Raw genomic sequence first — 57,671 nt, 5'->3', positions numbered from 1 at the left:
CGAAGTCGAGGAAGTTTTCGCCCGTCTCCTCCTTGAACAGGTGGCTGAGATAGCTCGGGTTCATGTGCACGTGCTCGGCTACGCGCGACAGTGTCACGTTCTCGCCGAGATGCTGCAGGATGAACGCTATTGCCTTGCGGATGTCGGGATGCCGCTCGCCGGCAGCACCTGCCGCCGCGGGCGGGCGCGGCAGCCGCACGAGCTGCGCCTCCAGCGCCGCGAGCCACTGCTCGAGCGACGAGTTGTCCTCGAGCGGCACCCAATCGCCGCGCGCCAGCGGCACCGCCGCCGTCTCCTCCAGCCACATCGCCGCCTGCCGCCGCAGCTCGCGCGGCCGCGGGCGAAATGAACGCGCGAACGCCGCCAGCGCGCGCAGCCCGCCAAGCCGTTCCTCCACCGCCGGCGAGCGCCACGCCGCCCGCAGCTCCGCTTCCAGCACGGCCCAATCGCGCGGACCGGCGCGATCCCATACCTTGGTCAGCCCGTCGATATACGGCGTCACCGCCGCAGGCTCGTAAAATGCGGCATCGGCCGCCGCGATCGCCTCCTGCAGCGTCGCCCGAAGCGCGGCGATGTCCGGCGTACGCGCCGAACCGACGCCGAAGGCGAGCGCCACGCCGAAGTAGCGCTGCAGCCACGCCGCCAGCCGGCCGTGCAGTTGCTGCACGAGCGACGCCCGCTGCGCTTCGCCGGCATGCGCCGGCACGGCGAGCACAAGCATCGTTTCGCCGGAGCGGTACGGCAGCACGGCGCCTTCGGTCAGCTCCTGCAGCATTTCGCCCGCCGCCTGCAGCATGGCGTAGTCGAGCAAGGGCCAATCCGCCTCGGGGTACCGGGCGTAGAACTGCCCGCGCTGCAGCAGCGTCGCATACACGGCGACAACGGCCGGCCGCTCGCCGCCCGGGCGCCCCTGCCACGGGAACAGCTCGGCCAGCGCCATGCCGTCGACATGCGTGCCCCTCAGCAAGTCGTCGAGCAGCCGTCGGCGGATGTCCCACTTGATCTGCTCCATCATCTGCTCGGCGAAGCGGGCGCGGCTGTGCAGCCGTCGTTCCGCGCGGATCGCCTCGCCGCACGAGCGCAGCGTCGTTTCGATTTCCTCCGCGTTCATCGGCGTCTTGAGCAAGTAGCCGAGCGCGTTCATATCGACGGCCCGTTTGGCATATGCGAATTCCTGATGGGCGGTCAATACGGCGAAACGTACGCCCGGAAAGTCGCGGCGCAGCGTCGCCATCAGCTCCAGCCCGTCCATAACCGGCATCGTCAGGTCGGTGACGATCAGGTCGGGCTTGTGCAGCGCGCATTTCTCCAGCGCGTGCCGGCCGTTGATCGCCGTCGCCACGACCTCCATGCCGAGCACGCGCCAGCGTACGGTCGACACCAGCGTATCGAGCACCATATACTCGTCGTCGACCAGCATCACCTTCAGCGCGTCCCCGTCCCCGGCCGTTCCCGCCTTTCCGTCCGCGCTCATTCCGCCGCCTCCTTCCGCTTCGGGATGCGCATCGTCACCGCGGTGCCGCGACCCGGCTCGCTTTCCACCATCAAGCCGTACGCCGGCCCGAAGTAAAGCGCCAGCCTGTCGTGCACGCTGCGCACGCCCATATGGTAATACCCCGGCTTGCCCGAGCCGCTGTCGCCGGCGAGCAGCTCCGCCGCACGCTCCGCGCTCATGCCTTCGCCGTCGTCCGCAATCCGGATCAAGTACGCGTCGCCCGCCTCTTCGCTCGTAACGACGATCGAGCCGAACCGCTGCGTTGGCAGGATGCCGTGGAACACGGCATTTTCGACCAGCGGCTGCACCGAAAATTTGGGCACAAGCGCCGCCAGTGCCTCTTCCTCGACATCGAGCTCCAGCACGAACGTATCGGGAAACCGCACCGACATCAGATAGGCATAGTGCCGCACCCCTTCGATTTCCTGCGCGAGCGGCACCAGCTCCTCGATTTGGTCCAGATGGAATTGCAGCAGCGCCACCAGGCTCGTCACCATCCGGTCGACGTCGTCCGTTTGCCCGCGCCGCGACAAGTAGCTGATCGAATTGAGCGTATTGTACAGAAAATGCGGCTGGATCTGCGATTGCAGCACCTTCAGCTCGTAATGCTTCTTCGCCTTCTCCGAGCGGACCAAGTCGTCCATCAGCTGCTTGATGCGGCCAACCATCTTGTTGAAGGTGCGAACGAGCACGCCGAACTCGTCGCGGTAGCGGTTTTCGACCGTCGTCTGAAAATCGCCCGCGCTCAGCTTGTCCATCTGGCCGGTCATCAGCCGCAGCGGGCGGACGATCGAGCGGGTGAGATAATACGAGACGACGAGCGACAGCACAACGCCGAGCGCCCCGATGGCCAAAGCATAGGTGCGCAGCCAGCGAACCGACTTGTACAGCTCCGACTCCTTCAGCACGGCCAGCACCTGCCAGCCCCACTTGTTGCTCGCGAGCCGCGTCACATATAGCGGGTTTCCCGCATTGTCGCGAAACTTGCGCGGCGTGACGCTCGCCTGTTCGATCAGTTCGCCTTGCAAGCCGGCTACATTGTACGTTTTGCTGAAGACGTCATAGGCGACGTACGGGCTGTTCGTCGTCAGCGGCAATCCTTTGGCGCTCAGAATGAGCAAATCTTCCCGCGACGTATACGTCCAATCCCCGTAAGCGGCGAGAATGCCCTGGATGTCGAGATCGGCGACAAGCACGCCGCGTCCGCCGCTGCCGCCCTTCGAGCCGGTCAGCGGCACAATATACGAAATGGTGTAGTCCGATACGGGCGACATGTACGGCTCGGTCCAGTAAGGCGAAGCCGGCATGCCGCGGTCGTGCTCAAGCAGCGATTTCACATGGTCGTAGCCTTTCACTTCCCATAAATAAGCCGACGTTCCCGTCATGCGCCCGTCCGGGGTGATGACGTACAAATTTTTGATGTCGTAATTCCAGAACAACCGGTAGTTTTCCAGCAGCTTGACCGTTTCATCCGCGCGGTCCGACAGCAGCCGTTCGTCGCCGGACAAGGCGAGCATGTTCGCTTGCAAGTCTTTCATGAACTGGCTGAGCAGCAGATCGGTGCGCTCCAGCAGGTGGGAGACGTAGCGGGTCTGCTCCTTCGTGAACTGGCGGTATACATACTGCTGCGTGCCGTAGCCGAGCAGCAGAATCATGCTGGTGATCGACAGGAAGGCAAGCGCGAATATTTTGACGCCGAGGTTCGGCCGCCGCAGCAGCTTCATGAGGTTCATCGCGGTTGCATTCCTCCCTTATGCGAAGTTTATCTATTATACCTTGCCCCGGGAAACGGAAGATACGAAATTTTTGGCCGAAGCTTCGCGTTTTTTGGATCAACGGGGACGGCGCCGCAGCGGCCGCGAATCGTCGCAAAATCGCGAAGCTTTGCCGCAAAAACGGAAAAGTTCTCGGGTGCCGCCGGGCGATACACTTAACGTACAGAAAGCATCTCACACCCAAGGAGACAACGGATGGAAGCAAGAGAGATATCCACGCCCCCCGGCGAAGCGGTGCGCAGCATATCGCGCAAACGTCCGGCATGGCTCGCGAGCCTCGTCAAATACCGTTACCGCTATTTGATGATCGCGCCGGGGCTGCTTTACGTACTGCTGTTCAAGTACGGACCGATGTACGGCATTATTGTCGCTTTTCAAAACTACAACGGCTTCAAAGGCATCGGCGGCAGCGAATGGGTCGGGTTCAAATGGTTCATCGAGTTTTTCAACGGCCCGGACTTCTGGAAGCTGATGCGCAACACCATTACGATCAGCCTGATGAAAATCGGCTTCGGCATGGTGCCCGACATGGCGATCGCCATTCTGTTGAACGAAGTGCGCCGCAGCTGGTTCAAGCGTATCGTGCAATCGTTCACCTACATGCCGCATTTCCTGTCCTGGATCATCATTTACGGCATCGTGCTGGCGTTTCTGTCCACAAGCTCGGGTCTCGTCAATCACTGGATCAAGGATTTCGGCGGCGACCCGATTCCGTTCCTGACGTCGAACGACTGGTTCCGCTGGATTCTGGTGCTGTCGGACATTTGGAAGGACCTCGGCTGGGGCGCGATCATTTACCTCGCCGCCATCGCCGCGATCGACCCGCAGTTATATGAAGCGGCGGTTATGGACGGCGCCGGCAAAGCGAAGCAGCTATGGCACATCACGCTGCCCGGCATCCGCAGCGTGTTCATCCTGATGCTGACGCTGCGGCTCGGCACCGTGCTGGACGCCGGGTTTACGCAAATTTTTGCCATGTACAATGCGCTCGTGTACGACTCGGTCGACATTATCGACACCTGGGTGTACCGGGCCGGCATCGTCCAGAACAAAGTGAGTCTGGCGACCGCCGTCGGCCTGTTCAAATCGGTCGTCGGCCTGATCCTGGTGGTTACGACCAACCGCATCGCCAAAAAATTCGATTCGCAAATTTGGTGACGCTCCGCGCACTCCGCGCAGGACGCCGAACCGACCGCTTACGAGGTGACGATCATGAAGCCCACGAGGGGCGAGAGGCTGTTCTACGGCATCAATTACTTGTTTCTGACCGGATGCGGGCTGTTGGCGGTGTTTCCGTTTCTGTACATCGTTTCCGTCTCCTTGACGCCTTACGTGGAAGTGATCCGGCACGGCGGCTTCATCGTTTTTCCGCGCAAAATCACGTTCGAGGCGTATCGCCAGCTGCTAACCGAATCGGAAATTCCGCGGGCGTTTCTCAACACCGTGTTCATTACCGCTACCGCCACCGCTCTTGGCCTCATACTGACGACGATGCTGGCCTACGGTCTGGCCCGCAAATCGTTGCCCGGCCGTCAAACGATCCTGCTGGTGCTGCTGTTTACGATGTTTTTCGGCGGCGGGCTCATTCCGCAATATTTGCTGATGAAATGGCTGCACCTGCTCGACACGTATGCGGTGCTCATCCTGTCCGGCACGGTGTCGGTGTTCAACATGTTCGTGATGAAAGGGTTTTTCGAGAACTTGCCCGACGGGCTGGAGGAGGCGGCGTTGATCGACGGCGCATCGGAGCTGCAGACGCTGCGGAAGATCATCCTGCCGCTGTCGCGGCCGGTGCTGGCGACGATCGGTCTGTTCTACGCCGTCGGGTATTGGAACTCGTTCTTCGAGGCGGTGCTGTACGTCCGCGACGTGGCGAAGCACCCGCTTCAACCGGTGCTGCAGCGCATGCTGTCGGTGCCCGACGCGACGGAGATCATGGGCAACATCGAGGATTACGTGCCAAGCGAAGCGGTCAAAATGGCGGCCGTCGTCATTTCGATCGTGCCGATCCTGCTCGTGTATCCGTTTCTGCAAAAGCATTTTACGAAGGGGGTGTTGCTCGGGTCGATCAAAGGATGAGATGATAGGCTTGCCAAGCCGGTCCGTGAAGTTCGCATCACAACCACCAACCAAATTTGAAAAGCGGGAGAACAATGTCCATGAAAAAAACAGGAGCTTTGCTGCTCACCTTCGGTTTGTCCGCCGGGCTGTTCGCCGGCTGCTCGGACAGCGGCAACAAAAACGACACCGCCGCTTCCGCGTCGCCGCAGACGAGCGCGTCGGCATCCGCCAGCGCAACGCCGGCGAAAGAGAAAACCGCGATGTCGATCGAAATCGATCGCTGGTACCCGTCGACCGTCGATTTTCCGGCGGCGGACAAAAACGTCATTTTGCAGCAGGTCAAAAAAGACCTTAACATCGATTTGAAATATACGATTACGAACGGCAAGTCCGACGACTGGCGGGCCAAGCTCGGCACGCGCGTATCGGCAAACGATCTGCCGGACGTCATCTACTTCTTCAACATGGCCGATTACCGGACGGCGAGCTCGCAAGGCTACATCGTGCCGCTTAACGACCTGTTCGGCATGAACAACCTGCCGTCGAACATGGGCTGGGTCAACCAGGCGATGCTGAACTCGATGACCGACGACAACGGCAAATACTACGCGCTGCCGGTCCGTCCGTCGCCGTCGATTCTCGGCTACTTTATCCGCAAGGACTGGCTGGACGCGCTGAACCTGAAGGTGCCGGAGACGGTCGAGGACTTCGCCAAAGTCGCCACCGCTTTCGCCACGCAGGATCCCGACAAGAACGGCAAGAAGGACACGTATGGCTTCACCGCCTCCGGCTGCATGACGTGCCAGGACTACTGGGGCCTGATCGCGCCGTTCACCGGCAATACGAGCCCGGACGAATATATCGCCGACGGCGATACGGCAGTGAAGGGCGGCTTTACGTCGCCGCAGCTGCGCGCTTACTTGCAATACATGAACAAGCTGATGAAGGACGGAGCGCTCGATCCGGACATCGCTACCAACGACGGCAACCGCAAGACGCAGAAGATCGAGCAGGGGCAGGCGGGCATCTTCATGTACACCGGCGATTACCCGCGCGCCATTCTCGCCAACATGAAGAAGCTGAACCCGAACGCCGACCTCGTGTACGTGCCGGCGATGACGGGTCCGGCAGGCAAGTTTTCCCCGGCGCCGAAGTCGGGCGTCGCCAACGCGATCGGCATTACAGTCAAGGCGGCCAAGGATCCGGAGAAGGTGAAGCGCATCATCGAGCTCGTCAGCTGGACGTACGGCGGCGTCGGCCAGGAAATGATGCTGTTCGGCGAAGAAGGCGTCAACTACAAGAAAGCGAACGGCAAAGTGGCGGAAATCATCGAGGGCAAGCAGAACGATTATTTGTCCGTCTATGGGCTGAACGGCGGCGTTTCCACGTTGTTCGACGACCCGGACGTGCTCAAGCTGAAGTACAAGGATCCGAAAGAAATGGACGTCATCAAACAAATGATCGCCAGCGTCAACAAAACGACGTCCGTCTACGCGCTTGGCGCCAAGGAACGTCCGGACCTGATGAACGACATCAAGAAGTACCGCGAGGAAATGCTCGCCAAGTTCATCTACGGCACCGTGTCGACCGACGACGCCGGCTGGAACGACTACGTCAAGACGCATGACGAGAAGTACAAAGGCAACCAGGTGCGCGAAGCGATGATGAACGATTTGAAAAAAGCGGGCGTCATCAAGTAAGCCGCCGCGGCAGCGGCAGTTTTCCCAAAAGCAGAAAGAGGCCCCCGTCGATCGGGGGCTTTTCTGTTGGCCGGGCATGGTACAATGGGGAAAAAGAGGAGGCTGATGACGATGACCGAATCTGCAAGCAACAAACGAACCGATACCGCTTCCCGCGTCATGCAGGCTTCGCCGGAAACGGTTTACCGGGCGTTCATCGATCCGGAGGCGCTCGTCCTGTGGCTGCCGCCGGACGGCATGAAAGGACGTATCGACGCGTTCGACGCCCGCCCCGGCGGCACTTACCGAATGACGCTGACCTTTCTTGCGCCGGATCATAACACGCCGGGCAAAACGACGGCGCACGAGGACGTCGTGGAAGGGCGCTTCCTGCAGTTCGTACCGAACGAACGCATCGTGCAGGCCGTCACGTTCGAATCGGACGATGCGCGGTTCGCCGGAGAGATGGTGATGACGTGGCGGCTCGAGGCTTGCCCGGAAGGCACGCGGGTGACGATCGTCTGCGAGAACGTGCCGGAAGGAATAGGCAAGGAGGACCACGACGCCGGCTTGTCGTCCACGCTGGCCAATTTGGCGAGGTTCGTGCACAACCGTTAGAAGCTTCCGCCGGGATAATCGCTCGTTCGACGGCTCGTTGACTGGAAACATTTTCCCGCCTACAATTGGGGTATATCTTCGAATGATTCCTGCGGGAGGAAACATGTACGATCAATCGCCCCATCGTTCCGTATCGCCGAACACGCAAGAGTCCGGCAGCGCTCCTTCGCGAAACCGCGCGATTTCGGCTGCCGCCGGGTCCCCGTATCCGGGCAGGAACGGCATTAGCGCCGCGAAGGCAACGCAGCTCCAGCGGGCGATCGGCAACCGGGCTACCGGGCAGCTGCTGCAATCCGGCGCCAACCGTTCCTCCAAACGCGTTGCGCCGCAGCGCGATACGCCGATCCAATCGCTTTCCTCCACGGATGGGGTCATCCAGGGGAAATGGCTGTTTTACAACGATTCGAACCCTTCCAACCGATTCTACTTCTGGAAAGACGACGGGACGCCGAAAACGGAGGCGCCGACGATTTGGTCTTCGCAGTATAAGGAAGGTCCGGAACCCGACGATTATTACGGGCCGGACGAACGTCCGCGGCGCGGCATGAATCCTGCCTTCGATCTCAACATGTACACGATCCAATACGGCAATGGCGGCCAACGATCGACGAGCGATACGTACAACCCGTTCGGCCGGTTCGGCAGCGGCGCGGCGACGACCAGCTTTTATCCGAACCACAATATGCAGAAGGAACGGATCGAAGAGCTCATGCAGCGGCTGGAGAAGGACGACAGCACATTCGAGCGATGGGCCGCGGCATCGGACGAGATGGAGAACGGCTACCCCAAGCTGATCAAGACGACGAAGGGAAAAGTATTGTCCCAGGCTTCCGTATCCCAGCTTGGCGCTACGTACAGCAGCAGCGGCAAGGACCGGAAATATGCCACCTACGATAAAAGCAAAACCAAACCGTTGTCCGAGCTCAAAAAATTTACCGCCCCGATCGGTGTGGACAAGCAGTTCGGCTTCGGGTTCAAAAGCGTGCACAACAGCAAGGTCGACGGAAAAGGCGTGTCGTCCTGGTCCGGCAAAAAAAGAGAACAAAGCCAGGATCAAGTCATGGGAGCGAGCGCCGGAGACGCAGCGGAAAACGGCGGATTCGAGAAGCGCGAAGGCGAAGGCTGGGAGTGGCTGCACCTTATCGCCCACAGCATGGGAGGCATCGACGTGGAAGGGCCGCAGGTGGCGGGGAACCTGGTCGCCGGGACAAGCGAATGCAATACGCAAATGATCGTTGTCGAGGAGTTTCTGAAAGATCTGGTGTCGAAGCGCGAAGGGTATCGCGCGAAGTTGTCCGTCATCGCCACGCTGTTCGATCCGGAACGCCATATCGGCGAGCGCATTACTTACGATTTTGCCATCTATGACGATGATGATGACGGAGGCGGGGTCGAAACGTTCCATTGGACGTTCGATTGCCTGAGCCGGGACAAGCCGCTCGTTTCCGAAAACCGCAATTTGCGCAAAGCCGGGCGCAGCCTGTTTGGCTTGGACCGGGAAGAGGGCGACGAAGAGTCGGGCACGCTCGGCTGGAAGAAACAGGAGTTCGCCAAAGACGGCGACCACGATGCGGAATTTGTTTTGGAGAAAGTCAACGAAGAATTTTTGCGGATGATGAGGGAAGACGATTTTACGGCAGAAGATTGTTTGGAGCTGCTGGGATATGCCGCGGAAGAACTGGGTGAAATTCCGGACTCCGTGTATGTCCTGCTCGGCCACAAATCGCGTATAGGCGACGACAAATTCATTTACCAGCTGCTTGACCATTTCCACAGCAACGGCCAAGAAAACGAAGCGCAGCACTATATGCGCGGCCTGGTGCGTTCCTACTCCGACACCGGGTATTTGAAGGAGCTTTATCTGGAGGTGCTGGAACCGATATTTGGGAACAATGAATTTGTCATCGGGCTGGTGAAAAGCGAACTGCAGGACGATGACGGCCAAAGCGACGATGTGCGCGACGCGAGCGGCGGCGGGCCGCAGTCCGGAGAACTGCAGGAGGAAACGAAGGCCAACGGCGACTGTTTGTATGAAGCGGTGAATATTATTTTGGGCAATCCGATGGAGACGATTGGCACTTTCCGCACGATGGCCACTAACTTCATTACGCATCATCCCGATTTGGCGAACAACGCAGGGGTCAATATGGACGCCATCGTTTATACGCTGTCCACGCCGGGAGCTTGGCAAGGAGATCCGGGCGACCTGGCGCCGATCATACTGGCTTCCGTCATCGAGCGGCAAATCAATGTGGTCACGGATACGGGAATTACCACCATTGACCCGCTGGGCCAGACCTCGGGGGCGCCCATCACCTTGTACTTGAGCGGCAATCATTATACCGTCAATCCGGTGACAACCGGGCACATGAAGCAAGTGGGGGGACCAAGCGAGATCGACCTGGAATAAGCATCGCAGCATCGCGAGCCTCTTCCGTCAAAATAGGCAATGAAAAATGGCTTATTTCGCCTTTTTGGCCGGTCAAAGCAGAAATAGCCAGCGAAATCGCTGGCTATTTCGACGGCCTATATTGAGAAAGTGAGGAGCTCTCGCCTACCCGCGGTCGTTCGACATGAATAGACTCCGGCAGCAGTTTTTCATATAATAATAGTTGTAGATCGAAGCAAATCAGCGAAGCAGGCCCGGCGCTAGAGGTGAGCGCTTCGCTTCCGGTAATGAAACCAGGCAACATAATGTCGCAGAGGAATGTGGGGTTCGGCATGACGCAACATACGCAAGCGGTGCAAAGGGAACAGACGCCCGACGTCGTCACGTTCGGCGAATCGATGGCGCTGATGCTGCCGGTCGGGACGAAAGGGATAGAATATTCCAGCCAGTTCGAGAAGTCGCTGGCCGGAGCGGAGAGCAACCTGGCGATCGGAATCGCCCGGCTCGGCGGCAGCGTCGGCTGGTTCGGCCGGCTCGGCAAAGACCCGCTCGGCCGCGACATGATGAAGCGGATCCGCGGCGAAGGCGTCGACGTCTCGCGCGCGCAGCTGTCGGACGACGGGCCGACGGGGCTGATCGTGCGCGAAGTGGTGTCGGGCAAGTCGTCGGTGTACTACTACCGCAAGTTTTCCGCGGCGAGTCGGATGCGGCCGGAGCATCTGGACGCGGACTATATCGGCGGCGCCCGCTATTTGCACGTCACCGGCATCACGTGCGCGCTGAGCGCGGAGTGCCGCGAGACGGTGCGCGAAGCGGTTCGCATCGCCAAGCGGCGCGGCGTCAAAGTGTGCTTCGATCCGAACCTGCGGCTCAAGCTGTGGACGATCGAAGAAGCGCGGCCGGTGCTGCTGGAGCTTGCGGCAGAGGCCGATTATTTCCTGCCGGGACTGGACGAGCTGAAGCTGCTGTACGAGACGGAGAATTTCGATGCGATTGTGGCCCGGCTGCAAGAGCTGCCCGGCGTGTCCATCGTCAAGGGCGGGGAAGACGAAACGTACATCGTCGAGAAGGACGGCGTCAGCGCGGTGCCTTATTTTAAAGTCGAGCAGGTCGTCGATACGGTAGGTGCGGGGGATGGCTTCTGCGCCGGCTTCATTACCGGCTTGCTGAAACAGTACGATTACAAGGAAGCGGTCCGGCTCGGCAATCTGATCGGTTCGATGGTCATCCAGATGGAAGGCGACTGGGAAGGGCTGCCGACGTGGGAGCAGGTGGAAGCGAAGCTGGGCGGCAAAACGCACGTGGAACGGTAAGGCCCGCGCAAACCACGAAGGAGGATTCACCCGATATGAAGAAACTGCAACTGGTTCAGCAAGTGTGCAAGGAAGGCGTCGTTGCGGTGCTGCGCGGCGAAACGCCGGACGAAGTGGCCGAGATGGCGGAACAGGCGATCGCCGGCGGCATCAAGGTCATCGAAGTGACGATGACGGTGCCGTTTGCGCTGCAGGCGATCGAGAAGCTGGCGAAGAAGTATTCGAGCGCGGCGACGACCGACTCGGACAAGTACGCGATCATCGGCGTCGGCACGGTGCTCGATCCGGAGACGGCGCGCGTCGCCATCCTGAGCGGCGCCGAATTCGTCGTCGGCCCTTCGCTTAATCCGGCTACCGTTACGCTGTGCAACCGGTATCGCATCCCGGTCATGCCCGGCGTCATGACGATCCAGGAGATCCAGACCGCGTTGGAGCTGGGCGTCGACATCGTGAAGCTGTTCCCGGGCAACTTGTATTCCCCGGCAATGATCAAGGCGATCAAAGGCCCGCTGCCGCAAGCGAACATCATGCCGACCGGCGGCGTGTCGCTCGCGAACCTCGGCGAATGGATCAAGGCCGGCGCCGTGGCTGTCGGCATCGGTTCTGACTTGACGAGCGAAGCGGTCAAAACCGGCGACTACAGCCACGTCGCCCGCAAAGCGGAGCAGTACGTGGAAGCGTATCGCGCGGCGAAAAGCGGCAAGTAAGCGGCCAAAGCGCCGCATGCTCCCGATCGAACGAATAAGGGCTGCCCCGTCAACGACGAGGGCGGCCCTTTCCGATTTAAGGCGTCGCTTTGATCCGCAGCTTGTATTTGCCGGCATTTTGCAGTTTGGCGATAATTTCGATCTCTTCGAGCGATTGCTCGTTCAGCGGCAGCGGCCGTACGGACGAAAGCGCCGTCCATTGCTTCGGGTGCCTGCGGTAGAACGTTTCCTGAATGCTGTAAATATCGACGCCTTGCCGCAGCCCGAGCCGGTACGTTCGCTGGATATGCTCGCGGATGGTTCGTATCGTGGCCGCAATCACTTCCTCGTCCGAAACGTTGCGGACCAACTCCGTAACGGCAAACGTGACGCGGATCTTCAGTCTGGTCCGCAGCATTCCTTCCTCCAGCCGCGTCGAAAAGAGGAAGCGCGGGTTCGTGATGACAACGGAAGCGATGTAGGCCCCGTTGTCGTCCTTTAAGCTCGTCACAATTTGTTTGGCCGTCGGTTGAAACAATCGCGTTCCCCACACCTCTTCATTGCTGAGCCAGCCCTTCAGCTTATTGCCGGCAATCAGGTAGACGCCGTCGATTTCCAGCAGCTTGTGCGGCTTGCCGCCTTCCAGCCAGTGACTGCTGTTGATCGCCAGCTTGGGCAGCATAACGGTCATGCCCGGTTCATTGTACGCCCGGATAAACCGCAGAAACGAAATCGGTTCGACGATCGACGATTGGCGGTAAACTTCTTCCGGCGAATGCAGGACCGACTGCAGCGGGGGCATGCGGAATAACGGCACGGTCGAAAAAATGTCGGCAAGCGAATCGTCCGTGGCAAACACCCATTTGGTATAACGTACATCGCGAAAGCGGTTCGTGATGTCGTACACTTCGTCGCCGCCGCGGGCGAGCAGCCGATTGCTGTACACAATGGCGGTCATTTGGCCAAAATTGAGCGGGATTTGCGTGGACGGCATAATGCTGTTCAACGCCTCGCCGAACGTTTTGCCTTTGCCGATCGCAACCCACGTGCCCGCCGACGGCTCCGACTTCGTGACGACCTCCTTGGCGACATTGGAGAATTCCAGCATTTGATGGTAAACGATGTATTCGTTATTCTCGTAGTCGACGCCAAGAGCGGTGATGTAGGCGACATTCTGCAGCTCCTTGGCATCCCAGCAGCCGCCAAGCGACACCAGGGCAAACAAGGCGAGCAGCGCACGGGCGGGGTTACGCTTCAGACGGGTCATGGTTATTTTTCTCCGCCGCCGCTTCTTGCGTTTGCTTCTTGAGCCAGGGCTGCAGCGCCTTTGTCTTCAATTGCCAGGGCAGCCGCAGCAAGCTGAAAGGCAATTGTTTGACATCGAGCGGCGACAGCGGCGTCATATAAGGCAGCCCGAACGACTCCAGCTGCACCAGGTGGAGCGTCAGCAACAGAATCGCGAGCAGAAACCCGAACAATCCGAGCGTAGAGGAGAACAGGAATACGCCCATGCGGATCACCGTAATCGAACCGATCAGGTTCTGATTGACCAGCGTCGAAGAAGCGACGACCGATGCCGCCGCCACGACGATGATGGAAGGTGATACGAGGCCGGCGCGGATTGCGGCGTCGCCGATAATGAGCCCGCCGACGACCGTAATCGTCGAGCCGATCGGCTTCGGAAGCTGCAGCCCGGCCTCGCGGAACAGCTCCAGCAATATGATCATCAGAAACAGCTCGAACGGCGCCGACAGCGGCGTGCCAAGACGCGCCACCGAGATGGTGGCGAGCAGCGGGAGCGGAAGCTGATCCGGATTAAAAACGCCGAGCGCGATGTAGAAGCCGGGCAAGAACAAGGAAAGCAGCAACGCGAAAATGCGCAGCAGTCTGGTGAAGGTAGCGAACAGCATCGAACTGTAAGCGTCGCCGGGGCTGCTGAACAGCAGCATGATGTTCGCAGGCGCGATCGTTGCCGTAGGAGAACCGTTCACCAGCAGGATGAACCGCCCCTGCATCAGCGCATAGCCGGCGTAATCGGGCCGCCCCGTATAATCGGTGAGCGGAAACAGCGTCAACCGGTCCCCGGTCAGCAGTTCCTCCAGCTGCGCATTGTTGGAGATGGCTTCCACATCGATTGCGGCGAGTCGCTTGCGGCATTCTTCGATCGTTGCCGGGCTCGCAAGGTCGCGCATATAGAGCAGACCGACCTGCGTCCGGCTTCTCCTGCCGAGCGTAAACCGCTCGTAGCACAAGGAATTGGTCGCCAGCCGCTTGCGGATCAGCGCGACATTGATGTCCAACTCCTCGATGAAACCGTCGCGGGAGCCGCGAATCGAATTTTCCGCATTTGAATCTTCCGGCGCACGCTGCGGCACGGAGGCAATATCGACCGTAAAGGTCCGGCCTTCGAGCGGAAAGTGAAGCAGCATGGAACCGGAGAACACCAGATCGACCAACAGATGCGGGGCTGTGTCGGGAGCAAGCCGCTTCAGCCGGAGCGTATGGGCGTTCGTGATCCGGTTGCCGAACGACGGCGCCGTTTCGTCCGTTTCGAGCCGCATTTGCTCGCGGATGTAGGCCAGCATTTGATCGGTTATCGAGTCCAGGTTCGTCAGCCCTTCGCAGAACACGATCACCAGCGGCATCGGATTCGCAGAGTCGCCGTTGTCGCCGGCCTGGATATGCACGTCGGCACAAAATTGGAACAATCGCCGCAGCATCGGCTCGCTGACCGGTTCGCCGGGTTCCACGGCAGAAGTGTCTATAGCCGGCGCAAGCCCGCTTTGAGCGTAATGGCGCCGAAACAGCTTGGCGAGTTTCGTCATGTGGCCGCCTCCTTGCGTTTGCCGCTCGCCAGCGCGAGAGCGGACAAGATAAGCGAAACGGAGAACAGGAAGAAGAGCGAGATTTGAAAATAGTACATTTCCAGAAAAGCGAAATAGTTGGTATCGCTAAGCGGATACAAGGTCGCGGCGATATACAGGAACGATAGCAGCAGCATCCACACCTTGCGTTGCCGTTGTTGCGATCCGGCAAACGGCATGCATTCGGCGGAAAGGACAAGAACGAGCGACAGCCGGATGAAGGCGCCGGCCAGCCACTGATAAATCGACAAAAAATCGACATGCTCGATATAATTGCCGAGACGCACGAGCCGCCACTGCTCGTAAGCCGGATACCGGTGCTTCGACGCTTCGGCGGGGCCGAATTCGGCGAGCGACCCGGTAAGCGGACCGAGCGTCAAACCGATCAGCATGACGGCGATCAGCAGCAGGAACGGCCAGCGCACCTGGCGCACGATATGATGCTGGAACAGCAGGATCAGCAGCAATTCGGCGAAACCGCCGCCGGCCACGGCGATACCGTCGCGAATCGGCGCCAGCCCGTGCTCGAATATGGGAAACAGCAGCGAATAGTCCTTATGGGCAAAATTGGCACTCATGACGAAAAAGCCGAAGAGGACGATAAGCGGCAGCACCAGCCCGTTCATCAGCGCCAATGTACGAATGCCGTACGTGGCCGCAAGCAGGCAGGAAAGGCAGAACATAATGGCGATCAGCGTGTAGGGCGTATGCGGCAAGTATGAAATTTTCGTCCAGGTCGTCGTATCGTTCAGCGTAACGACGCCCATCATTGTCAGAAACAGCAGGAAGGCAATTCGAAACAGCCACGACACCGGTTGTCCGAAGCGTTCGGCCAGCCAATCGAACAAGGGCTGCTGGGCGGTGCGGCGCATAATGAAGGCGATGACGGAAGTCCAGAGCAAGAACAGCAGCCCGGCGGCAATGGCGGCAACCCAGGCGTCGCGCTGCGATTTTTCCAGGATGACGGGAATGAGAACCACGTGATTCAAGAACCCGACCGAAGTCATCCCCAGCATGAATAATTGCCCGTACGACAAACTTCTCAAATTATCGCCTCCCCCGATCCCCATTTGCGGCAAACTTTAGCTTTCCCTGACGAAAAGTATTTATTCGGCCAAAGAGGAAAAGAAATCCTGTCGTCGAATTGTTCCAAGGAATGTTGTAATCGTTTGCCAATTCCAACATATGGAGGAGAACTTCGACATGAATTTCCGCAAGATCGCACTGAAATTGCGAGTTCAAAAAGCCGGCTTTTCAGCACCGAGAAGGTTGCGAGAACCTGAAGAAGGAGTAGCGGAGTTTAGGCAAAACCTAAATGAGCAACGGACTTCGAGGGTGAACGCAAGATTCGATGCCGAATATGCTTCTCGATTAAGCTTCGTGATCAAAAGATGGCTTTTTGAACAACCTCTGAAAGCCGGCGCTCTGCTCCTTGCCGCAATCCTCGTATTGGCAGGCTGCGAAGCAATCGGCGGCCTCGACATCAACAAAGCGCTGAGCGACACGTTCGTGCCGAAAGCGATGGAAGGCAAGGTGTCGCTGGCGTTCGACCTTGTCGTCGACGAGAAGAGCGCCGACCCGAATGAACTGGCGATGCTTAAGCTACTGCAATCGATGAAACTCAATCTGGACGCGCTTAAAGTGGAAAATGCGGAGCGTATGTCGGCGGCCGGAACGCTCGCTGTCGCGGGGCGCAATATTCCGTTCCGGTTCTACGTGGACGGGCCGCGGCTGACGTTCCAGGTCGAAGGAGCGAAGAAGCCGATCGTGATCGACACAGCGGCCGTAACCGGCGAGGGGGGAGCGGCGGCTTCGGCGGACGGCGGCGTCATCGCCGAACTGCAGAAGAAGCTGAGCGATCCCGAATTGTCCCGCAGCATCATGTCGTATCTCATCAAACAGCTGCCGAATCCGGCGAAGATCGGCGTCTCGAACGTCGACGCCACCGTTCACGGCGAATCGCTGAACTTGTTCAAGCTCAGCGGGGAAGTGAACGGCACGGAGCTGCTGCCGTTGGTGAAGCGGCTGCTGCTCAATATGATGAAGGACGATCAGGCGCTGAAGGAACTGATCGGTCAAGTGTACGACGCGCTGCAGCCGATTGTGGCGAAGGAGCTGGACAAGATGGCGGCGGGCGAAGCGACGGGTTTGACGGGAGACGCTCTCGGCGCCGCTCCGGCGTCCGTCATGCCGCTGCTGAACGGCATCCGGGACATTTGGAACGATCGCGAAACGGCAATCGAAGTCATTCACACCGAAGTGAAACAAGTGCTGACCATTGCGACGGTTGGGCTTGCCGGCATCGGCGAAGACGGCGAACAAGCGCTCAAGCAAGTGTTCAATGACACGACGTATGTCAAAAGCGAGCTGTACTTCGATCACGACCTGAAGCTGCGCAAGGCGGACACGGCGCTGATGATTGCGCCGAGGATGGCGAACATGGGCGGGGTTTCCGCGGTGCATCTTACCGTTGCGTCGGAGTTCTGGAACGTGAACGGTGCGGTCAAGGCGGACCCGATCGACGTATCCGGCGGCAGCCTGGCGGTGACGAAAGAGACGAACCCGTCCGATCTGCTGCTGAACCTCGATCGCAACTCGAACGTGTTCAAATTGCTGAAGGACGATCTCCACGTGCTGCGCAAACAGTTTTATTTGCCGATGGGAGACGGGGCTTATTCGGCCGAACTGGGGCTGCCGTTTATTGCCGACGACGTGACGATGGTGCCGACCCGGTATATCAGCGACCAACTGGGCGTCAAAGTCGAGTGGAACGACAAGACGAAAACGATCGTCGTCACCGATCCGTTCGCCGGAACAACGATTGTGATCCCGACCAGCGGCGGTGCGATCGCCCAGGTGAACGGCGTCGATACCGACATGGGGCATGAGGTCATCGTGCGCGACGACACCAGTTACGTGCCGCTGCGGTTTATCGTCAAGGCACTCGGCGGGACGATCGAATGGAACGACGAGTATCGGATGATTCAGGTGACGAAGGAGTAGCTTCCTTCCAAAATAGGCAATGAAAAATGGCCTATTCGCCCGATTCGGCCCGCCTCGGCAAAAATAGCCAGTGAAATCGCTGGCTATTCGCATCAGATAGCTCCCAATCAGCCCATTCTCACGAAATAGCCAGTGATTTCACTGGCTATTTCCCGTTTACCCCCTCTTTTTGCGCAAATAGGCAATAAAATCGGGCTTATTGCGCAACCGCCAAGCTTGGTTGGCGCCACAAACGAAACAGGTACCGTCCCCACGGAACGGTACCTGTTTGCTTAGAGAAGGAGAGTTACTCCGTGGCCACCGACTGATCGGCTTGCAGGCCGACAGGTGAGATGCGCACGAAGTTCGCTTTCAAGTCGGCGAGCAGCCCGTCGACCTTGGCCGCGGCTTCTTGCTGGCCGCTGGCCGCAAGCTCGTCGCGATAGGCGCCGAGCAGCTCGTTCAAGTCTTTGACGCTTTGCGCGCCCAGCGCTTCGATCTTGACTTTGGCGCCCTTGGCGATGCGGCGTTCGATCGCGGCCTGGTCGAGCCCCATCTCGGGCACGAGCCGCTGGTACACGACGCCGCCGGTCATGCCGGCGCAAATCCACGGGCCCGGATCGCCCATGACAACGGCGCGGCCGTTCGTCATGTATTCGAACGCGAAGCCTTTCAGGTTCGCGCGGCCGGCCAGCCCGCCGAGCTCATCCTGCAGCGGCGTTGTTATTTCGCCGCCGAAGACGACGTCGGCGCCGGAGAAACGAATGCACGCGCGCGTGTCGGCGTTCCCCTGGATGAGGAACAGCCCTTTCTGGGCGCCGTAGCCGAACGATTTGCCGACGGAGCCGTTGATGTAAGCTTGCGTCTTGCCCGGCGCTTTCAACACGGCGACCTTGCCGCCGTTCGCCATCTTGGCCACGCCGTCTTCCGCGCCGCCATGTACGGTAATGTCGACGCCGTTCGCGTTGAACGCGGCAAGCCCGTTGCCCGGCACCGAACCGCCGGTCAGCGACAGCTTCACCTTCGGCAGGTTCGCGTAGCTGCCGTCGAACCGGTCGCGTACGCGGTGGCTGGAGAAGCGGCTGCCGAGGATGCGCGTATCGGCTTCAACCGCGGACCAGTTGCGCTCCACGGCGCTTGCGAACGACAGCGAATCCGGGAATTGCTCTTGCCCTTCGGCGCCGGCCGCGATCCGGATGTCGGAGGAAACCTCCACGCCGGCGGCTTCCGCTTCGGCTTGTTTGGCCGAAATGAATTGCAGCGGCGCCGGGCGCAGCAGGTCGGACAAGTCGATCCGGTCGTGGGCGGCCGATTGGAGCAGCAGGTCGGAACGGCCGACCAGCTCCTGCGCGTCGGCGAAACCGAGCTGGGCGACAATCTCGCGCACTTCTTCGCCCATGGAGCCGAACAGACGAACGAGCGATTCGACGGCGAGGTCGAACTCGCGCGGCACGAAGCGGCGCAAGCCTTTCTCTTCGGCTTCCTCCATCGAGTCGATCTGCGTCGCGATGCCGACATGGCATGTATCGAGATGGCAGCCGCGGCAAGCGGTGCAGCCGATCGATTGCATCGCCAGGCTGGCGAAGCCGCAGCGGTTCGCGCCGAGCAGCATCATCTTGACAACGTCGGCGCCGGACTTGAGACCGCCGTCCGACCACAGCTCGACGCGGTGGCGCAGGCCGGCTTCGATCAAGGCGACGTGCGCCAGCTTCGTGCCGATTTCGGTCGGCAGGCCGACGTGCGTCAGCGAGTGGATGCGCGCCGCGCCCGTGCCGCCGTCGAAGCCGGACAGCGTGATGATGTCGGCGCCCGCTTTGGCGACGCCTACCGCGATCGTGCCGATGCCCGGAACTACGGGCACTTTGACGATGATTTTCGCTTTGCGGCCGCTTGCTTCTTTCAACTCGGAAATGATTTGCGCCAAATCCTCGATCGAATAAATGTCGTGATTGTTCGACGGCGAAATCAGGTCGGAGCCGATGGTCGCATTACGAGCGGCGGCGATCTTCGCCGTTACTTTCGAGCCCGGCAGGTGACCGCCTTCGCCCGGCTTCGCGCCCTGGCCGATCTTGATCTCAAGGAAAGCGACGGCGTTCGCCAGCTCGACGTTAATGCCGAAGCGGCCGGATGCGACTTGCGCGCCGCGCGTCCGCTTGTATTTGCCGAGCATGTCTTTGATTTCGCCGCCTTCGCCGTTCATCGTCACCATGTTCAGGCGTTCGCCGGCTTCGGCGTAAGCGCGGAACGCGGTTTCGTTCTGCGAGCCGAACGACATCGACGAAATGAGCATCGGCAAGTCATGATCGCCGACATTGATGCGGACTTGCGACGGGTCGAGCGGCTTGCGGCCGTCGGCCAGCGATTTGGCATAGTTGAAATCCGCCACGTGGCGAATCGAAATCGGGTTCTTCAGCTCTTCCTCGCGCAGCTTGTCGCGATAGTCGCTGTAGGGCGCGGTGCCCGCAGCGGCTTCGTTCAACGCCTTCCACATCCGGTTGAAGAAGTGGAAGTTGCGGCCGGCTTTCGCTTTCGGATTGGCGAAGTCGGCGTAGCGCGCTTCCGCGTCGGCTTCCAGCCGCGCGAAGCCCGTTCCTGCGGCGTCGCTGCCGAGGTAGTTGACGATGTCGAGCACGTCCGCCACTTCCGGGGCGAGCCCGATCGACGAGAAGAACCGCGTATAGCCGCGCAGCTCGTGCGTGCCGATCGTCGAAATCACTTTCTCCAGCCCTTTGGACAGGGCGGAGAACACTTTATGCGCGGCAGCGGGTCCGTTCTTGGCCGCCGCCGTCGCGAACAGCGCGTAAGGCGAAATCAGGTCGGCGCCGAGGCCGGCGGCGACGGCGATGTCGTGCAGGCTGCGCACCGCGGCGGAGCGCAGCACGATCGTCGCCTGACGGCGCAGGTTGTCGCCGTGGCCGAGCTTGACGCCGCGCAGCGCGATGTCGACCTTGGACACCGCAAGATGCGGGTCCAACCAGAGGCGGTCGTTCGTGTGCGCGTCCGTGTCGTCGAGCACGACGAGCGAAGCGCCGCCGCGAACGGCAGCAATCGCTTGCGCCGCCAGGTCGTCGAGCGCCTGGCTAAGCTTCGCGCCGCGGGCGAACGTGGTCGACAGCGCCACATAAGCGCCTTCGCCGGCATGAGCGCGGAACGCTTCGAGCAGCTGCTCGAACGACAGCTGATGCAGCGCATCGTAGCTGCCTTCGCCGTTCGCTCCTTCGAGCAGGAGCGGGTAGAGCAGTTCAAGCCGCAGCCGGTCGTCCGGCTGGCTGTAAATCGCCGGGCGCGGACCGACGACGATGCGCGTCGAGAAGTGCTCCATCTCGCGGTCGCGGTCGATCGCCGGATTGGTGACGACGGCTACGCTCTCTTTAATGAAGTCCGGGATGTTCTGGCGCTCCCAGTTGATTGCCGCGTGCGGGCCGTCGTGGCCGAGCGAACGGATCGGTTCGGCGCCGGTTTCGGCCATCGTTTCGATCTGCTGGATGCCTTCGCGATCCCAGCCGAACGCGCTGTAGAACGCGTCGGTTACTTCCGGCGCGGCGAGTTGCTTCGTTGCGGCAGCGGCGCTGGCGCCTGCAAGGTGCTTGCGCAGGCCGGCGGCGTCGATGCGCGCGGACACGCGTTCCAGCACCAGCTCCTGCACGCGCGGATAGGCGACGACTTGCACCGGCTGGCCGCCGGTCAGCACGACGCCGACTTTCTCTCCCGGGGCGATCGGCTTCGGTTCGGCCACCATGTCCGAGGCAATCACGACGCCTTGCTCGGACGAGAAATAGAGCGACGCTTCGGTTTCCACCATCCAGAGCGGACGCAGGCCAAGCGCATCGACGCTGAAGATGCATTCGTTGCCGTAGCGCGAGACGATGCCGGCAGGCCCTTGCGCGTAATGGCCCCAAATCTGGCGATAATAAACGTACATATCCTGCAGCTCCGGACGGAACAGCTTCATTTCGTTGATGATCGGCGGGAACACGACTTCCATCGCCTCGAACAGGCTCAGGCCGAAGCGGTGGATGAACGTTTCGATCGTGCGGTTCATATCCTGCGAATCGCTGCCTCCGTCGACGAGGTCGACGCCGACCATGTCGGCTTCGAGGCGCATCTTCTTGACGGTGTTGATTTCGCCGTTGTGACCGAGCAGCGAAAACGGCTGCACGCGGAAGAAGCTGGACAGCGTGTTCGTCGAGTAGCGGTTGTGGCCGATCGTCGTTTGCGCCGCGAACAGCGGGTCGCGCAGATCGTGAAAATATTTCGGCAGGATGCTGGCGGCGCCCATCACTTTATAGGCGGTCGTTACGTTGCTGAGCGTGGCGACATGCACGTGGTGCTTTTTCTCGATGGCGATGTGCAGCTCGAACAGCTTGCCTTGGATCTTCACGCCGTCCGCTTCCTCGCAGGTCGCAGCGATTTGCCAGAAGACCGGCTCGTCGTGACGGCCGTTTTTGCCGAGGGCGGCGCTGTCGGTTTGGCTTTCGCGCTCCATCACGATGGAGACGCCGTGAGCGGCGAACAGCTCGCGAATATCGCGCTGCATGTCGGCGGCGGAAACGTCCAGCTTGCGCGGCACGAAGATGTGGCCGACGGAGAAGCGCGCGTCGTAAGCAAGCTTGCCGTCCAGGCCGGCTTCCTGCAGCTGCTTCTCCCACAAGGCGCGCGGAATGTCGGTGAGAATGCCGCAGCCGTCGCCTTCGCCGCCGATAAAGCCGGAGCGGTGCTCCATCTTGACGAGCGCGTCGATCGTCTTCCTTATATTGTCGCGGGACGGATAACCGTTCTTTTCGATTACGCACACGATCCCGCAGCTGTCGTGTTCGGTTTGCAGCAAATGCTGAAAGCGTCCTTCGTTTCTCATAATCGGATTCATGTCGAGTCGGTCAGAAATAGTTCTGACCCCCACCTCCCCTGATGTGTATAGATAATGAATAAAAATACAACGGTCCTGCATAAATGTGGCCCCGGAGCGGAGAAACGGGGGGAAGAGGGGGCCTGTCGGGCGCTGCCGAGCGGCGACGAATATCCGTTCGAATAGCAGCTTTTCGCGGCGATCCATCTGCCTGGAAAAATGGTAAATCATTGATGGCGCCTGGCTTAGCCAATTGCAATAAAAAGTAAATATAGGATAGCACGATTTCGCTTTTCCGACAATAGGAGACTGCTGTTTGGCAAAATGTAAGCGCTATCGAAATTGCATAATCTGTGAATAATCTAAGAATAGCAAGGATTCTGAAGATTTTTTATTTTTTTGTGAAAGACGAACGAACGGCATTGAATATATGATTATCGTTCGTAATTGACATAGGGTGTGAGATTGTTGAGGCAGCCGGAAGAAATAGCTTGTTAGCGGTCATGCGGCAAGGTATAATAGGCCACAAACGAGCCTGTTGCGCCGCTGGCGGCCAGTAAATTAACTTAATCTTTAAGTTTATGTGACGGGAGGGATCGACCGTGCGGGTGAGGGCATTTTATACGACGAACAAAATGTTTATTCGCATCTTGCTTTCCTTCCTGTCCCTGCTGCTGCCAACCGTTATTATCGGTTACATGGTTTATGTCAATGTGGCCGATCGGTTCAAACGCGAGTTCATCTACAAAATCGACATGAACCTGCGCGCGTCCGCAAAAACGATCGATATTTACTTGCGAACCGCCCAGGAGACGAGCATGAACGTGCTGTACGACAAAAACGTGCAAACGCTGCTTCGTCCTTACGACCAGTATACCCCCGAGCTGTACGCGCAAGTGCCGCAAATTGCCCCGGTGCTGTCGCGCGCGCACAATGTCATTTCCGATCTCGCCGACCAGCTTTTTGTTTATCTGGACCGTTCCAAAGTGTACACAGGGCAAGGGGTCGAAGATTTCAGCACGTTTTTCGGCATTTCCTACCGTTTCGAAAAGTACGATGCGGCATTCTGGGAGCAGGTCATTCATGACGACAGGTACGTGGAGTTTCTGGAGCCTTCGCTCGTGAATCAAAGCGATTCGATTCAGAAGCGGACGATTCCGTTCGTCATTCGCACGACTCTTAACGGAAACAAGGCCATCATGGTGGTCACGATCGCCGCGGATACCGTTTACCGCACGCTGCTGAATAACAGCGCGTTTGCTTCGACGCGTTTTGCCGTGTTCGACGGCAACGACAGGCTCGTGATGGCAAGCAGGCAGGATGACATCGTCGACAACGATTTCGTGCGCATCAACAACGAATTCCAATCCCGCCGGACGGTCTCGACGGAGATGAAGATCGGCGGCAAGATGTCCGTGGTGACCTATGTGAAGTCGGATACGTACGGCTGGAAATACTATTCGGTTACGCCGACATCGGCGTTCGCCCAGCAAGCATCCGACATCCTGCGGCTGATCGTGTTCATCTGCGCCGCGCTTGTCGTGGTCGGCGTTTTTTTCTCCTTCTTGTTCGCCCAGCGGCTTTACAGCCCCATCCGCAAAATGCGGGATATTCTCGTGCTGCACGGCGATCGGGAAGAACCCGCGGCGCCGGCCGTCGCTTCGAAGAAAAGCGAGCTGGAGCGGATCGGCGCCGGCATTTCCCGCTTGATCGAACGCGATCGCATTTCTCAAGGCCGTCTGGATATCGTCCGCACCGACTATTTTAACCATGTGCTGTATCACTGGATCAAAAGCGGCGATGCCAAAGACGAAGCCGAAATTCAGCGCATCGTTGCCGAACGGATCGGCTTCCCGGAGAACTCGCTGCAGTGCGTGCTGATCCGCTTCGGCTTCAAGGAAACGTTTTATCGCGAAGTGCAGGATGTCGACCGGTTCGTTATTATCGGCAAACTGCGAACGGTCATTCACGGCTTGCTGAATGAGCAGCTTCCGGCCTACGTGCTTGAAGACAGCCGCAACGGCTACATCTGCATGGCCGATTCGCAAGGCGATGCGGATGGCCGCAAATTGGCGAAGGGGCTGCGCAACCTGATCGAAACGTTTTCCTACGACGCCCAATTTTGTACGATCCATATCGGGATCGGCAAGCGGTATGACTCGATTGCCGGCATTCACCAGTCGTATCTCGATGCCGCAATTGCGCTTTCCCGTTGCGGTTCGCAGCGCGACTTCGCCATCGTCGACGCCGCCTCGCTGAAAGAATCCAAAGACTTCCATTACCCGCCCGCCGACGAAAAAAGGACCGCGTTCCCGGCGGAAGACAAGAGCGGCACGCTTGTCGCTTCGGTCATTCGTTATATCGATGCGCATTATGCGGACAATTTGAGCCTTGACGTCATTGCCGACGAAGCCGGCGTTTCCGCCAAATACATCTCGCGCTTGTACAAGGAGAAGACCGGGATCAATTTAACCGATTACATCAGCAGCGTGCGCATCGACAAAGCGAAGGAGCTGCTGCGGAACACGGACAGCAACGTGCAGGAAATATCCGAACGCGTGGGCATATTCAGCCGCTCGACCTTCATCCGCTTGTTCAAAAAATCCGAAGGGATCACGCCCAACGAATACCGCCGCATCGCCGGCGAATGAATGCGCCGCCCGCCGCCTTCAGGGGCAAAGGACCTCAGCTTCCACTGCAATGTGGAGGCGGGGTCCTTTTTTTCGATCGTTCCGGCAATGAAACAAAAGCGGATATTTGGCACAAGGACGGGACGTGGGGGACAATTGGCACAGCAGGGGGCGAGTTGCACGTTCCCGGCGCGGCCTGCCTGTAGGTATACTGAAGCCGACATCAACGACGGAGGGGTTGTATGAACGGCAGGCTGGTGTGGAAACGTTTCGCGGAGAGCAAATATTTGTACGCGATGCTGCTGCTTCCCATGGTGTATTTTGCGCTCTTTCACTACGGGCCGATGTTCGGCGTATTGATCGCTTTCAAGGACTACAACATGTTCGAAGGCGTGTGGGGAAGCGACTGGGTAGGCTTGCGGTATTTCCGGGAGTTTTTGCAGGATCCTTATTTCTGGAGGCTCGTGCGCAACACGGTATTGCTGAATTTGTATCTGCTGTGCTTTTATTTCCCCGCGCCGATCGTCCTTGCCTTGCTGCTGAACGAATTGCGTCGGCCGCGATTCAAGAAGGTGGTGCAGACGATCAGCTATTTGCCCCACTTCTTGTCGACCGTCGTCGTGTGCGGCATGATCGTCAATCTGTTGTCGAGCGAAGGCCTCGTCAACCGGATCGTCGTCAGTCTGGGCGGCGAGTCCGTACCGTTTCTGATGCGGGCGGACTGGTTTCGCACCATTTACGTATCGTCGGAAATTTGGCAGGGGCTCGGCTGGGGATCGATCATTTATTTGGCGGCGTTGACCGCGGTTGACCCGCAGTTGTACGAGTCGGCCAAAATCGATGGCGCCAACCGCTGGAAACAAGCGGTACATATCACCTTGCCGGGCATCGCTCCGGTCGTCACGATCATGTTTCTGCTGACGCTCGGCAATATTATGACCGTCGGTTATGAAAAAATATTGCTGCTCTACACCGGACCGACTTACGAAACGGCGGATGTCATTTCGACCTTCGTGTACCGCAGAGGGCTGCTCGGGAGCGATTTCAGCTTCGCCACGGCGGTTGGCTTGTTCCAATCCGTGATCGCCCTGGCGTTCATCGCGGCGGCCAACCGGCTGGCGCGTTTCGCCGGCTCGACGAGTTTATGGTAAAGGGGGACTGGCCGTGGAACAAAATCGCGGTTGGGGAGCGCGTCTGTTCGATGCGGGGAATGTGCTCGTCATGTGCGGGCTCATGCTTGTGGTGATTTATCCGCTCTATTATATGGCGATTATTTCGCTCAGCGACGGGTTGTACGTGGCGCGGGGCGATGTCAGGTGGCTGCCGATCGGGATCAACTTCGAAACGTATAAAATCATCTTTGCCGATCCGTCGCTGATGCGCGCTTACGGCAATACGTTGTTCTACACGGCGTTCGGCACGCTGGTCAATGTCGCGATGACTGCGCTGTGCGCTTATCCGCTCTCGCGGAGGAGGTTGTACGGGCGTTCGACCTTATCTTTTATCATTCTTTTTACGATGTTTTTCGGCGGAGGCATGATCCCGTCCTACCTGGTCGTCCATTCGCTTGGCATGGTCGATACGTTCTGGGCGATCCTCATTCCGCCGGCGATCAATGTCTGGTACATGATTATCATGCGCACGTTCTTTCAGGGAATTCCCGAGGAAATTCACGAGTCGGCCATGATGGATGGTGCGAACGATATGACCGTGTTCGTCAGGCTGGTGCTGCCGCTGTCGTTGCCGGTGCTGGCGACGATGACGATGTTTTATGCGGTATGGCATTGGAACAGCTTCTTTCCGTCGCTGATTTATTTGAACGAGAAGAGCAAATACCCGGTGCAGCTGCTGATGCGCAACATCGTCATTTCCGGCGAAATGGCCACGCAGGCGGAAGCGATGGGCGGAACGTCGTCGTCCAAAAGCTTTCTGGTCACGGCGTCGAATGTCAAATTCGGCGTCATCATCGCGACGATATTGCCGATAGTCACCGTTTATCCGTTTATTCAAAAATATTTTATCAAAGGTTCGCTGGTAGGTTCGCTGAAAGGGTGAAGCGGCTTTGACGGGCCCGCCAATGATCCGGGGGAGGGAAGCGGCAGACAAGGGCGGGCGTCAGGTCGATCCTATACGTTTCATTCACCAATTCCACAAGTGGAGGTCATGTAGCATGGCAAGAGGAAAGGTATGGGCAACCGGAGCGCTTAGCATGATGATGGCGGTTGCGGCGATTGGCTGCAGCTCCGGTTCGACAACGACAACATCCACCCCGTCGGTTTCGCCGCCGGCATCTTCTTCCGCCGCTTCGGCGGCGCCGGCAGCAAGCCCGGGCGCTTCCGGCAAGCTGGTCGACAAACCGGTGACATTCAGGGTAGTGTTGCCCGAGAACGCATCGCAGCCGCTTATTGTCGATGCGCCGGCGATTCAGGAGATTTTCCGAAAAACGAATATTAAAGTAAATCTCGAGCCGGTCCCCGGCAGTTACGACGAAAAGAAAAAAACGCTGCTCGCCACGAACAATATCCCGGACATTATGTACCTGGGCCGTTCCGATCTCGATCAGTATGCCAGAACGGGCGCGTTTCTGCCGATCAGCGATTATTTGGCCTACATGCCCAATTTCAAAAAACTGATGGACGCCACGCCGGAAATCAAAAAGCTGATGATCGACGGCAAGCTGTACGGTTTCCCGCAAATGCGCAAGTGGGGCCTTCGCAACGGGTACGAGCCGATGATTCGCACGGATATTTTGCAGAAGCTCAATGTGCCGGTGCCGACGACGTACGACGAGCTGTACGAGGTGTTGAAAAAGATGAAGGCCGCCTACCCGAACAGCAGCCCGATCACGTTCCGGCTCGGCGTCACCTATTTCATGAAATACGTGGCCTTCAACTTCGGTTCCGGCAACAAAATTTATTTCGAGCCGGAAGCGGGCAAATATTTGTACGGTCCCGCGCATCCGGAATATAAAGCGCCGCTGGAATATTTGAATAAATTGTACAAGGAGAAGCTGCTGGACCCGGATTATGCGGTCAATACGGCGCAAACGTGGCAGGAGAAGCTAAGCTCGGGCCGCTCGTTCTTCTACCTCGACAACAACCAGTTTGCGGTCAATTTCAATAAGGCGCTGCAAGTGAAAGAGCCGGAAGCGAAGTTCGAGCAAATTCCGCTGCTGAAAAATGCAAAAGGGCAAAAACGCGGCCTGGAGTATGACTTGCATTGGTGGGATATGTACGCGATCAGCTCCAAAGTGAGCGACCCGATCGCCGCCGTCAAGCTGCTCGATTGGATGTACAGCGACGAAGGCGTTTACGCGACGAGTTATGGCGTGCTCGGCGAGCATTACACGATGGAAAACGGCCAGCCGAAGGTGAAGCAAAGCGTCATCGATCAGTTCAAAGACAAGCAGGATCCGCTGCGGGCGATGCAATCGGCGCTCGGAACCGGCGCGCTCGGGTTCGCACTGTATGTCGACGAGCATCCGATGGTGGCGCTGTCGCCTGGCGATCTCGTCACCTGGAGCGATTTGTTCGCCAAGGACGCGGGGCAATTCGTCAATCCGCTGCAGCCGAGCTTTACGAAGGAAGAAACGGATAAATTAAAAGCGCTGCAGTCCAAAGTGGATACGATTGTCGATCAGGAGCTGGACAAATTTATTATGGGCGTCAGACCGCTCGACGACTTTGCGAAGTTTTCGCAGCAGTTGATCGACAATGGCGCGCTCGACATTGAAACGATCTACAATACGGCGTTGGCGCGCGTAGGGAAGTGAGACGATGACCGTCATGGTACCGCCACGTTATGAATTCATCTTCGGCGACGAGCGGCCGTTTGCCAGCTGCCATGCCTCGACCGTGCTCCCGCTCCCGGACGGCAGCGTGCTTGCCGCCTGGTTCGGCGGCACGGAGGAGGGGGCCGGGGATGTGGCGATCTGGTGCGCGATTCGCAAGGACGGCGGTTGGAGTAAGCCGGTCAATGTGACGGGGGAGCAGCATTTGCCGCATTTTAATCCGGTGCTGTTCGGACGTCAGGACGGCGGCATCGTGCTCGTTTACAAAACGGGATGGGACATTCCCGATTGGATCTCGATGGTCGTTGTTTCCGAGGATGGCGGCCATACGTGGTCTGCTGCCCGGCAGCTGGTGGAGGGCGACGATTCCGGCGGCAGAGGGCCGGTGAAAAACAAGCCGATCGTCGGCGCGGACGGCACGCTGCTGGCGCCGGCTTCGATCGAGCGGGGAAATTGGGACGCGTTCGTCGACCGCTCGCGCGATGGCGGCGTCACCTGGGCGAAAAGCGCAAGAGTGCCTTTGCACCGCAAGCAGCTGCAGCGCAGGGGCGTGATCCAGCCGACGTTGTGGGAATCGGCGCCGGGCAACGTGCATATGCTGCTGCGCAGCACGGAAGGGAGCATCTTCCGCAGCGACTCGCACGATGGCGGCCTCACCTGGGGAACCGCTTACGCAACGGCGTTGCCGAACAACAACAGCGGCATCGATCTCGTGCGGCTGGACGACGGCCGGCTGTTGCTCGCCTACAACCCGGTAGCGGCCGACTGGGGGCCGCGCACGCCACTCGTCATTGACGTGTCGCGCGACAACGGCGCCGGTTGGGAGCGGCTGCACGTGCTCGAAGCGGACGAAGCCGGCGAGTTTTCGTACCCGGCGATCGTCGCGAGCGGCAGCGGTGTGCACGTGACCTACACCTGGAACCGGCAGCGCATCGTTTATCGCCGGTTTACTTGTTGAGCTGGCCGAGCTGCCGACACACTGATGTGCAGATCGCCTTCAAGTACGAGCTCGATCTTCGGATCGAGCATCGGCTTGGAGGCGATTTTTTTTCGTGCTCGACAGGCTTGGCGGCAGGCTTGGCGGCAGGCTTAACGGGAAAACCTCCCGTTATTTTTCCGTTTTTTGCAGGAAAATGAGAAATAGCGGGAAAACCTCCCGTTAATTTTCGCCATTTGCCCGAAATCCGGGCAAACGCGGCAAAATAACGGGAGGTTTTCCTTTTATTTTGGCAAATGGACGAATTTGTCGCGAAATAACAGGGGGTTTTCCTGTTATTCGATGTGACTCGACTGAGTAAGCCGCCTGTGAGCCTACTTGCCGCGGCCCATAGTCGCAAACGCGTGTTCCGCCGCGGCGATCGTTGCTTCGATGTCCGCTTCCGTATGCGCCGCGGTCAGGAACCACGCCTCGTATTTCGACGGGGCGAGGCAGATGCCTTGCTCGAGCATAAGCCGGAAGAAGCGGGCGAACGCTTCGCCGTCGGTTCGGCCGGCGTCGTCGTAATTGTGCACCGGATGATCGCAGAAGTGGGTGGAGAAGGCGCCGCCGATGCGGTTCACGACAAGCGGCACGCCGTGCTTGTCCGCCGCTGCGGTTAAACCGCCGGTCAGCCGGGCGGCGAGCGCGTCCATCCGCGCGTAAAGGCCCGGCGCGGCCAGCGCTTGCAGGCAGGCGATGCCGGCCGATATCGAGGCGGGGTTGCCCGCCATCGTACCGGCCTGGTAAGCCGGGCCAAGCGGCGCCACCTGCGCCATGATGTCTTTGCGCCCGCCGTAGGCGCCAATCGGCAAACCGCCGCCGATAATTTTGCCGAGCGCGGTCAGGTCGGGTTCGATCGCGCGGCGTTCTTCCTCGCTGGCGATGAGCCCGGCGTAAGTCTGGGCCGCGCCGTAATGGAAGCGGAACGCGGTGATGACCTCGTCATAAATGACGAGCGCACCGTATTCCCGCGTTATCCGGCACAGCTCGGCCAGATAGCCGGGCGGCGGCATCACCATGCCGAAGTTGCCGACGATCGGCTCGATCATGACCGCTGCCGTTTCCGCGCCCCAGCGGGCCAGCGCCGCGGCGAGGGCGTCGATATCGCCGAACGGCACGGTGATGACTTCGCCGGCGATGCTGGCCGGCACGCCGGCGCTGTCGGGGATGCCGAGCGTCGACGGGCCGGAGCCGGCGGCGACGAGCACCAGGTCGGAATGGCCGTGGTAGCAGCCGGCAAATTTGATGATTTTGCTGCGGCCGGTGTAGGCGCGGGCGACGCGGATCGTCGTCATGACGGCCTCGGTGCCGGAATTGACGAACCGCACCTTGTCCAGCGACGGAATCGCCGTCTTGAGCATGCGCGCGAACGTAATTTCCAGCTCCGTCGGCGTGCCGTACAACGCGCCGTTCTGCGCGGCGCGCACGATCGCTTCGGTTACGTCCGGGTGGGCGTGGCCGAGGATAATCGGTCCGTAAGCGGCGAGGTAGTCGATGTAGCGATTGTCGTCTGCATCCCAGAAATAAGCGCCGGCGCCGCGCTTCATGAACACCGGCGCGCCGCCGCCGACGCTCTTGAACGAGCGCGACGGGCTGTTGACGCCGCCGACGATATGGCGTTGCGCTTCATCGTACAATCTTTCGGATCGCATGCGTGGTTTCAATGGGGAACCTCTTTTCTTCGTGATGGCTGCCATAACTATAGCAAACTTATCGAAAATCGGGCAACCAAAAAAACCGTCCCCCGCAACGGGGGAACGGTTTCGCAAACCGGCCGGCTACTGCAGCGCCGGCGCCGTTTGGCCGCCGGGCAAGCCCATGGCGCCCAGCCGGTAAGTCGACTCCGTCGGCGACTTCGGCGTCTGCAGCGGCTTCGGCGTGGGCTTCTTCGTCGCAACCGGCGCCTTGGTCGCCGAAGGTTTCGTCGTCGGCCGCGGCGTTGGCGTCGGCGTATAGCTGGCGCCCGGCGAACCGTAGCCGGAGGTGCCGTACGGGCCATACGTGCCGGTCGTGTTGTTGGTTCCGGCGCCGTTATCGGCCGTCGAGGCATCGCTGCTGTCGTCGGACGTGCCTGCGAACAGGTCGGCAACGTATTGCTTCAGATCGTCGGGATCGGCTCCGAGCACCGATGCGCCGCCGACGTTCATTTCCTTCAGCATATTGGTCGGCGGAATTTGCGCGCTGGCCATGCCGCTCGTTTTGGCGTCCATCGCCAGCGAGCCGAGCTTGAGCATATCCATCACGGACAAGTTCGTTTCGACGTACGGGTCGATGCTTTGCAGGATTTTCGGCAGCTTGAGCAGGGACGTCGTCGATTGCAGCTTGTCGGCGACCGCGGCGAGAAACTTGCGCTGCCGCTCCGTGCGCGTGAAGTCGCTTGTGGCGTCGTGTCGGAAACGCACGTATTGCAGCGCGGTGTTGCCGTTCAAGTGCTGCAGCCCTTTTTTCAGATCGATGTCGTAAATATGGTCGTCTTCGCTGTCGCTGTACTTCATGTCCTTCTCCACGTCGATATCGATGCCGCCAACGGCGTCAACGAGCGCGATGAACCCTTTGAAATCGGTGTACACGTAATACTGGATCGGGATGCCGAGCAAGTTGCTGACGGTTCGCATCGCCAGATCGGGCCCGCCCATCGTAATCGCGGCGTTGATTCGGTCTTCGCCGTGGCCGGGAATTTTCACATACGTATCGCGCAAAATCGACATCAAGGTCGCTTTTTTTGTCGACGGATCGATCGAAGCGACCATCAGCGTATCCGAGCGCGGCACTTCGTTTTTGGCCAGGCCGCGCGAGTCGCCGCCCATCAGCAGCACGTTGACGCGCTCCTTGCCTTCCCATTTGGGCGGAGGAGCGGGCGTTTCCGTCGAGGACATGCCGGTCAATTGCGGCGTAAAGGACGGGAAGAGCGATTCGCCCGGTTTTTTCTGAAAATGGCTGATCGAATTGTAAATGGAATAGGCATAATAACCGCCGAATCCAAAAACCGCTAAGAGGACAGATAACGAAATCCACATGATTTTTTTGCGCACGAGCCTTGCTCCTTCCCTGGATCAGTCCAATCGTGTTCGTGTTTGACTGTGCTAGCCGCACCGATATTTCCCGGGAAACTTTCGCCGTCAGAAAAGGAATGCAGCCGCTTGTTGCCTGCGTTTCGACAAGGCGACTCAGGAGTAGTTAACCTGAACCGCAGCCGCTGAATCAGCGGCGGTGTCCGCTTTACCACAATAGAATTTATAAGGTTCCGGATGAATCGGAAATGGCAAATTCTATTTGGCGATAAAACCTACCTCTGAACGCGGTCGCTCATCTTCGAAAGGCCTCGATGTAGGTTTTTTCATTTTGCGGACGGATGAGCATGAGGTATTATAGATGTTGGCCGCAAAATTGGACAATAATCGAGTCCGCTAGACAATTAGACGAAACGTATGCAGCAAAAGTTTCGTATGCCGCTTGACTTAAGCAGAGAGAGTTTAGCAAGCTAAACTCCATATATGGGGAGGGAAAGCGCCCGTGCTTGCCATCGATGTAGAAAATTTGCGCAAGGAATACGCCGTACAAGTGAACCGTACCGGGCTTTCCGGAGCGTTGCGCGATTTATTCAAACGGCAGTACCGCACCGTCACCGCGGTAAACGACATCAGCTTCCAAATCCCAACAGGTGAAATTTGCGGGTACATCGGCGAGAACGGCGCCGGCAAATCGACCACGATCAAAATGCTGACCGGCATTCTTGTCCCGACTTCGGGCAAAGTGGTTGTCGGCGGCTATGTACCTTATAAGGAACGCGAAGCGTTCGTGCGCGGCATCGGTGTCGTTTTCGGTCAGCGCAGCCAGCTGTGGTGGGACATCGGCGTCATCGAATCGTTCCAGCTGCTGCGCAAAGTATACCGCGTGCCGGAAGCCGAATTCCGCGCCCGTCTGGACGAATTGACCGAACGGCTGCAGCTGGCGGAGCTGCTCAACCGGCCGGTGCGCAAGCTGAGCCTCGGCCAGCGCATGCGCTGCGAGCTTGCCGCGTCGCTGCTGCACAACCCGGCGATTCTGTTCCTCGACGAACCGACGATCGGGCTCGATATTGTGGTCAAGACGGAAATTCGTTCGTTTCTGAAGACGCTGAACAAGCAGTACGGAACGACCATTCTGCTGACGACACACGATTTGCAGGATATCGAAGCGCTTTGTTCGAGAGTTATTATGCTCGATGACGGCCAAATTATATATGACGGCGGTCTCGACGAGCTGAAAGCGCGCTGGGGCAAAGGAAAAGAAATCGTTTTTCACTTCACGTCGCCGGTGGAAGCGCCGCGGCTGGCCGAGCTTACGGCCGGTCTGACGGTCGAGTGGCGCCGCGAGAACGACGTGACGGCCAGCGTGTGGGTTCCCGCAGAGGAAACGAGCATTTCCGAAGTGCTGAGCCGCGTCACCGCTTCGCTGCCGATTGCGGATATCCGCATCGTGGAGACGAACACCGACGACATCGTGCGCGAAATTTACAAGTCCGGCTCGGCCGCCGGCCAGCGGGAGGGTGTGCCCGTATGATCGGCGCTTACCTGGAATTTATCCGGCTGCGCTTTCTGACGATGCTGGCGTACCGGGTCAATTACTACAGCGGCATCGCGATTTATTTGATCAACATCGGTGCGCAGTATTTCATGTGGAAGGCGATTTACGCCGGCAACGACGCGATCGTCGGCATGAGCATGACGCAGATGACGACTTACGTCGCCGTCTCCTACATGGCGCGGGCGTTCTATTTCAACAACCTCGACCGCGAAATCGCAAACGACATCCGCGACGGCAGCGTGGCGATCCAGTTCATCCGGCCGTATCAATATTTGCTGGTCAAAATGATGCAGGGAGCCGGCGAAGGTTTGTTCCGCCTGCTGCTGTTTTCGACGCCGGGCATGGTGCTGGTATGGCTGCTGTTTCCGGTCCGGCTGCCGAGCGGCGTCGGCGTCTGGCTGCTGTTCCTGCTCATGCTCGTATTCAGCTTTCTGATTAATTCGCAAATCAACATTTTGACCGGGCTGTGTGCCTTTTTTCTCGAAAATAACGAAGGTTTGATGCGCATGAAACGCGTCGCCGTCGATTTGTTCTCCGGCTTGATCGTGCCGATCGCCTTTTTCCCCGCGTGGGCAAAAGATGTGCTGGAGCTGCTGCCGTTCCAGGCGATTACCTACTTGCCGGGGGCCGTGTTCAGCGGCTACGTCAGCGGCGTGTCGATGGGCAATGTGCTGGCGGTGCAGGCGTTCTGGTGCGCGCTGCTGACCGCGCCGATTGTGCTGATGTGGCGGACGGCGCGCACGCGGCTGTTCGTGCAGGGAGGGTGAGCGGCATGCGGTTCTATTTATCTTTATTCGTCGACTACTTCAAAAATTATATGAAGACGCGGCTGACATACCGCTCCGATTTCTGGGTGGAAATCTTGTCGGACTTGCTGTTTCAGGGAGTCAACCTGTTCTTCATCCTCGTCGTTTTCCAGCATACGAACCTGCTTGGCGGCTGGACGGGGGCGGAGGTGCTGTTTATTTTCGGCTTCTTCATGGTGCCGTACGGCATCTTCGGCTGCTTCTTCAACCTGTGGGGCTTCAGCGAACGGTATATCGTCAAAGGCGAGATGGACCGCATCCTGACGCGGCCGGCCTACAACCTGCTGCAGCTGGTGCTGGAAAATATGGACCCGGCTTCGCTTGCCGGTTCGCTCGTCGGCCTGATCGTCATGGGCGCCGCCTGGCCGCAAACGGACATTGCGCTTGCGTGGTACGACCCGTTCGTGTTCGCGCTGCTGGTGCTGGGGGCGGTGCTGATCTATGCCGGCGTGTATGTGGCGCTGATTGCGGTGTCGTTTTTTATCGATGCGCCGACGGGCATATTGCCGCTGGTCTGGAATTTGCAAAACTACGGCCGCAACCCGATCAACGTGTACAACAAGCTGATCAAGCTGCTGCTTACCTGGATCCTGCCGTTTGCTTTCGTCGGCTTCTATCCGGCCGCGTATTTCCTCGATCCGGCGGGCTGGACCGGCATGGCCCTGCTGACGCCGGTCGTCGGCGTTGTGTTTTTCGCGATCGGCATGACGGTGTGGCGGCATGGCGTGCTGCGGTATCGCGGGGCGGGATCGTGAACGAATAAGAAAACCCGCCAACGGGAGTTGGCGGGTTTGTTCTAAGCATGTGCGGTTCGTTTATCGATCTTTTTCATCATTTGCTCAAGGGAGTTGGAAGCTTCTTCATAAGCGATATCCTTTTGTTTGCTGTAATCTATTGGCGACTTTTCAATGGGAGCAAAAATCAAGGCGTTTTTCGGGTAATGTTTGCCTTTCACGACCTCGGTAATGTCTCCATTGATCGAAACGAACACTTTTTTTGCCACTTAGATCACCCCTTCCAAAATCGAAACGACAGTATTGAAAAACACGCCATTTTTAAGCATTATACCACTTTCTACGTGGCTACGATAGTCCAAATACATTTCGGAATTCCACTCTTCTCCGCATGGGAAGTGGAACGTCACAACAAAATCGTTTCCTTTGAGGCAAACATAAAGGCTGTTGTTGTCTTCTCGGAAGGAGATATTGTCATTTCCCGATTTCTGAGTAAGAACGACAAAAGAGGTATCGTCATCCATGTTGTAGCTTTTTGCCGTAACCTCACCCGAAGCCGCGATAAACATCATTTTGTTTTGCTCCTGTTTATAGAGGGTCACCGCGGAACAGTCGCCAATGACGCCGATTTTCCGCTGCACATAGCCAAAATCGTTGACGATCGTATTCCCCAGGGCGGAGTTTTTAAACGCTGCCAGCAAATGGGGGAGATCCGACTCAGACCCTACCCGCAGGAAAGGAATAATATGCGACATGCTTTTTTTGTAATGTTGAAGCTCTTTCGTTTGCACTAGTGTTCTTACGATATCCTTTTTGTTTCTTAGCATCTCCACCCCGTCTCGCAGCATGTCGCTGAGCAAGGTTTCCCAGTCGATTTGAACGCCGGGCAACAGATTTTCGACAAAGATTTTTTCTTCCGCCATTATTTCATGGAGAAAATACCAGACGTAATCGTCTACGTGTTGTTGCGAGGGGCTTATCCTCGGTTTATTGGTTGCGATAAAACGCACGATTTCATTGGAAGCCGGTTTTCCCGATCCACCCGATCTGCTCGTTGCTATATAGTCGTCAATGACGTATTTCATATTGCCAAGGTATTCGGCTTTTATATCCGGCTCCACAAAAACCAGAACGGGTTTTCCTTCGGCCAACGCTTGTTCAAACTCAAGGTGGGTGACGGATCGCCCGTATGACGTGATTGAACCCGCTCTTTCTCCGATGAACAAAATAAAAATATCGCATTCGGAAACCATCCGAATACACCGGGATATGGAATCTTCCCCATTATGCCATGCCCCAAAATTGCGCTCAAACATCAACGGATCGTGACCGAGCAACCGCAGTTTCTCGAAACTGGTATTTCTCGTATGAGAAAAGGACGGTTGCGATGCCGAGCTTAAAAAGATTTTGGTCTTGGGCAAAATAGACACCTCTTCCTTGATACCCTCTCACCCAATTATACTAAGGATATTCCAAAAATCTACTAAAAATGTGGGCGCCTCAATGAGCACATCGCCCAGTAGGCGCATATACTGCATCGATCAGGCTTGATTTCGATGTGGAGGCGTTTAGGATGATTACTTATGCATTCGCGGCAAACGATACGTTCGAAACGCTCGCGGTTCGGTTCGGTACGACGGTTGACGCGATTCTGCAAGCAAACGGGCTGCGCGGCGGCGAGCCGATCTTCGTCGGCCGGCAGCTGTTCATTCCGGCTGCCGGGGAGTTCCGGCAGGACAGCGGCGCGGCATTATGGCAGGCGGAGCGTCCTGTAGGGCACGGGCCGGGCGGAACCGGCGGACCGGGACACGGGCCCGGTGGGATCGGCGGGCCGGGACACGGGCCCGGTGGGATTGGCGGGCCGGGACACGGACCGTTCGATCACGGGCACTTCGATCACGGGCACTTTATCCCTTTCCCGGTCCCGATCAACGTGTACCCGTATTATCCGTACCAGCAGTACCCGTACTATCCATACCCGTATCCGTACCCCAATTATCCGTATGACAACTATCCGTACCAACCGCAATCCTACGTGTAGGGAAGCATCAAGCGGCGTTTCGATCCATTGCATGGCGATGGAACGGGACGCCGTTTTTTCTGATTTACATACATATAGGCACAACGCTCCGAAAATGGGCCGCTGCGACAGAAGCGCCGCTGCCCGTCATCCCACGCAACTCCCGCTCAGGCGGGGACATTTGGAAATAGGCCATATTTTATGGCCTATTCGATCAATAATGGCCGGCCGCGGCAAAATAGCCAGTGAAATCGCTGGTTATTTCGCTGGAAAGGGCAATTTTACGGCGGTTGGGCGGGAATAGCCAGTGTTTTCACTGGCTATTTCGGGTGGAACCGGTGAAATGGAGCGAATAAACCATTTTTCATTGGCTATTTTTGCGTCACGGAGGTGCATTAAGGGGCCGTTGACGCTGTTGCCCACAATTGAACAACCACAGTCAAATCCGTCGCCAAATTAACGTTTGTCGATCAAGTGCCGCCCCTGCCGGCCATGGTACAATAAAGCGGAGATCAACGGGCGATTCCCTTGCAAAATCGGGAGGTTATGGAGATGGCAACGGTCAGGATCGGCATTGTGGGACTTGGCAACATGGGTGCCGAACATGCGAAGTATTTGATTGCAGGCCAAGTCCCGGGGGCGGAGTTGGCGGCCGTTTCCGATTTCAGCCGGGACCGGCTCGAGTGGGCGCGTATCGCAGCAGGCGGCAGCGTGCAAACGTTTGAGCGGTTCGAGGACATGATCGGCTCCGGCGGCATCGATGCGGCGATGATTTGCACGCCGCACTTTCTGCACCCGGAGCAGGCGACGGCGGCGTTTCAAGCCGGCCTGCACGTGCTGCTGGAGAAGCCTGCCGGCGTGCATACGAAACACGTGCGGGAGATGAACGAGGCGGCCGCCGCCAGCGGGCTCGTGTTCGGCATCATGTACAACCAGCGCACCAATCCGGTGTACGTCAAGCTGCGCGAATTGATCGCTTCCGGCGAGCTCGGCGAAGTGCGGCGAATGAACTGGATCATTACGAACTGGTACCGGCCGCAAAGCTACTACGATTCCGGCGGCTGGCGAGCGACTTGGGCGGGAGAAGGCGGAGGCGTGCTGATTAACCAGGCGCCGCACCAGCTCGACTTGTGGCAATGGACGACCGGCATGATGCCTGCGCGGCTGCGCGCTTTTTGCGCGTTCGGCAAACACCGCCGCATCGAGGTGGAGAACGAAGTGACGGCTTATGCCGAGTACGCCAACGGCGCCACTGGATTGTTCGTTACCTCCACGTGCGAAGCGCCGGGAACGAACCGGTTCGAAGTGACCGGCGACCGCGGCAAAATCGTCATCGAAGACGGCAAGCTGTCGTTCTGGCGGCTGACCGTTTCCGAAACGGAATTCAACCGGACGTATCGCGGCGGCTTCGGCAGCCCGGAATGCTGGCGCTGCGAAGTGCCGACCGGCGGCAGCGGGGCCGGTTCCCATGCCGCGATTACGCGCAACTGGGTGAGCGCGATTCGCGGCGAACAAGAGCTCGTCGCTCGCGGGGAAGAGGGGATCCGCGGGTTGACCTTGTCCAATGCGATGCTGCTGTCCGCATGGACGGACGATTGGGTCGACCTGCCGCTTGACGAGGAGAAGTTCCTCGACCATCTGCAGCAGCGCATCGAACAATCGGCCAAACCGGCTGCGGGCTTGTGAACCGACAAAATCGAACGCCAATAAGGAGACTTGACCATGACGATAAAGCTTTCCGTATTTACCGTAGCCACTCCCGAGCTTGCGCCCGAGCAGCTCGCGGCGACAGCCAAAGCAGCCGGTCTGCACGGCATCGAATGGCGGTATACCGAACTTCCGGCAGATGCCGCATCGCAGGAGCCGTCCTTCTGGGGCAACAACCGCTGCACGATCGCACCTTCCGCCGGCATGGCCGAAGTCGACCGGTTCAAGGCGGCGGCGGAAGCGAACGGGCTGGCGAACGTCAGCGTTACGCCGTATTTGCGCGCCGGCGATCTGGAGGCGACCGAGCAGGTGCTGCAAGCGGCCGCCCGGATGAACGCGCGGTTCATCCGGCTTGGCGTGCCGCGTTATGACCGCAGCACGACGTTCGGCGAGTTGTTCGAACTGGGACGCCGATACTTGCGCGAAGCGAGCGCATTGTGCGGGCAATACGGCATCAAAGGGCTGATCGAAACGCATCATGTCACGATTTCGGCCAGCGCTTCGGCAGCGTACCGGCTCTGCGAAGGTTTCGATCCGGATCACATCGGCGTGCTCTACGATCCGGGCAACATGGTGCACGAAGGCTTCGAAAACTACCGGATGGGCATGGAGCTGCTCGGCCCGTATTTGGCCCATGTGCACGTCAAAAACGCCGGCTGGCGGACAGACGGCGCCGAGGCGGACGGCAGTGTCGTATGGAAGGGCGAGTGGTCGGGCGTGAACCGCGGCATGGTGCCGTGGCGGCAAGTGATGGAAGATTTGCTGGCCGTCGGTTATGACGGATACCTGGGAGTGGAAGACTTCAGCAAGGAGCACGCCGATTCGCCGGCGATGCTGCAAAGCTTCGCTGCTTATTTCCGGGAATGGACGGCGTAACCGTCCGTCAAGAAGGGCTGACTCGGGCATGAGGCCGGGCAGCCCTTCTTGCACGATTGCCGTGAAACGGGCGGCCGTTCGGGTTGTTTTCCCCGCATACGATCGGGTACACTGTGGAAAAGCCGTCCGAAGGAGTGGCCACCATGCAGCCGGCCGTCGGCCCCCGCAAGAGCGCGATCAGCTTCGACTACTGCACGACGAAGCCGAACGTCCCTTTTTATCACACGCATTCGTTGTATGAAGTGTATTATTTTCACGCGGGCAAATGCAGCTATCTGATCGGGGACAAAATTTACATCCTGGCGCCCGGCGACTTGATTCTGATGTACGGCATGACGCTGCACGGCGCCAACGCCGATCCGTCGGTGCCGTACGCCCGGTCGATCGTGCATTTTGAACCGGCGCTGCTCAGCCCGTTTCTGTCCGTGCCGAACGCCGTCGACCTGCTGCAGCCGTTTCGCGAGCTGCGCAACTATCGCATCAGCTTGAGCGGCGCCGACAAAGAAGAGGTCGAACGGCTGCTGGCGGGCATGAACGAGCACAGCGCCAAACAGAGCCCGGCCGGCGTATTTCGCATGCAGCTGGCGTTTATCGATTTGCTGGCGATTTTGTTCGAGAAGTGCTCCCGGATCACCGTTGGCGACGACCATCAGGAAGGCTCCCCGGACAAGGAGCAAATCGTGCAGCGCGTCCTTGACTTTATAGAAGCCCACTATTCGTGCGACATTCATCTCGGGGAGCTGGAGGCGGAGCTTCACTTCAGCAAATCGTATTTGGCCAAGCTGTTCAAGGACGTGACGGGCATGACGATCTTCGATTATTTGTACCGGCGCCGCATCAACCAGGCCCGCACCTTGTTCCAGCGCGATCCGCGCCGGAGCGTGACCGATGTGAGTCTGGAAACCGGCTTCAAGCATTTGGCGCATTTCTGCCGCATGTTCAAATCGCATACCGGCGAAACGCCGCAATCGTACCGTCGGGCGATCCGGGGCAGGTGACGCACGCGACAGTTCCGAACGAACGGCGATTGCTTAAAGGGAAAGCTCTCGTATATGATGGGAAGTAGCGTTTCAATCATAAGGGAACCCGGGAGGACATCAACATGATTTCATTCGAACGCATCCACCATGTCAGCATTGCGGTGCGCGATCTGCAGACGGCGAGAACGTTTTATACCGATGTGCTGGGCTTGCCGGAAATCGAGCGGCCGCCGTTCAAGTCGACCGGCATCTGGTACGCGATCGGCGGCCAGCAGCTGCACCTGATCCAGCAGCCGGACGGCGAAACGCTGCGCGAAGGCGGCATCGACTCGACCGACGGCCATTTTGCCGTATGGGTGAGCAGCTACCGCGATACGATCGCCCGGCTGGAGCAGGCGGGCGTGGCTTATGACGCCAGGCCGAACAGCGTGGCCGGATTTGCGCAAATTTACATCCAGGACCCGGATCGTAACGTGATCGAATTCGATTCGGCGTACGATTCGTAGAACGCAGCGGATATTTTGGAGAAACGGAAAGGACACAGACATGACGGAGCAATGGCCAAAAGTTGGCGAACCGGCGCCCGATTTTACGCTGCCCGCCTCGAACGGGCGGAAGGTGAGCCTGAGCGGGCTGCGCGGGAAAAAGGTGGCGCTGTTCTTCTACCCGCAGGACATGACGCCGACGTGTACGCAGGAGGCGTGCGATTTTCGCGACGTGTACGGCAAGCTGAAGCGGGCGGGGGTTGTGGTGCTCGGCATCAGCCCCGACGACGTGGCGTCGCACAAAAAGTTTATCGCCCAGTACGAGCTGCCTTACCTGCTGCTGGCCGACGAGGAGCGCAAGGTGTGCGAGCTGTACGGCGTCTGGCAGCTGAAGAAGCTGTACGGCCGCGAGTATATGGGCGTCGTGCGGACGACGTTCCTCGTCGACGAGGCGGGCATCCTGGTGCGGGAGTGGAAAGTGACGCGCGTCAAAGGGCACACCGACGCCGTTCTGGCGGCGGCGAAAGAACTGCCGAAGCAGGACGGCGGGCAAGCGGAGTGAAAATGGAAAAATAGCCCATGAAAAATGGCTTATTTTATGGCGCGAAATATTTGCCCATCGCCACGACCATGCTGCCCATGCGCTCCTCCTCGGGAAACAGCACGCGCACCACGCCTTCCTCGCGCAGCGACTCCGCCGTTACCTTGCCGACGGCGACGGCCAGCACGCGCTCCGCGAAGGCGGCTTGCACCGCCTCCAGCTTGCCGAACCGGGCGGCGCTGCCCATGACGTACCGCACCTGGATCGTGCTGGTGAAAGCGACGGCATCGACGGCCGCCGAAACGATCTCGTCGATCAGTGCGTGAGTGACGTCGTCCTCCGGCGGAATGTGCCGGTACGGCAGCAGCTCCTCGCACAACGCGCCGCGCGCCGCCAGCGTGCCGGTCAGGCGCGGCGCCGGATCGCCGTACAGCTGCAGCGCAACCCGCGCCCCGCGCAGCTCGTGCGGCGCAAGCGCGCGCAGCAAGCCGGCGGTTGTGCCGTCGTCGTCGCGGGCGGCCGGCGAGAGGCCAAACGTGCGCAGCGCATTGGCCGTTTTGTAGCCGCGCGCGGCGATGTTCATGCGGCGCAGCGCGCCAAGGAACGGGTCGGCCAGCCCGAATTTGGCCGCCGCCTGCATCAGCGCGTCTGCCCCGGCGCCGGTCGTCAGCACGATCCAGTCGGCCGGCCGCTCGATCAGCGAGCACAGCTGCCGCTCGATCGACGTATCGTCGAGATAGGCGACGCCTTGCGCCGGGCGCATCAGCGCGGTGCCGCCGAATTTGCCGATCATCCGGCCGAGGTCGTCGGCTTTGCGCGGGCCGGTGACGGCAATGATTTTGCCTTCCAGGCGGGTCATGAGCTTCGCCTCCTTATGCGATGAGCGAACGGGTTCCGCCCAAACTAAGACACCTTGGCGTCCGGACTGCCCGGCGGCGCCGCCAGCGACAGCATGACGTTACCGGATGCATCGACGGTCACCGGATAAGTTGCCACGCAGCCGTCGTCCGGCGCCTGCACGAGACCGTCCGCCAGGTCGATCCGCCAGTCGTGCAGCGGGCAGTAGACGTGACGGTCGCAGACGATGCCTTCGGACAGCTTGCCGTGCTTGTGCGGGCAGCGGTTTTCCACGGCTTTCACTTCGCCGTCCGACAGCCGGAACAGCGCCAGCTCCAGCTCGCCCATCCGGAACACGCGTCCCCGGCGCGCGGGGAACTCGGAAATGTGGCCCACCACAACATCGATCATGTTCATTTCTCCTCTCCTGAATGCAAGGCTCCGCCGGCCGCTTACGCCCCTTGCGTTTCGCCGGCGGCTGCGGCTTCCGGGTCCGCCTTGGCCGTCAGCGCGTCGAACGCTTTGCTCAAATCTTCGTTTTCGATAATTTGCTTCCACGGATCCTGCGTCAGCTCCAGCGTCTTGTCGATGCGCGCGTTCAGCGCGTCGCGGTCGGCTTTGTTTTCCAGCGCCCGTTTGACCGTATCCAGGCCGACCCGCTGCACCCATTCGCTCGTCCGTTCGGCGTAATTCGCCGTTTCGCGGTAATATTGCAAGTAGGCGCCGGTCCACTCCAGCACTTCTTCTTCGGTTTTCACCTTTGCGATCAAATCGGCCGCGCGCACGCGCGTGCCGCCGTTGCCTGCGGCATACAGCTCCCAACCGCCGTCGATCGCCACGACGCCAAAATCCTTGATCGTCGCCTCCGCGCAGTTGCGCGGGCAGCCGGAGACGGCAAGCTTCACCTTGTGCGGCGTGTTCAGCCGCTCGAACCGCTTCTCCATGTCGATGCCCATCTTGATCGCATCCTGCGTGCCGAACCGGCAGAACGTCGAGCCGACGCACGTCTTGACCGTGCGCAGCGCCTTGCCGTACGCATAACCGGAAGGCATGTCGAGCTCCTTCCACATGCCGGGCAAATCTTCTTTCTTCACGCCGAGCAAATCGATTCGCTGGCCGCCGGTAATTTTCACCAGCGGCACGTTGTACTTCTCCGCGACGATGGCGATCTTCTTCAAATCCTCGGGCGTCGTCACGCCGCCGTAAATGCGCGGCACGACCGAAAAGGTGCCGTCCTTCTGGATGTTGGCATGGTTGCGTTCGTTGACGAACCGGGATTCCTGTTCGTCCTCGTGCTCCTCGGGGAACAACATGCCGAGGTAGTAGTTAAGCGCCGGCCGGCATTTGGAGCAGCCTTCCGGATGGCTCCACTCGAGCACGTGCATCACTTCTTTGGTCGTCGTCAGCTTCATCCGTTTGATCGCGTCGACCACTTCGTCGCGGGACAGCGTCGTACAGCCGCAAATGCCTTCCTTTACCTTCGTTACGTTGCCGGCGCCAAGCGTCGCCTCAAGAATCGACTCGACGAGCGGCTTGCAGCCGCCGCAGCCCCCGGACGCCTTCGTGCAAGCTTTGATTTCGCGCAGCGTGACGCAGCCTTTGTCCGTGATCGCCTCCACGATCGTATCTTTGGCGACGCCGTTGCAGCCGCAGATGATTTCGTCGCCGCTCATCGCCGCTACCCGCTCCGCTTCGCTGACCGGCTGGCCGCCGTTGCCGCTGCCGCTGCCGCCGCCCGGGCCGAACAGCAGCTCTTTTTCGCGTCCGGAATAGTCCTGGCCCCCGCGAATGGCCGCGAACAGCTTCGCGCTGTCCGACGTATCGCCGAACAATACGGCGCCGACCGGCTTGCCGTCCTGGAACACCACTTTTTTGTACACGCCGTCGAATTCGTCCTGTACGCGAACCGACCGGGTGCCCGGCTCGTCGGCAAACCGGCCGGCCGAGAAAACGTTGACCCCCGACACCTTCAGCTTCGTCGATACGACCGACCCCTGGTAGCCCGGCGAGTCGACGGCGGCAAGCCGCTTCGCCAGCACCGCGCCCTGCTCGTACAGCGGGGCGACCAGGCCGTACACGGTGCCGCGGTGCTCGGCGCATTCGCCGACGGCATAAATGCCAGGAACCGACGTCTGCAAGTGGTCGTCGACGACGATGCCGCGGTTTACTTCGATGCCGTTCGCCTTGGCCAGCTGCACATTCGGCCGGATGCCGACGGCCATCACGATCAGATCGGCTTCGACGTGCGTGCCGTCCTTGAAGCGCAGGCCGCCGACCCGCTTGCGGCCGAATATCGAGTCCGATTGTTTTTCCAGCAGGAACCGCATCCCTTGCCGTTCGAGCTCGGCCTGCAGCATGATCGCCGCGGTCCGATCGAGCTGGCGCTCCATCAAATGAGAGTAAATGTGCACGACGCCGACTTCCATGTTCAGGTTGAGCAGGCCGCGCGCCGCTTCGATGCCGAGCAGCCCGCCGCCGATGACAACCGCTTTGCGGTACGATTTGGCCGTTTCGATCATCGTTTCGCAGTCCTTGATATCGCGGAAAGCGATGACGCCTTCCTTGTCGGCGCCGGGCAGCGGCAGCATAAATGGAAGCGAGCCCGTTGCCAGCACAAGCTCGTCGTAGTCCGCTTTGATGCCCTGATCGGTCGTAACGATCCGTTTGGCCGTGTCGATGGCCGTTGCCGTATGGCCGGCATGGAGGGTGATGTTGTTGTCGCGGTACCAGTCCCAATCGTTAAGCACGATGTCCTGCATGCCCGCATCCCCGGCCAGCACCGACGACAGCATAATCCGGTTGTAGTTGGGGTGCGGCTCGGCGCCGATGATCGTGATATCGTAGCGGTGGGGACTAAGCTTCAGCAGCTGCTCGACGAACGATACGCCGGCCATGCCGTTGCCGATCATCACAAGTTTTCGGTTCATCGCTTCTTCTCCTTCGTGATGCTGAAATGAAAAAGCCTACCCCGTCACATGGCTCGTTCGCCATGACAAACAGGATAGGCTTCATTGCCTCGTTCTTGCGGCACGCCGTTGTGCCGGCTTTCGTCTTTGCATGCCATCAGTATAAATGGCGGGTGAAATTGTGTCAATATAGTTGACGCCGAAACAGGCTGAGTGCAAAATAATTGCATGGATCCGTGTACAGTGTCAGAGGATTATGTTATATTTTATAACACATAAAAAGCCGTTCGAACGGATGGGAGGAGGTCGGTCCGATGCTGAAAGCGGTCATGATCGTCGAAGACGCGGCTCGCCTCGTTTCGCTGCACAGCCTGCAGCACCATTGCCGGCAGCTGATTCGGGTCAAGTCGGAGACGGAAGTCAAAGAGCGGCTCGAATCGGTCGAGGCGGTTGTGCTTCACGTGCCCGCCGCCAGGGCGAGCGAATGGCAGGAAACGATCGCCGGCATGCGCAAGCTGCCGGTATTTTGGTTCTGCTCCGAAACCGCTTCGCCGAAGGAGATGGACTGGGGCTATACGCTCGACGGCGTGCTGTTCGCCACGCTCGGCACTGTCGAGATGCAGTTCGCGCTGAAGTGGGGCATACGCACGTTCCAGTTGCGCAAACGATGGGCCGAGGAACGCGAGCAGCTGCTGCAGCGCATCGAGGAGCGCAAATGGATCGACCAGGCGAAAGCCGTCCTGTGCGAAGTGAAAGGCATTTCCGAGGCGGAGGCGTACGAGTTTTTGCGCAAACAGGCGATGAAGGAACGCAAGCGGATCGGCGATATCGCCGCTTCGATCGTCAAAGTGTACCAATTGATCCACGGGTAAAAGCGTACAGCCGGCCTCCAGAAAATTTTTCTGAAAATGAATGTGAACTATATTGACATCATCTCCGGGGCTCGCATATAATCCAAACTAAGTTCACAATGACGTGAATCGACGATAACGGGCGCGCACACCGTCGTGCCGCCGTTGGCAACGAAGCCGTATGGCAGTCTGATGACTGCGGTGCGGCTTTTTCTGTTTTCTGCTGTGCGAATCATCCACATTTCGAGAGGGGCGTTACCGGCATGGTGAATCGGGACGGTTTTTTGAAAAGCGGGCATACGCCTTCGCTGCTCAGCGCGTTTTTGTATTTTGACACCAGCTTCATGATCTGGGTGCTGCTCGGCCCGCTGGCCGTCGTCATTATGAGCGACTACCCGATGGACGCGGCGCAAAAAGCGAACCTCGTGGCGCTGCCGGTGCTCGGCGGCTCCGTGCTGCGGCTAGTGCTCGGCTATTTGACCGACGTGATCGGGCCAAAACGCACCGGCCAGCTCGGCATGCTGCTGACGATGGTGCCGCTCGTCTGGGGCTGGCAATTTGTCGATTCGCTGAACGAGCTTTATTGCGTCGCGCTGCTGCTCGGCATCGCCGGCGCATCGTTCGCCGCCGCCTTGCCGCTGGCCAGCCGCTGGTATCCGCCGCAATACCAGGGGCTCGCCATGGGCATCGCCGGCGCGGGCAACAGCGGCACGGTGTTCACGACGCTGTTCGCCAACCGCATTGCCCAGCATTTCGGCTCGTGGGAGCTTGTGTTCGGTCTGGCGCTGATTCCGATCGTCATCGTGTTCCTGCTGTTTACTTTTCTCGCCAAAGACAGCCCGGACCAGCCGTCGCCGCGCAAGCTTAGCGACTACGGGGCGGTGCTGGCGCAGCGCGATACATGGCTGTTCTGCATCCTGTACGGCGTGACGTTCGGCGGTTTTGTCGGCATGTCCAATTATTTGACAATTTTCTTCAATACGCAATACGGCTTGTCTCCGGTGCGCGCCGCCGACTTTACGACGATCTGCGTCATCGCCGGCAGCTTCTTCCGGCCGATCGGCGGCTGGCTGGCCGACCGCATCGGCGGCGTGCGCATGCTGACGATGCTGTACGGCATCGTGGCGATCATGATGGCGGCGGTTTCGTCGCTGCCGTCGCTTGGGCCGATGACCGGGCTGTTGTTCGTCGGCATGATGGCGCTCGGCATGGGCAACGGCTCCGTGTTCCAGCTTGTGCCGCAGCGGTTTCGCAAGGAAATCGGCATGGTCACCGGCATCGTTGGCGCAGCCGGCGGGCTCGGCGGTTATTTCCTGCCGAAGCTGCTCGGCAGCCTGAAGCTGTCGACCGGCTCGTATACGCCGGGGTTCCTCATCTTCAGCGGTGTGGCCTTGCTGTGCATCGCGCTCATCGCCGTGTTCCAACGCTCGTGGAAACGGTCGTGGATCGCCGGCGGCGGCAAAGCGCGCGCCGAACAGCCGGCGGCTTCGTAAGCCAAGCCGGATACCGTCGAAATTGCGTACACCGAGGTTGATTTTTCCCGGATGGAGGGATAGACATGGTCGCCATGCAAGCTGCCGAACCGAACCGGCCTCACACCCACTGTTGCTACTGCAGCATGCAATGCGGCATCGAGCTTGTGCGCAGCGCGCCGGATGCGGCGCCGACTGTCAAGGCGAGCCCGCACTTCCCCGTCGCAACGGGAAGGTTGTGCCAGAAAGGCATGCACGCCATGGCGCATGCCGTGCATCCCGAACGAGTGCTGGCGCCGATGCGCCGCCAACAAGCGGCCGGTCCCGGCGAAGCGTGGAGCCGCGCCGGCTGGGAGGAGGCGCTGGACGATATCGCCGCGCGTATGTTGTCGATTCAGGAGCGATACGGCCGCGATGCGGTGTCCGTCTTCGGCGGCGGTTCGCTGACGAACGAAGTGTGCTATTTGCTCGGCAAATTCGCCCGGGTTGCGCTGCGCTCCCGGTATATTGACTACAACGGCCGCTACTGCATGTCGTCGGCGGCTGCGGCGCAAATGCGCGCCTTCGGCGTAGATCGCGGGATGAGCCTGCCGCTTGACGACATTCCGCTGGCCAAGTACATCATTCTGGCGGGCACGAATATCGCCGAATGCCAGCCGACCATGGTGCCGTACATCCTCGCGGCGAAAAAAAACGGCGCCATCGTCGTCACGATCGACCCGCGCCAAACGATGACGGCGAAGCTTGCCGACATCCATGTGAGCCTGCAGCCCGGCTTCGATTCCGTGTTCGTGAACGGATTGCTCCATCATATTGTGCACGGCGGTTTGTATGACCAGGCGTATGTCGCCGCCCATACGAACGGACTTGCCGAGCTGCGCGACGCGATAGCGCCGTTCCCGCCGGACCGGGTTTCGCTCTACACCGGCATCCCGGTCGAGGTCATTCGCACGATCGCGGCCGGCTTCGCCCGCGCCGAAACGGGCATCGTGCTGACCGCGCGCGGGCTGGAGCAGCAGGTGAACGGCGTCGAGCATACGCTGAACTACATCAACCTGTGCCTCTTGACCGGCAAAATGGGCAAACCCGGCTGCGGCTTCGGCGCCGTCACCGGGCAGGCTAACGGGCAGGGCGGGCGCGAGCACGGGCAGAAGGCCGACCAGCTGCCCGGCTATCGGTTGATCGAAGATCCGGAAGCCCGCCGCCACGTCGCCGGCGTCTGGGGGATCGATCCGGACGAGTTGCCAGGCAAAGGCGTGTCCGCCTACGAGCTGTTCGGCAAAATTCACGACGGCAAGATCAAGGCGATGCTTGTGCTCGGCTCGAATCCGCTTGTTTCCAGTCCGAACAGCGCCCGCGTGGCGGAAGCGCTGGCGAAGCTGGAGCTGCTCGTCGTCGTCGACATGTTCGCCACCGAAACGGCGGCTTACGCTCACTGGCTGCTGCCGGGATCGTCATTTCTGGAGGCGGAGGGCACGCTGACCAACCTCGAAGGCCGCGTGTTCCATCGCGAAAAGGCGCTGCCGTCGCCGGGCGAAACGATGGAAGATTTTCGCTTGATCGGCCGGCTTGCCGAGAAGCTGGGGAGGGGGCGCTACTTCCGCTTCGACTCGCCGGAGGACGTGTTCGCCGAGTTGGCGCGCGCCTCCGCAGGCGGCAAAGCCGACTACGGCGGCATGACGTATGCACGGATCAAGGAGCGGCAAGGCTTGTTCTGGCCGTGTCCGGCCGAGGGCCATCCCGGCACGCCGCGGATGTTTGCGGATGGCCGGTTCGAGCACCCGGACGGGCGGGCGCGGCTGCACGGCATCGTGCCGCAGAAGCCGGCGGAAACGACGGACAGGGATTACCCGTACATCCTGACGACCGGCCGGCTCGGCAATCATTATTTGAGCGGCGCCCAGACGCGGCGAACGGAGGGCCTGCTGAAGAAGGCACCGGTGCCCGTGGCCGAGCTGCATCCGTCGGTGGCGGAGCGCATCCGGCTGCGCCACGGCGACCGGGTCCGGCTGACGACGCGGCGCGGCTCGCTGGTGTTCGATGTGAAGCTGTCGGCGGACATCCATCCGACGACCGTGTTCGTGCCGTTCCATTGGGGCGGCGAGCAGAGCGTCAACGCGCTCACGAACGACGCGCTGCATCCGGTGAGCCGGATGCCGGAGTTCAAGGTTTGCGCGGTGCGCGTGGAACGCGAAGCGGCGGAGTGAGGGTGGAGCCAGTGAGAAAGGCGTAGCGAGGCGGGGGCGAGGAGAAGCGCAGGGGCGAGGAAGGCGGGGCGTGAGAGCGGAGCGAGGGCGAAGCAAGGCCGAATCGGCCGTTCAAGCGAGAATGGAGCGGACGTTTCGCAAAACGGCTTTCAGGCAGTCCGAATCGACGGGAACGTTACCCGCCACTTTTATGTTTCGCTTGCGCACATCCAGGCTTTTGAATTGATCGGTCAAAATAACTCCCGTGAACGGCAAGCCTTCCGGAAGCGGCACTTCAAAAGCATAGTCTTTCGTTTGGTTCGTAATGGGACATACAACTGCAAATCCCGTCAATTCGTTAAATGCAGACTCGGACAAAACAATGGCGGGACGGCGCCCCGCTTGTTCCCGTCCTGCTTGCGGATCGAAATCCAACCAGACAAGATCGCCGCGTGCCGGAATGCTCAAATTAGCTCGTCCCCTTCAATACCCATATCGATTTCCTCATGGCGCGGAGAATCCGGCTTTATTTTCGCTAGCAGGCTGTTAAGATGCTCTCGCAGCTCCTCATTCGCCCCTTGCGGACGCAGCGGACGCAGCAGGATATGGTTATCCGGCGTGAGCACTGCTTCCAATTCGCTTCCTTCTTCCAAGTTCATGCGCTTCAAAAACTGATTGGGGATCCGGACGGCGCAACTGTTCCCCCATCGGCTAAGGGTTACGGTCGTCACGAGGATCACGTCCTTTCCAGTTGGATGGCTCAATTATAGCTCACCTCTTCGAAGAAGTATATCTACAAGATATACAATTTGCCACTGTACCATTCATTGCTCGCATAATTATTGATAGAATCCGGATCTTCCCGGGTGCAACCGTTATGTACTTGTCAGGGCTTACATGCATAAGAAAAACCGTCAGGGAAGATCGCCCTGACGGTCCTTTTGGGGCTTGGAGTCTGAAGGGGGCTGCTTTTTTGCCCCGCGGCCATCGGGGCATGCCCAATGTCGCGTGGCAATTTGGCTTGACCGGCAACTGCCAAGCCTCAGCGAGGCCGGGCCGATGCAGGGTAAGGCTGGCCTTGTGAGGGAGGATCGCCTCTCGTGGATCAGACACTTTGCTTCATGCGCGCCATTCCCTCATCCGCCAACTAACTACCTGCAAAATAGGCCTTATTTTCTTGCCTATTTCGCCAAAAACGGGCCGTCTATACGAAATAGCCAGTGATTTCACTGGCTATTTCGCTTGAAATGCCTATTTTGAAGCGATCTGGGTCAAATAACCAGTGTTTTCACAGGCTATTTCTGTCGAGCCAGGCGATCGAGGGCAAATAGGCCATTTTTCATGGGCTATTTGATTGCCGAGCAATCAATCGGGCCACTCAAGGGGGGCTCGTCAGAATGCTTTTTGCAGATTTTTGCGCAAGCTTCCTATTTGCCCGCCTTGACTTCGTCCAGCAGGCTCAGGTCGAGAAATTTGCTCAGGTCGAGCTCTTCCTTCTTGACGTCCTTGATGTAGCCGGCGTCGATCGACACTTTGGCCAGCTCTTCGATCGCCGCTTTGTTCACGTCGCCGGTCAGCTTCAGGTGCGAGATGGCCGCCTTGATCAGCGCGATGTCAAGCCCTTTGCCGCTCAGCTTGGCTAGCTGGTTATTGATCAGCGGGTACGCCTGGTCCGGATTTTTGTTGATGAATTCGATCGCTTCGAGATTTGCCTTGACGGCGCCCTTGGCCAGATCGCGGTGATCTTTCAAAAACTTGTCGCTGGCAGCCAGGATGACGAGCGGATAGTCGCCGTTGTTCGGCGGCACTTTATCCCACGGCACGAGCGTCGAACCAATGCCTTCCTGCTCGATTTGCGTGCCCCACGGCTCGGGAATGAGCGTGGCGTCGACCTGCTTCTGGCGGAACGCGACAAGCGTGTCGGCCGGGGCGATGGCGATCAACTGCACGCCGGAGCTGTCGGTCGTTACTTTCAACCCTTCCTGCTGGAGCAGCAGGCGCAGCGAAATTTCGTTCGTGCTGCCCTTGGTCGGGATGGCGACGGTTTTGCCGACAAGGTCCTTGACCGACTTGATGCCGGAATCCTTGCGCACCGACAACACGGCGCCGCCGTTGTTGGAGCCGGAGATGACGCGGAAGTTTTTGCTCTTCAGAAACTGGTTCGTCGCCGGGCCCGGGCCGGTGAAGCCGAGATCGATCTGGTTCGTTGCGAGCGCCGTGGAGAAGTCGGAGCCGTTGTCGAACGCTTGCACTTCGATCTTGACGTTCGGGCCCCAATATTTTTCGAACAGCTTGTTTTCGAGCGCGATGTAGCCGGAGGCATGCGTAACGTTTTTGAAAATGCCGAGCTTGACCGTCACCGGCGCCGAAGAAGCAGAAGGAGACGGCGATGCGGAAGGCGACGAGCTTGCCGCTGTCGAAGGAGCGGCGGAAGCGGACGGCGAAGGCGATCCGGCGCCGTTCGAATCTTTTTTGCTGCCGCAGGCGGCCAGCACGAACGTTAACGAGAGCATAAAGGCGAGTACAAGACCGATTTTTTTCATGGGCGGATTCCCCTCTTTCTTGTCATGGCAAAATTATTTCTTCAGGCCGTAGCGCACGAGAATGACGTCTTCCAGCCGTTTGAAGCAGAAATGGTCGGACAGCGTGCCGAGCACGGCGATGATAATGACGATCGACAGCATCAGCGCCGTGTCGCCGAGGTTGCGGCCGTCCTGCAGCAGCTGGCCGAGCCCGGCGCCTTTGGCGATCAGTTCGCCGGCGACGAGCGCCCGCCAGGCGAACGCCCAGGCGACGCGCAGCCCAGTGATCAGATGCGGCAGCGCCGCCGGCACCATCACCTGCGCGAACAGCCGCAGGCCGTTTCCGGTGCCCATCACCTGCGCCGCCCGCAAATAAATCGGCGGGATGTTCATGATCCCGGTGCGGCTGGCCAGCGCCATCGTCCAGGCGGCGCCGAGCGTCGTGATGAAGATGACGGACGTGTCGTTCAGCCCGAACCAGATGATCGCAAACGGGAGCCAGGCGATACTGGGCACTGTTTGCAGCGCAACGACGAGGAAGCCGAACGTGTCGTCGAGCAGGCGCGAGCGGGCGAACAGGAAGCCGAGCACGATGCCGGACGAAACCGAAATGGCGAAGGAAACGAGCAGCCGCCTCATGCTGCCGAGCATCGCGTCCCACAGTTGGCCGTGCACGAAGCCGTCGCGGAACGCTTCCACGGTTTGCGTGACGGAAGGAAACTTCCAGCCCCAGTCGAAGACGTTATATCCCGTCTCCCACGCCACCAGCAGGATCGCGATAAAAAGCGTCCTTCTTAAGGCGGTAGCCATCCCCCATCTCCTCCTTCAGCACTTTTTCCAGCTCTTCGGCCAGTTCTTCGAGAATGCTCGATTCCGCCCGGTGCAGCACCGAATCGCCGAGCAAACGCGGCCTTGCCGAGTGGATCGGGAACTCCCGCTTGATCCGTCCGGGCTGCGTTGCCATCACGACGACTCGGTCCGAGAGCAGTACCGCCTCGCGAATGTTGTGGGTGATGAACAGAATGGTTTTGCCGGTGCGCATCCAGATGTCTTCCAGATCCTTGTGCAAAATCATCCGCGTCTGCTCGTCGAGCGCCGAAAACGGTTCGTCCATCAGCAGAACGTCCGGATCCATGGCCAGCGCCCGGGCGATGGAAGCGCGCTGCTTCATGCCGCCGGACAGCTCGTGCGGATAACGGTCGGCGAACTTGCCGAGATGCACCGATTTGATGTGTTCGGTTGCCAGCGCCAGTCGTTCCTTCTTGGGCACGCCTTTCTGCTTCAGCCCGAACGCCACGTTGTCCTGCACCGTCAGCCAAGGGAAAAGCGCATGCTCCTGAAACACGACGACGCGATCGGCGCCCGGTTTGACGATCGGCTTGCCGTGAATCGTTGCCGTGCCTTGGTCGGGCCGTTCGAGGCCGGCGACCAGGTTGAGCAGCGTCGACTTGCCGCAGCCCGACGGGCCGAGCAAGGAAACGAACTCTCCTTTCCCGATCGTCAAATCGATTTGCTCCACGGCGACGTAACGTCCGCCGGTTCGCTGCGGGAACGATTTGCTGATATTGTGCAGCTCAATCATGGCGATAGCTCCTTGTGCAAGGTTGCGACCTTGATCTTATACCGACTAATAATATCGGAATTATATGAAATGTCAATACAAAAAACAAGACCGCGTCCCCGATCAGGGACTCAGTCTTGCCAAGGATACCGGAGCGTTAATTACGATTCGTTGACAATGAAACTTTTCGTTTCTTCGTCCCACTGAACGTCGGCATCGAACGCTTCCCCGATGAAGCGAACCGGGACGACCGTGCTGCCGTCAACGATTGCCGCCGCCGTCTCCAGCTTCACTTCTTCGCCGTTGATCGTGGCGATGTCGCTGCCGATGACCAGCTTGATGACGACGCCGTTCTTCGCGACGGTAACGGTGCGTTCGGCTTCGTTCCAATCTACCGTTGCGCGTAGAGCCGCCGAAATGGCGCGGAACGGGACGAGCGTGGAGCCGTTCCGGATCAGGGGCTGCACCTCAAAATCGACCCGCTCGCCGTTAACATACCCTTTGATAGCATGGTCGCCGCTCTTTTCGAACAGCTTGCCCAGCTTATTGTAATGCTTCAGATTGCTGATGTTTTCCTTGATCGCGTCTTGCTGCGCTTCGATCGCCTGGTCGAGTGCGCCCTCGCCCTCGTAAATCTCGGCGAGCTGCTCCAGCGCTTCGTCCGCAAGCTCGGCGGATTGCTTCAAGTTGCGCAGCGCGTCCCGCAGCGCATCGGCGTATGCGAGCAGTTCCTCGCGGGTGAGAGTCTCGCCGTAGACATCTCCGGTTACCGTGCCAGCGCCGCCGGAGGCGTATACGCTGCCGTAAACGCCTCCCGTGACGCCATACACGTAAACGGTCACCCCGTGGCCTTTGCCCTTGAGATACAGCCCGTATACAAGATCGGTAATGCCGTACCGCTCGCGAAGCTTGCCTTCAATCACGTCGGAGGCGTGTTTGCCCTGCACGTGCCCGAATGCGTTCAGCAGCCCGAAGGGCACGCTTTTCACCGGGGCGCCGTATGTATCGCCAGTCACCGATATGCCGCCTCTCGTCTCCGGCTTGCCGCGGTTGTCTTCGTTGTTTTTTCCTCCCTCGTTGCCGGAGCGGCGATCGTTGTCCTTGTTCCCGCCGTTGCCCTGCCCGTTTCCGCGGCCCCCGTCATCGTGCTGTCCGTTGCCGTTTCCGCGCGAAGGCGCGTTCGTTTGCGGGCTTTCTTTGCCGTCATGGTCGCTTTTGGCAAGCCCGGTGCCGGCGAACGTAAAGCTGAACGCCAGAACGAGCGCCAATGCGACGATCCAATCTTTCCTCAATGTCGTCCCTCCCGAGTTGAATGCTCCGACGTTTTTGCTGAAATTGTCGAAACGTCAATATTGAGTGTACCCGGGCAGGGCATTTTCGGTAAATAGTCTGAATGTCGTTGTTCGTTCCTCCAGTTGCTTGATCGGCAAGCAAACGGCCGGGAAAGGACTAGGCTAAAATAACTGTTTTGCATAAAGTGTGTCGCAACTCACAAAACAGTGATGACAAGGAGCGGAGGCGTCGGAAAAAATAAAGCGGGTGTTGCGCAGCTGCGCAAACCCGCCAAACAAATCTTACTTCAAATACCGTTCCTTGATAACTCCGATGTGATGCAGCTCATGTCCCGCGGTAATGTAAGCGAGCGCCCGCGCCGTCGTTTCGCCGTTGCTGACGTAGCCTCTTCGGGACCAAGCATCCTCCGGCAAGCCGCGAAGCAGCGTCAGCGTCGCCCGGCGCACGTTCGTCCAGTCCTCGATCAGCTCCGCCAACGTATACGAATCGAAAGCGGCTCCTTTGACGAATTCGTTCTCGTCGAATCCCGGCAGCGGCGTTTTGTCGCCGCGCGCGATCCGCAGCAGCCGGTAACTCATCACGCGCTCCGTGTCGGCGATATGGCCGACCACTTCCTTGAGGCTCCATTTGCCCGGCGCGTACCGGTGCAGCGCGCGTTCCTCCGGTATAGCGGCAAGAAAGGCGGCGTTCGTCTCCAACTGTTCGGTCAAAATCGCCTGGATGCTCCCTTCCGGAACGAGGCTGACGTACTTGTCGAAGTAGGAAGCGTAATCTTCTTTTGCCGGTCGTACGCGCATGTCGCATCATCTCCTGGCCTGGAATAGGTACTTATAAAAATAGTACCGCTGTCGGGCGATAAAGTCCAGATTGGTCTTCTGCCGTGGAGGGATCGTAAAGGGAGGCGGAGCGAGGGACGGCGTGCCGATTGATGGATGGGGCGGTGGATGGAAAAGGTGGCGCATGAAGCGAGGAGAGAAGAAGGAAGGGAGAGGACCGATTAATGTATTCAGGTTAAGGCCAAAGCAAGTTTGCATTGCTTGGAAGGTTAGCGAAATAAGGCTGATTTCAGCCTTGCAGCGGCGTTTCGGCGAGCGGTGTACCTTTGTCAAGAAAGTAGACACACAATTTAAGCGATCTGCTGTTGCTCGTAGTACCTTTTTTCGCATAAATGCGGGGTGAGGTAACCAATTGACGAATGGATGCGAGTGCGATTGTAATCAA

General features: G+C 59.2%; 45 protein-coding genes (1 of these 45 running past the window's edge). 25 read left to right on the top strand and 20 right to left on the bottom strand.

All coding sequences use genetic code 11. The features are described 5' to 3' along the window. Positions 1–1,474 carry the 5' portion of a response regulator transcription factor gene (locus tag EXY20_RS40380; protein WP_135557202.1) on the bottom strand. The gene continues 170 nt to the left of window position 1, outside the view, so 1,474 of the gene's 1,644 nt are visible here — the first part of the coding sequence; the start codon lies at positions 1,472–1,474; its stop codon lies beyond the left edge, outside the window. Then, positions 1,471–3,228, bottom strand: a complete 1,758-nt coding sequence (locus EXY20_RS35670) for a sensor histidine kinase (protein WP_135557201.1) — start codon at positions 3,226–3,228, stop codon at positions 1,471–1,473. The genes EXY20_RS40380 and EXY20_RS35670 overlap by 4 nt, the downstream gene beginning before the upstream one ends. Positions 3,229–3,465: 237 nt before the next feature. On the opposite strand from EXY20_RS35670, the gene EXY20_RS35665 reads away from it, so the two are divergent. The 7 genes from EXY20_RS35665 to EXY20_RS35635 all read left to right on the top strand — a co-directional run bounded on the left by EXY20_RS35665 (position 3,466) and on the right by EXY20_RS35635 (position 12,037). Beyond that, on the top strand, positions 3,466–4,428 hold the full coding sequence (locus tag EXY20_RS35665; RefSeq protein WP_135557200.1) for an ABC transporter permease: 963 nt from the start codon (positions 3,466–3,468) through the stop codon (positions 4,426–4,428). Positions 4,429–4,482: 54 nt separating this feature from the next. Continuing rightward, on the top strand, positions 4,483–5,349 hold the full coding sequence (locus EXY20_RS35660) for a carbohydrate ABC transporter permease (protein ID WP_135557199.1): 867 nt from the start codon (positions 4,483–4,485) through the stop codon (positions 5,347–5,349). Between the two features lie 80 nt (positions 5,350–5,429). After that, positions 5,430–7,031: an extracellular solute-binding protein gene (locus EXY20_RS35655; RefSeq protein ID WP_167859757.1), complete on the top strand. Its 1,602-nt coding sequence runs from the start codon at positions 5,430–5,432 to the stop codon at positions 7,029–7,031. Positions 7,032–7,142: 111 nt separating this feature from the next. After that, a complete protein-coding gene (locus EXY20_RS35650) occupies positions 7,143–7,628 on the top strand; it encodes an SRPBCC family protein (protein WP_135557197.1) in 486 nt (161 codons plus the stop codon). Between the two features lie 103 nt (positions 7,629–7,731). Further along, entirely contained in the window at positions 7,732–10,038 is a 2,307-nt protein-coding gene (locus EXY20_RS35645) for an OTU domain-containing protein (protein ID WP_135557196.1), read from the top strand. 311 nt (positions 10,039–10,349) lie between these two features. Beyond that, positions 10,350–11,330, top strand: a complete 981-nt coding sequence (locus EXY20_RS35640; RefSeq protein WP_135557195.1) for a sugar kinase — start codon at positions 10,350–10,352, stop codon at positions 11,328–11,330. A gap of 35 nt (positions 11,331–11,365) precedes the next feature. Further along, a complete protein-coding gene (locus EXY20_RS35635) occupies positions 11,366–12,037 on the top strand; it encodes a bifunctional 2-keto-4-hydroxyglutarate aldolase/2-keto-3-deoxy-6-phosphogluconate aldolase (RefSeq protein WP_135557194.1) in 672 nt (223 codons plus the stop codon). A gap of 76 nt (positions 12,038–12,113) precedes the next feature. On the opposite strand, the gene EXY20_RS35630 is transcribed toward EXY20_RS35635, so the two are convergent. The 3 genes from EXY20_RS35630 to EXY20_RS35620 are packed head-to-tail and all read right to left on the bottom strand — an operon-like array spanning position 12,114 to position 15,926. Next, the gene (locus EXY20_RS35630; protein WP_135557193.1) at positions 12,114–13,283 is read right to left on the bottom strand and encodes a Ger(x)C family spore germination protein; all 1,170 of its coding nucleotides are present in this window, start codon (positions 13,281–13,283) and stop codon (positions 12,114–12,116) included. Continuing rightward, positions 13,264–14,841 carry a spore germination protein gene (locus EXY20_RS35625; RefSeq protein WP_135557192.1) on the bottom strand — a complete coding sequence of 526 codons (1,578 nt, stop codon included), beginning with the start codon at positions 14,839–14,841 and terminating at the stop codon, positions 13,264–13,266. The genes EXY20_RS35630 and EXY20_RS35625 overlap by 20 nt, the downstream gene beginning before the upstream one ends. After that, on the bottom strand, positions 14,838–15,926 hold the full coding sequence (locus tag EXY20_RS35620; protein ID WP_167859756.1) for a GerAB/ArcD/ProY family transporter: 1,089 nt from the start codon (positions 15,924–15,926) through the stop codon (positions 14,838–14,840). The genes EXY20_RS35625 and EXY20_RS35620 overlap by 4 nt, the downstream gene beginning before the upstream one ends. A 334-nt stretch (positions 15,927–16,260) precedes the next feature. Between EXY20_RS35620 and EXY20_RS35615 the strand changes: the two genes are divergently transcribed. Next, positions 16,261–17,883: a copper amine oxidase N-terminal domain-containing protein gene (locus tag EXY20_RS35615; RefSeq protein ID WP_167859755.1), complete on the top strand. Its 1,623-nt coding sequence runs from the start codon at positions 16,261–16,263 to the stop codon at positions 17,881–17,883. A 286-nt stretch (positions 17,884–18,169) separates the two neighbouring features. Here the strand turns inward: EXY20_RS35615 and EXY20_RS35610 are convergent, their stop codons facing one another. Further along, complete coding sequence (locus tag EXY20_RS35610) at positions 18,170–22,717, bottom strand: glutamate synthase-related protein (RefSeq protein ID WP_207671393.1); 4,548 nt, start codon at positions 22,715–22,717, stop codon at positions 18,170–18,172. Positions 22,718–23,310: 593 nt separating this feature from the next. Between EXY20_RS35610 and EXY20_RS35605 the strand changes: the two genes are divergently transcribed. The 5 genes from EXY20_RS35605 to EXY20_RS35585 all read left to right on the top strand — a co-directional run bounded on the left by EXY20_RS35605 (position 23,311) and on the right by EXY20_RS35585 (position 30,086). Next, positions 23,311–25,359: a helix-turn-helix transcriptional regulator gene (locus EXY20_RS35605; RefSeq protein ID WP_135557188.1), complete on the top strand. Its 2,049-nt coding sequence runs from the start codon at positions 23,311–23,313 to the stop codon at positions 25,357–25,359. Between the two features lie 221 nt (positions 25,360–25,580). Further along, on the top strand, positions 25,581–26,489 hold the full coding sequence (locus EXY20_RS35600; RefSeq protein ID WP_135557187.1) for an ABC transporter permease: 909 nt from the start codon (positions 25,581–25,583) through the stop codon (positions 26,487–26,489). Between the two features lie 13 nt (positions 26,490–26,502). Next, entirely contained in the window at positions 26,503–27,393 is an 891-nt protein-coding gene (locus EXY20_RS35595) for a carbohydrate ABC transporter permease (protein WP_235886357.1), read from the top strand. 115 nt (positions 27,394–27,508) lie between these two features. Continuing rightward, on the top strand, positions 27,509–29,110 hold the full coding sequence (locus EXY20_RS35590) for an extracellular solute-binding protein (protein WP_167859754.1): 1,602 nt from the start codon (positions 27,509–27,511) through the stop codon (positions 29,108–29,110). A gap of 4 nt (positions 29,111–29,114) precedes the next feature. Further along, positions 29,115–30,086, top strand: coding sequence for a sialidase family protein (locus tag EXY20_RS35585; protein WP_135557185.1), 972 nt, complete (start codon positions 29,115–29,117; stop codon positions 30,084–30,086). Between the two features lie 353 nt (positions 30,087–30,439). On the opposite strand, the gene EXY20_RS35580 is transcribed toward EXY20_RS35585, so the two are convergent. Then, the gene (locus EXY20_RS35580; protein ID WP_407944954.1) at positions 30,440–31,804 is read right to left on the bottom strand and encodes a glutamate-1-semialdehyde 2,1-aminomutase; all 1,365 of its coding nucleotides are present in this window, start codon (positions 31,802–31,804) and stop codon (positions 30,440–30,442) included. An 81-nt stretch (positions 31,805–31,885) separates the two neighbouring features. Then, the gene (locus EXY20_RS35575) at positions 31,886–33,124 is read right to left on the bottom strand and encodes an LCP family protein (protein ID WP_135557206.1); all 1,239 of its coding nucleotides are present in this window, start codon (positions 33,122–33,124) and stop codon (positions 31,886–31,888) included. Between the two features lie 496 nt (positions 33,125–33,620). Between EXY20_RS35575 and EXY20_RS35570 the strand changes: the two genes are divergently transcribed. Genes EXY20_RS35570 through EXY20_RS35560 form a run of 3 tightly spaced genes read left to right on the top strand, consistent with a single transcriptional unit; the run spans position 33,621 to position 36,234 of the window. Further along, complete coding sequence (locus EXY20_RS35570) at positions 33,621–34,649, top strand: ABC transporter ATP-binding protein (protein WP_135557184.1); 1,029 nt, start codon at positions 33,621–33,623, stop codon at positions 34,647–34,649. Further along, positions 34,646–35,440, top strand: coding sequence for an ABC transporter permease (locus EXY20_RS35565; protein WP_135557183.1), 795 nt, complete (start codon positions 34,646–34,648; stop codon positions 35,438–35,440). Before EXY20_RS35570 ends, EXY20_RS35565 begins: the two co-directional genes overlap by 4 nt. A gap of 5 nt (positions 35,441–35,445) precedes the next feature. Further along, positions 35,446–36,234 carry an ABC transporter permease gene (locus EXY20_RS35560; protein WP_135557182.1) on the top strand — a complete coding sequence of 263 codons (789 nt, stop codon included), beginning with the start codon at positions 35,446–35,448 and terminating at the stop codon, positions 36,232–36,234. A gap of 41 nt (positions 36,235–36,275) precedes the next feature. Here the strand turns inward: EXY20_RS35560 and EXY20_RS35555 are convergent, their stop codons facing one another. Then, entirely contained in the window at positions 36,276–36,482 is a 207-nt protein-coding gene (locus tag EXY20_RS35555) for a hypothetical protein (RefSeq protein ID WP_135557181.1), read from the bottom strand. Beyond that, entirely contained in the window at positions 36,483–37,634 is a 1,152-nt protein-coding gene (locus EXY20_RS35550; protein ID WP_167859753.1) for a DUF4062 domain-containing protein, read from the bottom strand. Positions 37,635–37,786: 152 nt separating this feature from the next. Between EXY20_RS35550 and EXY20_RS35545 the strand changes: the two genes are divergently transcribed. The 6 genes from EXY20_RS35545 to bcp all read left to right on the top strand — a co-directional run bounded on the left by EXY20_RS35545 (position 37,787) and on the right by bcp (position 42,843). Further along, a complete protein-coding gene (locus EXY20_RS35545) occupies positions 37,787–38,254 on the top strand; it encodes a LysM peptidoglycan-binding domain-containing protein (RefSeq protein ID WP_135557179.1) in 468 nt (155 codons plus the stop codon). 531 nt (positions 38,255–38,785) lie between these two features. After that, the gene (locus EXY20_RS35540; protein ID WP_135557178.1) at positions 38,786–39,919 is read left to right on the top strand and encodes a Gfo/Idh/MocA family protein; all 1,134 of its coding nucleotides are present in this window, start codon (positions 38,786–38,788) and stop codon (positions 39,917–39,919) included. Between the two features lie 42 nt (positions 39,920–39,961). Beyond that, positions 39,962–40,816 (top strand): sugar phosphate isomerase/epimerase family protein, encoded by an 855-nt coding sequence (locus EXY20_RS35535; RefSeq protein ID WP_135557205.1) that lies wholly within the window; start codon positions 39,962–39,964, stop codon positions 40,814–40,816. A gap of 143 nt (positions 40,817–40,959) precedes the next feature. Then, the gene (locus tag EXY20_RS35530; protein WP_135557177.1) at positions 40,960–41,814 is read left to right on the top strand and encodes an AraC family transcriptional regulator; all 855 of its coding nucleotides are present in this window, start codon (positions 40,960–40,962) and stop codon (positions 41,812–41,814) included. Between the two features lie 104 nt (positions 41,815–41,918). Next, complete coding sequence (locus EXY20_RS35525) at positions 41,919–42,302, top strand: VOC family protein (RefSeq protein ID WP_135557176.1); 384 nt, start codon at positions 41,919–41,921, stop codon at positions 42,300–42,302. Between the two features lie 40 nt (positions 42,303–42,342). Then, positions 42,343–42,843, top strand: a complete 501-nt coding sequence (bcp, locus tag EXY20_RS35520) for a thioredoxin-dependent thiol peroxidase (RefSeq protein WP_135557175.1) — start codon at positions 42,343–42,345, stop codon at positions 42,841–42,843. A gap of 34 nt (positions 42,844–42,877) precedes the next feature. Here bcp and EXY20_RS35515 read toward each other — a convergent pair whose 3' ends face one another. The 3 genes from EXY20_RS35515 to nirB are packed head-to-tail and all read right to left on the bottom strand — an operon-like array spanning position 42,878 to position 46,586. Then, positions 42,878–43,681, bottom strand: coding sequence for a uroporphyrinogen-III synthase (locus EXY20_RS35515; protein ID WP_135557174.1), 804 nt, complete (start codon positions 43,679–43,681; stop codon positions 42,878–42,880). A 44-nt stretch (positions 43,682–43,725) separates the two neighbouring features. Further along, positions 43,726–44,070 (bottom strand): nitrite reductase small subunit NirD, encoded by a 345-nt coding sequence (gene nirD, locus EXY20_RS35510; protein ID WP_135557204.1) that lies wholly within the window; start codon positions 44,068–44,070, stop codon positions 43,726–43,728. A 41-nt stretch (positions 44,071–44,111) separates the two neighbouring features. Next, a complete protein-coding gene (gene nirB, locus EXY20_RS35505) occupies positions 44,112–46,586 on the bottom strand; it encodes a nitrite reductase large subunit NirB (RefSeq protein ID WP_135557173.1) in 2,475 nt (824 codons plus the stop codon). A 293-nt stretch (positions 46,587–46,879) separates the two neighbouring features. Here nirB and EXY20_RS35500 point away from each other — a divergent pair, with 293 nt between their 5' ends. The 3 genes from EXY20_RS35500 (at position 46,880) to EXY20_RS35490 (ending at position 51,095) form a co-directional block, all read left to right on the top strand. Further along, complete coding sequence (locus tag EXY20_RS35500) at positions 46,880–47,437, top strand: ANTAR domain-containing response regulator (protein WP_135557172.1); 558 nt, start codon at positions 46,880–46,882, stop codon at positions 47,435–47,437. Positions 47,438–47,679: 242 nt separating this feature from the next. Beyond that, positions 47,680–48,909, top strand: coding sequence for a nitrate/nitrite transporter (locus EXY20_RS35495; RefSeq protein ID WP_207671392.1), 1,230 nt, complete (start codon positions 47,680–47,682; stop codon positions 48,907–48,909). Between the two features lie 65 nt (positions 48,910–48,974). Next, positions 48,975–51,095: a molybdopterin oxidoreductase family protein gene (locus EXY20_RS35490; protein ID WP_135557171.1), complete on the top strand. Its 2,121-nt coding sequence runs from the start codon at positions 48,975–48,977 to the stop codon at positions 51,093–51,095. Positions 51,096–51,206: 111 nt separating this feature from the next. Here EXY20_RS35490 and EXY20_RS35485 read toward each other — a convergent pair whose 3' ends face one another. The 7 genes from EXY20_RS35485 to EXY20_RS35455 form a co-directional block, all read right to left on the bottom strand. Continuing rightward, complete coding sequence (locus EXY20_RS35485; protein ID WP_135557170.1) at positions 51,207–51,542, bottom strand: type II toxin-antitoxin system PemK/MazF family toxin; 336 nt, start codon at positions 51,540–51,542, stop codon at positions 51,207–51,209. After that, a complete protein-coding gene (locus EXY20_RS35480; protein WP_235886355.1) occupies positions 51,539–51,805 on the bottom strand; it encodes an AbrB/MazE/SpoVT family DNA-binding domain-containing protein in 267 nt (88 codons plus the stop codon). The genes EXY20_RS35485 and EXY20_RS35480 overlap by 4 nt, the downstream gene beginning before the upstream one ends. A gap of 696 nt (positions 51,806–52,501) precedes the next feature. Next, on the bottom strand, positions 52,502–53,617 hold the full coding sequence (locus tag EXY20_RS35475; RefSeq protein ID WP_135557168.1) for an ABC transporter substrate-binding protein: 1,116 nt from the start codon (positions 53,615–53,617) through the stop codon (positions 52,502–52,504). Positions 53,618–53,650: 33 nt separating this feature from the next. After that, the gene (locus EXY20_RS35470; RefSeq protein ID WP_135557167.1) at positions 53,651–54,406 is read right to left on the bottom strand and encodes an ABC transporter permease; all 756 of its coding nucleotides are present in this window, start codon (positions 54,404–54,406) and stop codon (positions 53,651–53,653) included. Further along, positions 54,339–55,178 (bottom strand): ABC transporter ATP-binding protein, encoded by an 840-nt coding sequence (locus EXY20_RS35465; RefSeq protein ID WP_135557166.1) that lies wholly within the window; start codon positions 55,176–55,178, stop codon positions 54,339–54,341. Before EXY20_RS35465 ends, EXY20_RS35470 begins: the two co-directional genes overlap by 68 nt. A gap of 140 nt (positions 55,179–55,318) precedes the next feature. Continuing rightward, entirely contained in the window at positions 55,319–56,449 is a 1,131-nt protein-coding gene (locus EXY20_RS35460; RefSeq protein WP_135557165.1) for a stalk domain-containing protein, read from the bottom strand. Between the two features lie 282 nt (positions 56,450–56,731). Then, positions 56,732–57,247, bottom strand: coding sequence for a DinB family protein (locus EXY20_RS35455; RefSeq protein WP_135557164.1), 516 nt, complete (start codon positions 57,245–57,247; stop codon positions 56,732–56,734). Between the last annotated feature and the right edge of the window lie 424 nt (positions 57,248–57,671).

Source organism: Paenibacillus cymbidii, assembly GCF_004764705.1.
In the GTDB taxonomy this organism is placed as follows: Bacteria; Bacillota; Bacilli; order Paenibacillales; family NBRC-103111; genus Paenibacillus_AN; species Paenibacillus_AN cymbidii.
Note: the sequence above shows the minus strand (reverse complement) of the source record. Positions and strands in the feature narration are given on the sequence as shown.

Coding starts and splice junctions, on each gene's coding strand:
- EXY20_RS35670 (WP_135557201.1), bottom strand. CDS start 3,228: ATGAACCTCATGAAGCTGCTGCGGCGGCCGAACCTCGGCGTCAAAATA.
- EXY20_RS35665 (WP_135557200.1), top strand. CDS start 3,466: ATGGAAGCAAGAGAGATATCCACGCCCCCCGGCGAAGCGGTGCGCAGC.
- EXY20_RS35660 (WP_135557199.1), top strand. CDS start 4,483: ATGAAGCCCACGAGGGGCGAGAGGCTGTTCTACGGCATCAATTACTTG.
- EXY20_RS35655 (WP_167859757.1), top strand. CDS start 5,430: ATGAAAAAAACAGGAGCTTTGCTGCTCACCTTCGGTTTGTCCGCCGGG.
- EXY20_RS35650 (WP_135557197.1), top strand. CDS start 7,143: ATGACCGAATCTGCAAGCAACAAACGAACCGATACCGCTTCCCGCGTC.
- EXY20_RS35645 (WP_135557196.1), top strand. CDS start 7,732: ATGTACGATCAATCGCCCCATCGTTCCGTATCGCCGAACACGCAAGAG.
- EXY20_RS35640 (WP_135557195.1), top strand. CDS start 10,350: ATGACGCAACATACGCAAGCGGTGCAAAGGGAACAGACGCCCGACGTC.
- EXY20_RS35635 (WP_135557194.1), top strand. CDS start 11,366: ATGAAGAAACTGCAACTGGTTCAGCAAGTGTGCAAGGAAGGCGTCGTT.
- EXY20_RS35630 (WP_135557193.1), bottom strand. CDS start 13,283: ATGACCCGTCTGAAGCGTAACCCCGCCCGTGCGCTGCTCGCCTTGTTT.
- EXY20_RS35625 (WP_135557192.1), bottom strand. CDS start 14,841: ATGACGAAACTCGCCAAGCTGTTTCGGCGCCATTACGCTCAAAGCGGG.
- EXY20_RS35610 (WP_207671393.1), bottom strand. CDS start 22,717: ATGAGAAACGAAGGACGCTTTCAGCATTTGCTGCAAACCGAACACGAC.
- EXY20_RS35600 (WP_135557187.1), top strand. CDS start 25,581: ATGAACGGCAGGCTGGTGTGGAAACGTTTCGCGGAGAGCAAATATTTG.
- EXY20_RS35590 (WP_167859754.1), top strand. CDS start 27,509: ATGGCAAGAGGAAAGGTATGGGCAACCGGAGCGCTTAGCATGATGATG.
- EXY20_RS35585 (WP_135557185.1), top strand. CDS start 29,115: ATGACCGTCATGGTACCGCCACGTTATGAATTCATCTTCGGCGACGAG.
- EXY20_RS35580 (WP_407944954.1), bottom strand. CDS start 31,804: ATGGCAGCCATCACGAAGAAAAGAGGTTCCCCATTGAAACCACGCATG.
- EXY20_RS35575 (WP_135557206.1), bottom strand. CDS start 33,124: ATGTGGATTTCGTTATCTGTCCTCTTAGCGGTTTTTGGATTCGGCGGT.
- EXY20_RS35565 (WP_135557183.1), top strand. CDS start 34,646: ATGATCGGCGCTTACCTGGAATTTATCCGGCTGCGCTTTCTGACGATG.
- EXY20_RS35560 (WP_135557182.1), top strand. CDS start 35,446: ATGCGGTTCTATTTATCTTTATTCGTCGACTACTTCAAAAATTATATG.
- EXY20_RS35545 (WP_135557179.1), top strand. CDS start 37,787: ATGATTACTTATGCATTCGCGGCAAACGATACGTTCGAAACGCTCGCG.
- EXY20_RS35540 (WP_135557178.1), top strand. CDS start 38,786: ATGGCAACGGTCAGGATCGGCATTGTGGGACTTGGCAACATGGGTGCC.
- EXY20_RS35530 (WP_135557177.1), top strand. CDS start 40,960: ATGCAGCCGGCCGTCGGCCCCCGCAAGAGCGCGATCAGCTTCGACTAC.
- EXY20_RS35525 (WP_135557176.1), top strand. CDS start 41,919: ATGATTTCATTCGAACGCATCCACCATGTCAGCATTGCGGTGCGCGAT.
- bcp (WP_135557175.1), top strand. CDS start 42,343: ATGACGGAGCAATGGCCAAAAGTTGGCGAACCGGCGCCCGATTTTACG.
- EXY20_RS35515 (WP_135557174.1), bottom strand. CDS start 43,681: ATGACCCGCCTGGAAGGCAAAATCATTGCCGTCACCGGCCCGCGCAAA.
- nirD (WP_135557204.1), bottom strand. CDS start 44,070: ATGATCGATGTTGTGGTGGGCCACATTTCCGAGTTCCCCGCGCGCCGG.
- nirB (WP_135557173.1), bottom strand. CDS start 46,586: ATGAACCGAAAACTTGTGATGATCGGCAACGGCATGGCCGGCGTATCG.
- EXY20_RS35500 (WP_135557172.1), top strand. CDS start 46,880: ATGCTGAAAGCGGTCATGATCGTCGAAGACGCGGCTCGCCTCGTTTCG.
- EXY20_RS35495 (WP_207671392.1), top strand. CDS start 47,680: ATGGTGAATCGGGACGGTTTTTTGAAAAGCGGGCATACGCCTTCGCTG.
- EXY20_RS35490 (WP_135557171.1), top strand. CDS start 48,975: ATGGTCGCCATGCAAGCTGCCGAACCGAACCGGCCTCACACCCACTGT.
- EXY20_RS35475 (WP_135557168.1), bottom strand. CDS start 53,617: ATGAAAAAAATCGGTCTTGTACTCGCCTTTATGCTCTCGTTAACGTTC.
- EXY20_RS35470 (WP_135557167.1), bottom strand. CDS start 54,406: ATGGCTACCGCCTTAAGAAGGACGCTTTTTATCGCGATCCTGCTGGTG.
- EXY20_RS35465 (WP_135557166.1), bottom strand. CDS start 55,178: ATGATTGAGCTGCACAATATCAGCAAATCGTTCCCGCAGCGAACCGGC.
- EXY20_RS35455 (WP_135557164.1), bottom strand. CDS start 57,247: ATGCGCGTACGACCGGCAAAAGAAGATTACGCTTCCTACTTCGACAAG.